This window comes from Pseudomonas sp. NPDC077186 (genome assembly GCF_044543505.1).
In the GTDB taxonomy this organism is placed as follows: domain Bacteria; phylum Pseudomonadota; class Gammaproteobacteria; order Pseudomonadales; family Pseudomonadaceae; genus Aquipseudomonas.
Genome location: NZ_JBITWE010000001.1, coordinates 1347142 through 1402600, shown reverse-complemented (window position 1 = coordinate 1402600; position 55459 = coordinate 1347142). Strand labels below are relative to the sequence as shown.

Sequence of the window (55459 nt, the reverse complement as noted above, 5' to 3'; positions counted from 1 at the left end):
CACCTCGAACGGCAGCAGGTTGCCCAGCTCCTGTTCGATCATGTAGCCGATCATGCCTTCGGTCTCGGCGCCGAGCACGTCCAGCGGGTAGGGGTTGCTGGCATCAAAGGCGGCGCCTTGCAGGGCCAGCAGGCCGACCTGCGGGCCGTTGCCGTGGGCGATCACCAGCTCGTTGCCGGGCGCCACCTTGGCGATCTGCTCGCAGGCGATACGCACGTTTTCCCGTTGGTTTTCCGCGGTCATGGCTTCGCCGCGGCGAAGCAGGGCGTTGCCGCCCAGGGCGATGACGAGTCGCATGATGTTCTCCTTGTCGCTCGGATTGAATCCGGGGTTGTGATCCGGGGTTCGGCGTCGTCTGCCAGACCCTCTCCCCCGGCCCCTCTCCCATGAATGGGAGAGGGGAGACAAGCTCATTCCCGGATTGCATCCGGGCTACCTGAACCTAAATATCCGCCAGGGTCGAGACCAGGATCGCCTTGATGGTGTGCATGCGGTTTTCCGCCTGCTCGAAGGCGATGTTGTAGGGCGACTCAAAGACGTCCTCGGTGACCTCGATGCCGTTCTTCAGGTTCGGGTACTGCTCGGCGATCTGCTTGCCGACCTTGGTGTCGCTGTTGTGGAAGGCCGGCAGGCAGTGCATGAACTTGGCCCGCGGGTTGCCGGTGGCCTTCATGATGTCCATGTTGACTTGATAGGGCAGCAGCTCCTGGATGCGTTCGCCCCAGGCCTCGACCGGCTCGCCCATGGACACCCAGACGTCGGTGTGGACGAAGTCCACGCCCTTGACCGCTGCCTTGGCATCCTCGGTGAGGGTGATGCGTGCGCCGCTTTCCTCGGCGAATTTCTTGCAAGCGGCGACATGTTCGTCGCTCGGCCACAGCGCCTTGGGCGCGGCGATGCGCACGTCCATGCCCAGTTTGGCGCCAATGAGTAAGAGTGAATTGCCCATATTGTTGCGCGCGTCGCCCAGGTAGGCGTAGCTGATCTCGTGCAGGGCCTTGTCGCTGTGCTCGCGCATGGTCAGCACGTCGGCGAGCATCTGCGTCGGGTGGTATTCATCGGTCAGGCCGTTGAACACCGGTACGCCGGCGTAGCTGGCCAGTTCCTCGACTATTTCCTGCTTGAAGCCGCGGTATTCGATGGCGTCGTACATGCGCCCGAGCACGCGGGCGGTGTCCTTCATCGATTCCTTGTGGCCGATCTGCGAGGAGCCCGGGTCGATATAGGTGACGTTGGCACCCTGGTCGTAGGCCGCCACCTCGAAGGCGCAGCGGGTGCGGGTGGAGGTCTTCTCGAAGATCAGCGCGATGTTCTTGCGCTTGAGGTGCTGCTGCTCGGTGCCGGTGTACTTGGCGCGCTTGAGGTCGCGCGACAGGTCGAGCAGGTAGCGCAGCTCGCGGGTGCTGTGATGCATCAGGCTGAGCAGGTTACGGTTGTGCATGTTGAAAGCCATGATTCTTTGCTCCGTTGGCAATGGCAACTGTAGGGCGGACATGCCGAAGGCTTGTCCGCCGCCTCTCCTGCGCAGGTGGACAAGGCTGCGCCATGTCCACCCTACGGACTCGAGTCCGTCAGTAATCGATCGGGTCGCGGATGATCGGGCAGGTCATGCAGTGACCGCCGCCGCGGCCGCGCCCCAGTTCGCTGGCGCTGATGGTCACCACCTCGACGCCGGCCTTGCGCAGCAGGGTGTTGGTGTAGGTGTTGCGGTCGTAGCCGACCACCACGCCCGGCTCCAGGCAGACCACGTTGTTGCCGTCGTCCCACTGCTCGCGCTCGGCCTCGTAGGCGTCGCCGCCGGTTTCCACCACGCGCAGTTTCTTCAGGTTGAGCGATTCGGCGACCACGTCGAGGAAGGACTTGTCCTCGCGGCGCAGGTCGATGCCGCCGGGGCGGCTCTCGTCCGGGCGCAGGACGAAGGGCACGATGGAGTTGGCCACTTCCGGGAAGACGGTCACCAGGTCGCGGTCGCAGAAGCTGAACACGGTGTCCAGGTGCATGGCCGCGCGCGATTTGCCGAGGCCGGCCACCACCACCCGCTCGGCTGCGCCCTTGGCGAACAACGCCTGGGCGACCTGGCCGATGGCCTGGTGCGAGGTGCGCTCGCCCATGCCGATCAGCACGGTGCCGTTGCCGATCGGCATCACGTCGCCGCCCTCCAGGGTGGCGGCGCCGTGATCCTGATCCGGGTCGCCGTACCAGATCTCGAATTGCTCGTTGACGAAGTCCGGGTGGAACTTGTAGATGGCCGTGGCCAGCAGGGTTTCCTGGCGGCGCGCCGGCCAGTACATGGGGTTGAGGGTGACGCCGCCGTAGATCCAGCAGGTGGTGTCGCGGGTGAACTGGGTGTTGGGCAGCGGCGGGAAGACGAAGCTGGACTCGCCCAGATAGGCGTTGAACATCTTCGCCGCGTCTGAGTCCTTGTGCCTGACCAGGTCGGCGCCGGATACGCCGCCGATGAGGAACTCGGCGATCTTGCGCGCCTCCAGGCCCTCGATAAAGGCGCGCACCTCGCCCTGCAGGCCGAGGCCGACGCTATTGGGGGTGATCTTGCGGTCGAGGATCCACTTCAGGGCATCGGCGTTTTTCACCGTTTCCTCGAGCAGGTTATGCATCTCCACCACCTCGATGCCGCGCTCGCGCATCTTGGTCATGAAGTCGAAGTGGTCGCGCTTGGCCTGGGACACCCAGATCACGTCGTCGAACAGCAGTTCGTCGCAGTTGTTCGGGGTCAGGCGCAGGTGGGCCAGGCCCGGCGAGCAGACCATCACCTTGTGCAGTTTGCCGGCTTCCGAATGGACGCCGAGGGCTTTCTTGGACATATCGAACTCCTTCTCGCTAGAGACTCAGGAAGCCGTCGTACAGCCCGTAGGCGGCGATGGCGGCACCGATCAGCACGACGACGAAGATGATCTTCTCGACGCCGGTGAAGATGGGCTGCCCCAGCTCGCGCTTGGCCTTGGCGAACAGGATCGCGCCAGGGGCGTAGAGCAGGGCGGAGAGCAGCAGGTACTGCACGCCGGCGGCATACACCAGCCACACGGCGTAGAGGGTGGAGATCAGGGCGATCAGCAGGTCCTTGTTGCGCTCGCCGCCGGCGTTCTCGTAGGTCTCGCCGCGCCAGGCCAGCAGCAGCGCATAGGCGCTGGACCAGAAGTAGGGCACCAGGATCATCGAGGTGGCCAGGTACAGCAGGCTGAGGTAGGTGGAGGCGTTGAACAGGGTGACGATGAGGAACAGCTGGATCAGCCCGTTGGACAGCCACAGCGCATTGGCCGGCACCTGGTTGGCGTTCTCCTTGCGCAGGAACTCCGGCATGGTGTGGTCGCGCGCGCTGGCAAAGAGGATCTCGGCGCACAGCAGGGTCCAGGACAGCAGGGCCCCGGCCAGCGAGACGATCAGGCCGATGGAGATCAGCTGCGCGCCCCAGGGGCCGACCACCTGCTCCAGCACGCCGGCCATCGACGGGTTCTTCAGCCCGGCCAGTTGGGCCTGGGCCATGATGCCCTGGGACAGGATATTGACCAGCACCAACAGCAGCAGCACGCCGACGAAGCCGATCACCGTGGCCTTGCCGACGTCGCTGCGCTTCTCGGCGCGGGCGGAGAAGATGCTCGCGCCCTCGATGCCGATGAACACCCAGACGGTGACCAGCATCATGTTGCGCACCTGATCCATCACGCTGCCCAGCTCGGGGTTGCCGCTGCCCCAGAAGTCGCCGGTAAACACGTCCATCTTGAAGGCGATGGCGGCGATGACGATAAACAGCGCCAGCGGCAGCATCTTGGCGATGGTGGTGATGACGTTGATGAAGGCCGCTTCCTTGATCCCGCGCAGCACCAGGCAGTGCAGCAGCCACAGCAGCACCGAGGCGCAGATCACCGCCGGCAGGGTATTGCCCTCGCCGAACACCGGGAAGAAGTAACCGAGGGTGGAGAACAGCAACACCATGTAGCTGACGTTGCCGATCCAGGCGCTGATCCAGTAGCCCCAGGCCGAGGAGAAGCCCATGTAGTCGCCGAAGCCGGCCTTGGCGTAGGCATAGACCCCGCCGTCGAGCTCCGGTTTGCGGTTGGCCAGGGTCTGGAACACGAAGGCCAGGGTCAGCATGCCCACCCCGGTGATCAGCCAGCCGATCAGGGTGGCGCCGGCGCCGGCGCTGGCGGCGATGTTCTGCGGCAGGGAGAAGATCCCGCCGCCGACCATGGAGCCGACCACCAGGGCGATCAAGGCGCCCAGGCGCAGTTTCTGGGTCGAATCGGACATCTCGTTACCTCCATGTCGTGGAGCGACTAGGGTATTGAGCGCGTTTGGGTGGGCAGCCGTGCTGATCTGCGTCAATCGGGCTGCTGGGAACTGCGCAAACGCACTTTCGCGAACGCGATCAGCCGTTTTTGAAGAGCACCTGAGGGGCAGGAAGGCAGCTCTGCGCCGGGCGTTGTGCGACGTCCGACTGTTGAAACGCTAGTCAGCTTTTAGGGCAATGCAAGGACGGCGAAATGAAAATTTTTCCCAGCCAGGGCTGGCCGTGGAGAGGGGCGAGCGGGGCGGATAGCCCCGCTGCTGCACTGGCCGGGTAGGCCGGTGCTTGGGCCCGAAGCGAGCCCGGAGAGGAGGAGGCGCGACACCGGGCGGGTAGCCCACTGCAGGCAGCCGTGTCGCGCTTGGCCGCGCCAATCGGCGCGGCCGGTCAGGCGCCTTGGGAAAGCGCCTGGGAGCGGCGCTGGGCCGCTTGCGCCGCCGCTGCGACCAGGCGGCGCAGGGCCTGATCCTGTTCGAAGACGGCGATGGCGGCGGCGGTGGTACCGTTGGGCGAAGTCACCGCCGTGCGCAGTTCGACGAAATCCGCACCGGCCTGGGTCTGCAGCGAGGCCGCGCCGAAGGCGGTCTGCGCGGCCAGGGCCTTGGCCAGTTCGGGGGAAAGACCGAGGGCGATGCCGGCATCGGCCAGCGCCTCGCTGAACAGGTGGTAGTAGGCCGGGCCGCTGCCGGAGATGGCGGTGACCGCGTCCAGCAGTTCCTCGCGCTCGACCCAGCTGGCCGTGCCGACTGCGCCGAACAGGCGGCCGATCAGCTCGCGCTTGCCGCTATCCAGCTCGGCGTCGGCATACAGGCCGGTGCAGCCGGCGCCGACCAGCACCGGGGTGTTGGGCATGGCGCGCACCACCGGGCAGCGTCCGCGCAGGGCGGCGGCGAGGCTGGCGCAGGTGACGCCGGCGGCCACCGACACCAGCACGGCGTGCTGGCACAGGGCGTCGGGCAACTCGCCGAGCACCTGGCAGGCATGGCCGGGTTTGGTGGCGACCAGGATCAGATCGAAGGGCTGGGCCGGCACCCGGGTCAGCGCCGGGTAATGGGCGACGGCGGCGTCGGCCGGCGGGTGCGGGTCGACCGCGACCAGGCGCTGGACCAGGCCGGCCTCGAGCCAGGCCGCGCCGATGGCGCTGCCCATACGGCCGTAACCGATAAAGAGTGCGTTCATATAGTTCCTCGGGGCGTAGGGTGCGCCGCGCGCACCGGTGCGCACGGTGCACCCTACGTCGTTAACCGATGGTCATCAGGCTGGCGTTGCCGCCGGCCGCCGCGGTATTGACGCTCAGGGCGTGCTCGATCAGCAGGCGTTCCAGCGGGATGTCGGTCTCGCCCTTGTTCAGGCCGTGCACGCTGACGATGGCGCCCTTGCGCTGGGCGGCCAGCTGGCAGACTTCGCGCAGCTGGTCGGAGTCGCCGTGATGGAGGATGGCGTCGAACTCGGCGTCGACCGTGCTCCAGTCGGCGACTAGGGCGATGCACTTCTGCACCTCCTTGGGCAGCTCGGCGTACAGGCCGCGCTGGCTTTCCAGCCACAGTACGCGGCTGCCCACGGCCAGGGTGGCGGCCAGTTGCGCCAGCAGGTCGCCGCGCTCGTCGGCCAGGCCCAGCACGCGCTCACGCGGCAGCAGGCTGTAGCTGTTGCGCTCGCCGGTCGGGCCAGTCAGCAGGTGGCTGCTGAAGCTCTGGCTGAGGCCCAGGTACTGCTCGAACAATGCGGCAACGGCCGGCTCCTGCTTGCCCGCCCACTCGGCAAAGGCGGCGCGTGCCTTGGCCAGCTCGGCCGGCACGTCCAGCGCCTGCATGTTGTCGCCGGCCAGCTGCTGGGCCACGGCTTCCTGCGGGCGGGTCGACAGCAGGCGGTACAGGTACAGCGGGCCGCCGGCCTTGGGGCCGGTGCCGGACAGGCCTTCGCCGCCGAACGGCTGCACACCGACCACGGCACCGACCACGTTGCGGTTGACGTAGAGGTTGCCGACGCGGGCCGCGCTCACCACCTGGTTGATGGTCTCGTCGATGCGCGTGTGCACGCCGAGGGTCAGGCCGTAGCCGCTGTCGTTGATCTGCTGCAGCAGCTTGGCCAGGTCGGCGCGCTGGTAGCGCACCACGTGCAGCACCGGGCCGAAGATCTCGCGCTTGAGCTCGTCGAAGCTGTCCAGCTCGATCAGGGTCGGCACCACGAAGGTACCGCGTTTGATCTCCTCGGCCTCGAAGCGGGCGCACTGGAACACCTTGCGGCCCTTCTCGCGCAGCTTGGCGATGTGGTTGTCGATATTGTCCTTGGCCTCGGCATCGATCACCGGGCCGATATCGGTGTGCAGGCGCTCCGGCGAGCCGACGCGGTATTCGGCCATGGCGCCCTTGAGCATTGCTACCACGCGGTCGGCCACATCGGCCTGCACGCACAGCACGCGCAGGGCCGAGCAACGCTGACCGGCGCTGTCGAAGGCGGAGTTGACCACGTCCACCACCACCTGCTCGGCCAGCGCCGAGGAGTCGACGATCATGGCGTTGAGGCCGCCGGTCTCGGCGATCAGCGGAATGCTGCGGCCCTGGGCGTCCAGGCGCCCGGCGATGTTGCGCGCAAGGATGCCGGCCACTTCGGTGGAACCGGTGAACATCACCCCGCGCACGCGCTCGTCGCCCACCAGGCGCGCGCCGACGGTTTCGCCACGGCCCGGCAGCAGCTGCACGGCACCGCCGGGTACGCCGGCTTCGAGCAGGATGCGCACGGCCTGGGCGGCGATCAGCGGGGTCTGCTCGGCCGGCTTGGCCAGCACGGTGTTGCCGGCGGCCAGCGCGGCGGCCACCTGGCCGGTGAAGATCGCCAGCGGGAAGTTCCACGGGCTGATGCACACCACCGGGCCCAGCGGGCGGTGGCTGTCGTTGCCGAAGCTGCGCGCCTGGGCGGCGTAGTAGCGGAGGAAGTCCACCGCCTCGCGCACCTCGGCGATGGCGTTGGCGAAGGTCTTGCCTGATTCGCGCACCAGCAGGCCCATCAGCTGCTGCATCTCGCCTTCCATCTGGTCGGCGGCGCGCTCGAGCACGGCGGCACGCTCGGCCGGCTGGGTCGACTGCCAGATCTGCCCGCTGGCCAGGGCGCAGAGGATCGCGCTCTTGACGTCGGCCTCACTGGCCTCGTGTACGTGGCCGACCAGGTCGCGGTGGTCGGCCGGGTTGCGCAGCGGCTCGGCCGGGCCCGGGTTGGGCGTGTCGCAGCCGAGGATCGGGCCGGCGACATAGAGGTTGTTGGTCGACGACAGCAGCGCCGAGGACAGCGAGCCCAGGCGGTGCTCGTTGGCCAGGTCGATGCCCTCGGAGTTCAGCCGGGCCTCGCCGTAGAGGTCGCGCGGCAGCGGAATGCGCGGGTGCGGCAGGCCGAGGGTGCCTTCCTGGGCGGCCATCTGCTCGACCTGCTGCACCGGGTCGAGCACCAGATCCTTCAGCGCGATGCTGTGGTCGGCGATGCGGTTGACGAAGCTGGTGTTGGCGCCGTTCTCCAGCAGGCGACGCACCAGGTAGGCCAGCAGCGTCTCGTGGCTGCCGACCGGCGCGTAGATGCGGCACGGGCGGGCGTACTTGCCGTCCTTGACCGAGCCGACCACCTGCTCGTACAGCGGCTCGCCCATGCCGTGCAGGCACTGGAACTCGTACTGGCCCGGGTAGTAGTTCTGCCCGGCCAGTTGGTAGATGGCCGACAGCGAGTGGGCGTTGTGGGTGGCGAACTGCGGGTAGATGGCTTCCGGCACGGCCAGCAGCTTGCGCGCGCAGGCGACGTAGGACACGTCGGTGTACGGCTTGCGGGTGTACACCGGGTAGCCTTCCAGGCCGCCCACCTGGGCCAGCTTGATCTCGCTGTCCCAGTAGGCGCCCTTGACCAGGCGGATCATCAGGCGGTGACGGCTGCGCTTGGCCAGGTCGATGACATGGTCGATCACGTAGGGGCAGCGCTTCTGGTAGGCCTGGATGACGAAACCGATGCCGTTCCAGCCGGCCAGTTCCGGGGCGAAGCACAGGCGCTCGAGCAGATCGAGGGAGATTTCCAGGCGGTCGGCTTCTTCGGCGTCGATGTTCAGGCCGATGTCGTACTGTTTGGCCAGCTTGGTCAGGCCCAGCAGGATCGGGTACAGCTCGTCCATCACCCGGTCGTACTGGGCGCGGCTGTAGCGCGGGTGCAGCGCCGACAGCTTGATCGAGATGCCCGGGCCCTCGTAGATGCCGCGACCGTGCGAGGCCTTGCCGATGGCGTGGATGGCCTGCTCGTAGGAGGCCAGGTAGCGCTTGGCGTCTTCCTCGGTCAGCGCAGCCTCGCCGAGCATGTCGTAGGAATAGCGGAAGCCCTTGCTTTCCATGCCGCTGGCGTTGGCCAGGGCCTCGCCGATGGTCTCGCCGGTGACGAACTGCTCGCCCATCAGGCGCATGGCCATGTCCACGCCCTTGCGGATCACCGGCTCGCCGCTCTTGCCGATCAGGCGGTTGAGCGAGGACGACAGGCCTTCCTCGTTATGGGTGGCGACCAGCTTGCCGGTGATCAGCAGGCCCCAGCTGGCGGCGTTGACGAACATCGACGAGCTCTGGCCCAGGTGCTGGCTCCAGTTGCCGTTGGCGATCTTGTCGCGGATCAGCGCGTCGCGGGTGGCCTTGTCCGGGATGCGCAGCAGCGCCTCGGCCAGGCACATCAGCGCTACGCCTTCCTGCGACGACAGGGAGAACTCCTGCAGCAGGCCCTGCACCAGGCCCTGACGGCCACCGGCGCTCTTCTGGTTGCGCAGCTTCTCGGCGATGCCGAGGGCCATCTTGTTGGCCGCTTCGGCCTTGTCCTTGGGCAGACGGGCCTGTTCCAGCAGCATCGGCAGCGCCTCGGTTTCCGGGCGGCGATAGGCGGCGGTGATGGCGGCGCGCAGCACCGACTGCGGCAGGATGCTCTCGGCGAAATCGAGGAACACCTGCAGGCCCTGCTCGCTCAGTGCCTCCAGCGGCTCTTCGCCGGCGGCGGCGGCCAGGCCGGAGCGCTCGGCCGGGGTCAGGCCACCCTCGATCTGCTCCAGGTAATTGAAGATCGCCTGCTTGATCAGCCAGTGCGGGGTGCGGTCGATGGACTGTGCGGCCTGCTTCAGGCGGTCGCGGGTGGCATCGTCGAGTTTTACGCCAAGGGTGGTGGTGGCCATTTCTTGTACCTGTTGTTACGAGCGTGGCTAACGCGAAGGGGCGCAGGTTAAACCCGGTCAAGCGTATGGTGCAACTAGGTGCAACCTTTAATCTGCCTTGGCCGACGGACGTTGTTGCGTGCGTTCGAATCGCCCGCCAGATCAGGGGGCGATAGGAGGCGAACGCCTGCCGGAGCATGCTGCAGCAGGCTGCGTGGTTGGGTGCAACCCGAAGCGGGGCGTCGGGGCGCGCCGGCGGCATGGTGCTACCCATTCAAGGTAGACCCCTGGGGAGGTGGAGAGGGTTGGTGCGCGGCGCACCCGACCAACGGGAGTGCCGAGCTGGCGTGGCGGGGCCTATAGCCCGCCGAGCATCAGTTGCGCGGCCACCGCGAACATCATCGCCGCCACGCCCAGGTCGATCAGCCGCCAGGTCAGCGGTCGCGCCAGCCAGGGCGCGAGCCAGGCGGCGCCGAGGGCCAGGCTGGCGAACCACAGCAGGGACGCGCTGGCGGCGCCGGCGGCATAGGCGCCGGGCACCGGCTGCTGGGCGCCGAGCGAGCCGATCAGCAGCACGGTGTCCAGGTACACGTGCGGGTTGAGCAGGGTCACCGCCAGGGCGGCGAGCAGCACCGCGCGCAGCGAGCGCGGCTGGCCGCCCGCCGCCTTCAGCGACTGCGGGCGGGCGGCGCGCAGCAGGGCCTGGCTGCCGTACCAGAGCAGAAACGCGGCGCCGCCCCAGCGGGCGATGGCCAGCAGCGTCGGGCTCTGCGCCAGCAGCGTGGCCAGGCCGAACACCCCGGCGGCCACCAGCACGGCGTCGCAGAGGATGCACAGCGCCGCCACCGGCAGGTGATGTTCGCGGCGCAGGCTCTGCGCCAGGACGAAGGCGTTCTGCGCGCCGATGGCCATGATCAGGCCGATGGCCACCAGCAGGCCGTTGCTGTAGCTCTGCCACATCACCGGGGCTCCGGCATGCACGCCGCCGCCAGGGCGTGCAGGGTCGACAGCGCCTTCTCGGCCCGTTCGACGGGCACGAACAGGTGGTCGTGATGAACCCCGGCGATCACGTTGCAGCTGATCCCGGCCTGGGCCAGGGCGGCGGAGAAGGACGCGGTCAGGCCCACCGCCGCCAGCGAGGAGTGCACCTCGAGGGTGATCCAGGCGGCGACGTAGTCGTAGTTCAGGCCATGGGCATCGGCGACTTCGCGCGGCAGCACCAGGCTCAGGCCTTCGCCTTCGCACATGCTGGCCAGCGGCTGCAGGGCGCTGCAGTCGCGATCGGCGGCGACGCAGCAGAACACGTACTGACCGCGGTTGAGGTGCGGCGTCATGCTCTGCAGCAGGCGCGCGAGATCGGTTTCGCCGGACATGGCGGGCTCCTGAAATGGGTTGAGTGCTGGCGAGTCTGGCGGTTGTGGCGGTATAAGAGAAACCAATATTGCTGATCTCTCATTAGGTAAATCGATTGTTCGACTACAAGTTGCTCGCCGCCCTGGCGGCGGTGGTGGAGCAGGCCGGCTTCGACCGTGCGGCGCAGGTGCTGGGCCTTTCGCAGTCGGCGGTGTCGCAACGGATCAAGCTGCTCGAGGCGCGCGTCGGTCAGCCGGTGCTGGTGCGCGCCACGCCGCCGACGCCCACCGAGATCGGCCGTCGCCTGCTCAACCATGTGCAGCAGGTGCGCCTGCTCGAACGCGACCTGCAGGGCCAGGTGCCGGCGCTGGACGAGCAGGCGTTGCCCGAGCGTCTGCGCATCGCCCTCAATGCCGACAGCCTGGCGACCTGGTGGGCGGCGGCGGTGGGCGGCTTCTGCGCGCGCCAGCGGCTGCTGCTGGAGCTGGTGGTGGAGGACCAGGAGGTCGGTCTCAAGCGCATGCGCGCCGGCGAGGTGGCCGGCTGCGTGTGCGCCGCCGAGCGCCCGGTGGCCGGCGCGCGCAGCCTGGCGCTGGGGGCGATGCGCTATCGCGCGCTGGCCAGCCCGGCCTTCGTCGCCCGGCATTTTGCCGACGGGGTCACGGCCGCGGCGCTGGCGCGGGCGCCGGCCATCGTCTTCGGCCCGGACGATCAACTGCAGCACCGCTACCTGGCCGCGCTCGGCGTGGCGGGCGGCTTCGCCTACCACCTGTGCCCGTCCTCGGAAGGCTTCGTGCGCCTGACCGAGGGCGGCCTGGGCTGGGGCCTGGTGCCGGAGCTGCAGGTGCGCGACGAGCTGGCGCGCGGCGCGCTGGTGGAACTGGTGCCGGAGCGCTGCATCGACGTGCCGCTGTACTGGCATCACTGGCGCAACGGCGGCGAGCTGCTGGCCGGGCTCACCGAGCAGCTGCGCCGCGCCGCCGCCGGTGCGCTGGTGCAGTCGGCGCGCGGTCCCTAGGGTGTGCTGTGCGCACCAATTGCAAGGTGATGCGGCGGGGAAATTGGTTTGCATCGATCCTGGCGCTGGATGAAGAGCGATATCCCTCTATGGGCTGGTGCGCACGGCGCACCCTACGAGTCCATGCGCCCGAGCGGGCGGATGAGGCCTGCCGGGTCGCCGTTCTGGCCGCCGCCGACAGCGCGCAGGCGGCGTGGCGCTGCTAGAGTGCGGCGGATAGAACAACGACGGGGGAGTGGCGATGAAGATTCTGGTCACCGGCGCGAGCGGTTTCATCGGCGGGCGTTTCGCCCGCTTCGCCCTGGAGCAGGGCCTGGCGGTGCGGGTCAACGGCCGCCGCGCCGAGGGCGTGCAGCACCTGATCAAGCGCGGCGCGGAGTTCGTCCAGGGCGATCTCGGCGACGCCGAGCTGGCCCAGGCGCTGTGCCGCGACGTCGAGGCGGTGGTGCACTGCGCCGGCGCGGTGGGGGTGTGGGGCGACTACGCGCATTTCCACCAGGCCAACGTGACGGTCACCGAGAACGTCATCGAGGCCAGCCTGAAGCAGAAGGTGCGGCGCCTGGTGCACCTGTCGTCGCCGTCGATCTATTTCGATGGAAAATCTCATGTCGATGTTCGCGAGGAGCAGCTGCCCAAGCGCTTCTCCGATCACTACGGCAAGACCAAGTACCTGGCCGAGCAGCAGGTGTTCGCCGCCCAGGAGTTCGGCCTCGAGGTGATCGCCCTGCGCCCGCGCTTCGTCACCGGCGCCGGCGACACCAGCATCTTCCCGCGGCTGATCGGCATGCAGCGCAAGGGCCGCCTGGCGATCATCGGCAACGGCCTGAACAAGGTCGACTTCACCAATGTGCACAACCTCAACGACGCCCTGTTCAGCGCCCTGCTGGCCGCCGGCCCGGCGCTGGGCCAGGTGTACAACATCAGCAACGGCGCGCCGGTGCCGCTGTGGGACGTGGTCAATTACGTACTGCGCCGCCTGGAACTGCCGCCGGTGACCCGCCATGTGCCTTACCCGCTGGCCTACACCGCCGCCTGTCTCAACGAGGGGCTGTGCAAGCTGCTGCCGGGGCGCCCGGAGCCGAGTCTGCTGCGTCTCGGCGTGGCGGTGATGGCCAGGGACTTCTCGCTGAATATCGACCGCGCCCGCGAATTTCTCGACTATGAGCCCAAGGCCAGCCTGTGGGATGCGCTCGACGAGTTCTGCACCTGGTGGCAGGTGCAGTCGCGCGCCTGATCAGGCGTGTGGGAGCGGCTTCAGCCGCGAACGGCCTTGAGCACGGCTGATAGGGCGCGGCCAGGCGGAGTGTCGCCTGCCAACCACTCAGGCATAGACGCGCTGGCCGCGATAGATGCGCACCGAGCCGCCGGGCGTCGCCTGCGGCAGCGCCACGCTGGCCAGCGGCTTGGCGGCGGGCGTCGGCGGGCGCTGGTCGGCGAGTTCGGCCAGGCGCTGGCCGAGCCGACGGGTTTCTTCGTCGCTCGACTGCAGGCAGCCGCCGAGCATGGCGATCACCGCATCGCTCTGGCTCAGGCGGATATCCAGGGCCAGTTCGTCGCGCAGCCGGCGACGCAAGGCTTGCATGCAGTCCAATAGCGCTTTGTTCAGTTCCATGCCGCTTCCCCCAGGTTGGTTGAAGGGTCACCCCTGGCCTCGTCCTGACGCCTGGGTGACCGGGCCGGGCGTATTCCCTCGCCTGGCTGCCCATCGCCCGCAGCCTGTGCCGCGGAGCACGAGCGCCTTCTCGGTCGCCCGTCGCTGAACTCGAAAGATCCTCAGCAAACTGCGTACCAGTTCAAAAAACGCGGAACCACGGGGCTGGCGGCGGGTCGATGAGGCTGTCGCGCCCTTCGTCGGTGCGCCGCGCACCTGCTTGGCGCGGCGCTGATCGGCCATCGGCGAATCGGTATACTGCGCGGCACTTTCGTTTACCCCGTTCCAGACAAAGGTCCGACCATGCGCAACGATGCCCACGACGAGCTCGATCACCTGCCCAGCCTGACGCCCGGGCGCCGCGAGGAATTCGCCGAGCCCCAGGACGAGCCGGCCCCGCGCCCGCAGCGCGCGGCGGCCGCCCCGGCGGCGGGCAAAGGCGCCAGCACCGGCCCGCTGTGGGCGCTGGTCGGCGCGCTGAGCATCGCCCTGGCCGGCCTCGGCTGGTGGAGCCTGCAGCAGATCGGCCTGATGGAGCAGCGCCTGGTGGCGACCCAGGAAAGCTTCGCCCGTATCAGCGAGGAGGCCGCCGGGCGCATCCAGGACATCTCCGGCAAGGTGGTGGCCACCGAATCGAATGTCACCAGCGGCAGCGAGGCGCTCAAGCTGCAGGTCAAGCAGCTGGAGAATCGCCTGGCCGAGCTGGGCAAGCAGCAGCAACAGGCCGCCAGCGCGCAGGCCGCATTGGACAAGCGCCTCGAGCAGCTGGGTAACGAGCTGAAAAGCGGCCTGGGCGCCAGCGCCGCCTTCGACAAGCGCCTGCAGGCGCTGAGCAGCGAGCAGGCCGCGCTGAAGAGCGCGCAGGGCGAGGCCAAGGCGGCGCAGGCCGAGCTGGCCAAGCTCGATGGCCGGATCAAGAGCCTGAGCGGCGAGATCGACAGGCTGAAGCAGCAGGGCAACCCGGCCCAGGCCATCCAGGGCCTGGAGCAGGACCTGCTGGTGCTGCGCAGCGAGCTGGACAGCCGCCCGGCCGCCAGCGCCGGCCCCAACACCGCCGAGTTCGACGCCTTCCGCGCGCAGATGACGCGCAACATCAACACCCTGCAGAGCCAGGTGATCAACCTGCAGCAGCAGCTCGACGCGCGCTGAGTGCGACTCGCTGATAAACGAACGCCCCGCATTGCGGGGCGTTCGTTTAATGGTCGCGGCTAAAGCCCCTCCCACAGGCGCTGTGGGTGTCGTGGGCGGCGCTTCAGCGGCGAGTTTCGTTGCCGGGCTTACAGCCGCGGATAGTCGATATAGCCCACCGGGCCGGCGCTGTAGAAAGTCTGCGGCTGCGGTTCGTTGAGCGGCGCGTCCTGCTGCAGGCGGGCCGGCAGGTCCGGGTTGGCGATAAAGGGGACGCCGAAGGCCACCGCATCGGCCTTGCCCTCGGCCAGCCAGGCGTTGGCCTGATCCTTGGTGAAGCGCTCGTTGGCGATGAAGACGCCGCCGAAGGCTTCCTTCAGGCGCGGCGACAGGCTGTCGTCGGCTTCCTGCTCGCGGGCGCAGATAAAGGCAATGCCGCGCTTGCCCAGCTCGCGGGCGACATAGGTGAAGGTCTCGGCGCGGTCGGCGTCGCCCATGTCGTGGGAGTCGGCGCGCGGCGACAGGTGCACGCCGACGCGGCCGGCGCCCCACACCTCGATGGCGGCATCGGTGACTTCCAGCAGCAGACGCGCGCGGTTCTCCAGGCTGCCGCCGTAGCGGTCGCTGCGGCGGTTGGTGCTGCTCTGCAGGAACTGGTCGAGCAGGTAGCCGTTGGCGCCGTGGATCTCCACGCCGTCGAAACCGGCGGCCTTGGCGTTCTCCGCGCCCTGGCGGTAGGCCTCGACGATGTCGGCGATTTCCTCGGTTTCCAGCGCGCGCGGGGTGACGAACTCCTTGATCGGGCGCACCAGGCTGACGTGGCCAGCCGGCTTGATCGCGCTCGGCGCCACCGGCAGCTCGCCGTTCAGGTAGATCGGGTCGGAGATGCGCCCGACATGCCACAGCTGCAGGACGATCTTGCCGCCGTTGGCGTGCACCGCCTTGGTCACGTTGCTCCAGCCGCGGATCTGCGCCTCCGACCAGATGCCGGGGGTGTTCGGGTAGCCGACGCCCATCGGCGTGACCGCGGTGGCCTCGCTGATGATCAGCCCGGCCGAGGCGCGCTGCACGTAGTACTCGGCCATCAGCGCGTTGGGCACGCGGCCTTGGTCTGCGCGGGTGCGGGTCAGCGGCGCCATGATGATGCGGTTGTTCAGGGCGAGGTCGCCGATCTGGATCGGGTCGAAGAGCGTGGGCATGGTGAATCCTCCGTGGGGAGCGATTGGGAGAAGGACGTTCAGAGTTGCTGGCCGAGGCGTTCGACGAAGGCCTGGATGGTCGCCTCGTTGCGCGTGAAGAAGTGCCACTGGCCGACCTTGCGGCTGCTCACCAGGCCGGCGCGCTGCAGGGTGGCCAGGTGCGCCGACACGGTGGACTGCGACAGCCCGCAGCGCTGGTCGATCTTGCCGGCGCACACGCCGAACTGCAGCGGATGCTCCTGATCGGCGAAGTGGCGCTCGGGCTCCTTCAGCCAGTGCAGGATGTCGCGCCGCACCGGGTGGGCGAGGGCTTTGATGATGGCGTCGAGGTCGAGGTGCATGGCGTGGGTTCGCGGTATCGGCATGGGGCGAACCTTATATCGGCCGGTGGCGATATACAGATCGTTTGTGCCGATAGCCGTTATCGACGGCTTCGATTCTGCGAGGCGGCCGGTTAAGCTCGGCGCATGAACTACCTGGCCCATCTGCACCTCGGCGGCGCTGCGCCGCCGCAACTGCTCGGCAGCCTCTACGGCGATTTCGTCAAGGGGCCGCTGGGCGGGCAGTGGCCGGCCGACATCGAGGCGGCCATCCGCCTGCACCGGCGCATCGACGCCTTTACCGACAGCCACCCGCTGCAGGCGCGTGCGCGGGCGCGCTTTCCCGCCGCGCGGCGGCGCACGGCCGGCATGCTGCTGGACCTGTTCTTCGACCACTGCCTGGCGCGCGACTGGGCCGACTACGCCGAACAGCCGCTGGACGCCTTTACCGCGCGGGTGTACCGGGTGCTGGCCGACGAGCCCCTGCTGCCCGGGCGCCTGGCGCTGATCGCGCCGCGCATGGCGGCGCAGGACTGGCTCGGCAGCTACCGCGAGTTCGCGGTGCTGGAGCAGGTGATCGCCGGCATGCAGCGACGCCTGTCGCGACCGCAGCTGCTCGATGGCAGCCTGGGCGAGCTGGAGCGCCTGTACCAGCCGCTGAGCGAGGATTTCCGCGCCTTCTACCCCGAGCTGATGGCGTTCGCCCGAGGCGAGTTGCGCCGCGACGGGGGCATGGATTCGCGCTAGGCGTAGGAGCCGGCTTGCCGGCGATCAGGTGGTGAACGCATCGCCGGCAAGCCGGCGCCTACAGGGAGCGCGGCGGGGCTCCGATTCCCGAATTACGCCTGCTCGACGTAGCCCGGATGCAATCCGGGGATGACCGGTGCGCTGTGCCCGGATTGCATCCGGGCTACGGGACTTTCGCACGCGACGAGCGGGGGCTTGGTGCGCACGGCGCACCCTACGGCCGCGCGCACCGCGGTCACCCGGCCGGCTGCAGGCGCAAACGGCGGATCAGCCATTTCTCCAGCTCGGCGACGACGAACAGCGCCAGCTCGGTCAGCACCACCCGCGTCCACTGCGCCGCATCCAGCGCGGTGGAGTGGAGCAGCCGCCGCAGCGGCGGTCGCCGAGGGCCGCATCGGCCTGGCAACGGGCCAGGGATTTCTCCACCGGCAGCGATTCGCCGGTCAGCGCCGCTTCCTCCACCCAGGTTCTTCACCCCGAGCAGGCTGCGGATGGCGTCGAGGGTGCCCTCCTGGATAAGCCGATCACCAGGTTGATCGGCAGCGCGGCGAGGATCACCCCGGGCTGATATGGATCAAGGCCCGGGTTCAGGCGGCTTGGCGCAGCTCGGTCGATTCGCCGTACAGGGCGGCGGCGATGCGGCTCTGCGCCTGGCGCGCCAGTTCGTTGCGGCTGGCGCTGGCGCTGGCGATCGGCGCCAGCAGCTGGATCTGCACCTCGCCGGCCTGGCTGCGCAGCAGGCGCAGCAGGTGGCTGAGCATGTCGTCGTCGCCGACGAAGGGCGCCACCGGGCACGGCTGGCCTGCGCGCAGGTAGCGGATGGCCACCGGCTGCACGGCCACGCCGCTGTCGATCGCGCTCGCCAGCAGGCGGCCGTGGAAGGTGCGCAGGCTGAGGCCGTCGGTGGTGGTGCCCTCGGGGAAGATCAGCAGGTGGCGGCCGCGCTGCAGATGGCGACCCAGCTGCTCGCCGACCAGGTTGCTGTCGCCCGAGCCGCGGCGGATGAACAGGGTGCCGGCCTTGTGCGCCAGCCAGCCGGCCAGCGGCCAGCTGCGCACCTCGGCCTTGGACAGGAAGGAGATCGGCTGCAGCGCGCCGAGCAGCGGGATGTCGGTCCAGGACACGTGGTTGGCGACCCACAGCATGGGCTGGGCCGGCAGCTCGCCTTCGACGCGCACGCGAAACGGCAGTGCGCCGCTGAGGCGGGCGAGGAACCAGCGGGTCAGGCGTTGGCGCAGGGCCATCAGGTCGTGGCGCACCAGGCGCTCGCACAGGCTGACCACGCCGGCCAGCAGGGCGCCGCAGGCGATCACCAGCAGCAGGTGGGCCAGGCGCAGGGACAGACGCAGTTGGGCCATCGGGGGCCTCCGGAGTGATTGAGCCGGCCACTGTCTACAGGGCCGGGTCGCGCGATGCAAGGGCTGGCGCCTGTAGTGTGTAGGTTGGGTTGAGAGGCGAAGCGACGAAGCCCAACGCGAGAGGCTTGGCGCAACGCCGAAGTGTGGCCGCACATTGCCCGTCGGGCATCGCTGCGCTCAGCCCAACCTACACGGCCGCCTTGAAGTGGCGGGCATAGCGCGGGCACAGCTCGTCGCGCTTGAGCAGGATGAAGACGTCGGCGACCTGGAAGTCGCGGTCCCAGCAGGGCTCGCCGCAGATCTTCGCGCCCAGGCGCATATAGGCCTTGAGCAGCGGCGGCATCTCGGCGATGACGTTGCCCGGCACGTCCAGTTGCGGCAGCGGGTGCCTGGGTTCGGCGCGCAGGTGTTCGGTGCACAGGTAGCGTTCGCGCAGGCGCTGCATGATCGCCTGGGCCTGGATGCCGCCGTCCTGCATGGAGATGCTGGCGCAGCCCATCAGGTAGCGGTAGCCGCCCTCGTTGAGCACCTCGGCCAGTTCGCCCCAGAGCACGGCGATGGTGGCGCCGTTGCGGTAGGCGCCATCGACGCAGGTGCGGCCGATCTCCAGCACCGGGCCTTGCAGCCCGGCCAGGCCGTGCAGGCTGAATTCCTCTTCGCTGTAGTAGCGGCCGAGGCCGGCGGCGGCCTGGTGGTCGAGCAGGCGGGTGGTGGCCACCAGCTCGCCGCTGTTGAGGTCGCGCACGCCGATATGCCGGCAGTGGATGTCGTAGTCGTCCATGTCCAGGCCCAGTTCGGCGCCGTTGAGCTTGGCGTCGAATTCGGCGCTGAACACCCGGTAGCGCAGGGCCTGGGCTTCGCGCAGGGCGGCGGGACCGACCAGGCGTTCGGCCTGCAGGCGGCGGGCGGTGTTGGGTGCAGTCTGGGTCATGCCTGAGCCTCCTTAACGCCGGCTTTCGGGACTTGCAGCCGGTCGATCTTGTTGGGCAAAGTCAGGCTAGGTAGCCGCGGTGTCACCGCCGTGAAGCTTTTTTGATGCTTGTGTGACGGCCGCCGGCCGTTGCCTGGAGGGAATACGCGATGCCCTGGTCAACCCTGCTGCAACCCGCCGCCCGCCTGAGCGCCGAACAGGGCCTGGAGGACTGGTACGCTCGCCTGCTGCAATGCCTGGGCGGGGCGCCGCAGCCCTTCGAGCTGGCCCTCGGCGGGCGCCTGGCGGCGACGCCGGGGCTGGCCTTTCTCGCCGGCTACCAGGCGGCGCTGCGCGTGCTGTGGCCGGCGGCGCCCTGGTCGGCCGGCGCGCTGTGCGTCACCGAAGGGCGCAGCACGCGGCCGGCGGATATGCACACCCGTATCGACGGCCTGCATCTCGACGGGCGCAAGGACTTCGTCACCGCCGCCGAGTGCGCCGACTGGCTGCTGGTGGCGGCGCGCGAGGACGGCCCGGGCGAGGCGCCGCGCCTGGTGCTCGGCGTGGTGCGCCAGGGCGCGCCCGGGGTGCGCATCGAGGCGCTGCCGGCTCTGGCGCTGATGCCGGATATCGGCCACGCCCGCCTGCATCTGCAGCAGGCGCAGTGCGAGCGCCTGGCCGGCGACGGCTGGGCCGACTACGTGAAACCCTTTCGCAGCATCGAGGACGTCCATGTGCTCGCCGCGCTGTGCGCCTGGCTGCACGGCGTCGGCCAGGACTGCGCCTGGCCCGAGGCCCTGCAGCTGCGCCTGCTGGCGCAGCTGGCCGGCTGCGCCGAGGTGGCCCGGCAATGCCCGAGCGCGGCGCCCACGCACCTGCTGCTGGCCGGCCTGTTCGCCCAGCAGCGAGCGCTGGCGGCCGAGCTGGACGCCGCCTTCGCCGCCGGCCCGGCGCAGTGGGCGGCGTTGTGGCAGCGCGACCAGGGCCTGCTGCAGATCGCCGAAAGTGCGCGGGCCAAGCGCCTGGAAAAGGCGTGGCAGATTGTCGCCCGGGCTTGATCCAGGTCAGTAGTCGCCATCGCGACAAGCCCTAGCATCGCAGCCTTTTGCGAGAGAGCCTGCCATGCGCCGCGAGCCCATCGTGCTGTTCGATAACGGCAGCCACCAATGCCTGATGTTCGATGACCTGGTCAGCGGCGAGGGCGTGCAGTCCAACCAGTTCCTGATCACCGACCACGAGCAGTACCTGCTGCTCGACCCCGGCGGCGACCTGACCTACACGCCGCTGTCGCTGGAGCTGTCCAAGCACATCCCGGTGCAGGACCTGACCTATATCTTCGCCTCGCACCAGGACCCGGACATCATCGCCTCGCTGGACAAGTGGCTGCTGCACACCCGCGCGCGGGTGATCTGCTCCAAGCTGTGGGCGCGCTTTCTGCCGCACCTGACCGCCAACTACCTGGCGCTGAGCCGCGGCATCAACACCTTCGATCGCATCATCGCGCTGCCCGACCGCGGCCAGAGCATCGCCCTGGGCCGGTGCACGCTGAAGGCGGTGCCGGCGCATTTCCTCCATTCGGTGGGCAACTTCCAGCTGTATGACCCGGTGAGCAAAATCCTCTTCTCCGGCGACATGGGCGCCTCGCTGGTGGACGACGCCAACCCGGTGCGCGACTTCGTCAACCACCTGCCCAACATGGAGGGCTTCCACCGCCGCTACATGGCCGGCAACAAGGCCTGCCGGCTGTGGGCGGCGATGGTCCGCGAGATGGACGTGGCGATGATAGTGCCGCAGCACGGCCGGCCCTTCGTCGGTGCGGAGATGATCAGCGCCTTCCTCTACTGGATCGAGAACCTCGAATGCGGCCTCGACCTGATGGGGCCGGAGGACTATCGCCTGCCGAGCTGAGGCGCGCTCGGTGGCTTGGCTGCGATGGGGCGGGCGGAGCGCGGTGCGCTTCGCCGGTTTGGCTGCGATCGGTCGGGCGGAGCGCGGTGCGCTTCGCCGGTTTGGCTGCGATCGGTCGAGCGGAGCGCGGTGCGCTCCCTGTTGGGCTTCGCTGCGCTCAGCGCCAACCTACCTTTGCCCGTATGCACGGGCGCTGCGGCGCTTCAAGCGGTCACCGGCTCCGTGCTAGGGTGCGCCTCGATTTCCTCTCGAGGCCGCCCATGAGCCCCTTTTCCCTTCGCCGTATGAGCCTGCTGCTCGGCCTCAGCCTGCTGGCCGGCATCGTCCGGGCCGAGTCCTGGCCGCAGCCGGACTGGCAAACCATCCCCCGCAGCGACAGCCCGGCCATCGCCGCGCTGGAGGCCTACGCCTTCGCCCCGCGCGACGACGCCACGCGCCAGGGCGTGCGCAGCGACGCGCTGCTGGTGGTCAAGGACGGGCAGATCGTCTACGAACGCTACGCCGCGCCGACCAACGCCGACACCGCGCACCTGACCTGGTCGATGGCCAAGAGCCTGCTCGCCACCACCCTCGGCGTGGCCTACGGCGAGGGCCGCTTCAAGCTGGACGCGCCGGTGGCCAAGTACTACCCGGCGATGGCCGAGCACCCGCAGGTCAAGGTCGGTCACCTGCTCAACTGGGCCTCGGGCCTGGCCTGGCAGGAGGACTACGAGTACGCGCCGCTGAAGTCCTCGGTGATCGCCATGCTCTACACCCGCGGCCGCGACGACATGGCCGGCTTCGCCGCGGCGCATGCCGCCGATGCCGCGCCGGGGGTGCGCTTTCGCTACTCCAGCGGCGACAGCAACCTGCTGGCCGCCGCGCTCAAGGGCATGGTCGGCGCCGAGGCCTACCCGGACTACCCCTGGACCGCGCTGTTCGAGCCGCTGGGCATCGCCAGCGCGACCTGGGAACGCGACGGCGCCGGCACCTTCGTCGCCTCCTCCTACGCCTACCTGAGCGCCCGCGACCTGGCCCGCGTCGGCCTGCTGCTGCAGCGCGGCGGCCGCTGGGGCGAGCGCCAGCTGCTGCCGCCGGCCTGGGTCGAGTTCGTCGCCACGCCGTTCGCCGGCTACCAGCCGCAGACGGCCAAGCCCGGCGACGCGGTACCCGGCGCCCATTGGTGGCTCAACGCCGAGCTGCCCGGCGCCGCCCGGCCATGGCCGGATGCGCCGGCCGATACCCTGGCCGCCCTCGGCCACTGGGGCCAGGGCCTGTACGTGCTGCCCGAGGAGAAGCTGGTGGTGGTGCGCTACGCCGACGACCGCGACGGCAGCTACAGTCATAACGAACTGCTCAAGCGCGTGCGTGCGGCCTTCGCCGAGGAGGTGCAGCCATGATCCGTCGTCGTCCCTGGCTGACCCTGCTGCTGTTGCTGGTCATCCTGCTGATCGCCCTGGCCTGGCCCAATCGCGCGCACCTGGCGGCCTTCCCCGACATCATCGGCGCCTACACCGCCAAGGAGTACTGCTCCTGCCGTTACGTCAGCGGCAATCCGGCGGCCTATTGCGAAGCTTACGTCGCCCAGTACCTGCCGATCGGCAGCCTGCTCGACGATACGGCCGGCAAGCGGGTGACCGCCAGCGGCCTGGGGCGCACCCACAGTGCCGCCTGGCTGGGCGCGCGCCAGGGCTGCCAGCTGTTGCCGAACGACTAGCCAGCAACCCTCTCCCTCAAATGGGAGAGGGGAGCCAGGCCAGCCCTGGGCGAGATGATCGACCGTGTAGCCCGGATGCAATCCGGGGCATGCTGGTAAAGCACTCCCGGATTGCATCCGGGCTACGCCTCGACAGGGCGCCGGGCTTTGCAAGCCCGGCCGCGGCGACTATCGTTGCGCCTGGTCATGCCGTTTGCCGAGTCCCCATGCGTCGTTCGCTGTTTGCCCTGTTGCTGGCCGCCGCCTTGCCCGTCCAGGCCGATTGGTACCTGGACAACGAGTCCTCGCGGCTGTCCTTTATCTCCACCCATTCCGGCAACCTGTCGGAGGTGCACCGCTTCCTCACCCTGCACGGGCAGATCGGCGCCGACGGCCGCGCCCGCCTGCGCATCGAGCTGGACTCGCTGAGCACCGGCATCCCGTTGCGCGACGAGCGCCTGCGCGCCATGCTGCTGGACACCGAGCGCCTGCCCGAGGCGCGGGTCGCCGCGCAGGTCAACCTGGCGCAGCTCACCGACCTGGCGCCGGGCGCGCAGCTGGAACTGCGCCTGCCGCTGACCCTGACCCTCAACGAGCGCGCGCGCCAGCTGGAGGCCGAGCTGCTGGTCACCCGCCTGGACGACCGCCGCTTCCAGGTGGTCAGCCTGGCGCCGCTGGTGCTGCACGCCGAGGACTTCGGCCTGGCCGGCGGCATCGAGGCGCTGCGCAAGGTGGCCGACCTGTCCGCCATCAGCCTGTCGGTGCCGGTGGGTGCGGTGCTGATCTTCACCGCTCGCTGATGCGCGGCGCGATCTTCCCCTGGCGCGGCGGCAACCGCTTCGCCCTGCTGCTCGACGGCGCGCAGTTCTTCCCGCGCATGCTCGCCGCCATCGACGCCGCCGAGCGCCAGGTCGAGCTGGAGCTATACCTGGTCGAGGACGGCCAGTGCAGCGAGCGCCTGGTCGCCGCGCTGTGCCGGGCGGCGGCGCGCGGCGTGGCGGTGCGCGGGCTGTTCGATGCCTTCGGCGCCGCCGGCCTGGGCCAGGCGCTGCGCCAGCGCCTGCAAGCGGCCGGGGTGCAGCTGCGCTGGTACAACCCGCTGCGCTGGCGCCGCGGCCTGCGCAATTTCCAGCGCGACCACCGCAAGCTGCTGCTGGTCGACCGGCGCCTGGCCTATGTCGGCGGCACCGGCGCGACCGATCAGTTCTGGCTGCCGGAGCAGGCCGACAGCGCCTGGCACGAGGCCATGGTGGAGATCGAAGGGCCGCTGGTGCACGACTGGCAGCAACTGTTCGAGTACCAGTGGCAGGCCTGCCTGGCGCGCTTCGCCTGGCAGCCGCCGCGCCTGCCGGGGCTGCGCAAGCTGCCGGGCAACCCGCCGGCGGGGCAGGGCCTGGGCCGGGTGGCCTACGCCGATGCGGCGCAGCACCGCGACATCCTGCAATCGCTGGTGCGTGCGCTGCGCGCGGCCAAGCATCGGGTGTGGCTGGCCACGCCCTATTTCCTGCCGACCTGGAAGGTGCGCCGGGCGTTGCGCCGCGCCGCGGCCAGCGGCGTCGAGGTGCGCCTGCTGCTGACCGGCCGGCACACCGACCATCCGCCGGTGCGTTTCGCCGGCCAGCGCTACTACCCGCGCCTGCTCAAGGCCGGGGTGCGCATCTTCGAGTACCAGCCGCGCTTTTTGCACCTGAAGATGGTGCTGGTGGACGACTGGGTCAGCGTCGGCTCGTGCAACTTCGACCACTGGAACCTGCGCTTCAACCTCGACGCCAACCTCGAGGCGCTCGACCCCGAGCTGACCGCCGCGGTGACCGCCAGCTTCGTCGCCGACTTTGCCGCCAGCGCCGAGATCACCCTCGCCGACTGGCGCGCGCGGCCCTGGTGGCGGCGCCTGCAGCAGCGTCTGTGGGGCTGGCTGGATCGTCTGGCGGTCAACCTGCTCGATCGCTGGCGCTGAGCCGATATCCCGCCTGCCGCAATGCGAAAAGTTCCCGCCGCGCCTGATACCCCGTCATTCAGCAAGTCGAGGGGCGGCGTGAGCGTCCGCGCCAGGGCGCCGTTCATACTTTCGGGCGACAGGCGAAATCCCTCCTTGGTGCGCTTATCCGGCTCCTGACCGCTGCGTAGGGTGGCGAACAGCTGTACCCACCCTCAGGAGACCCGCATGACAAGAACAACAGGGCCCGGAATTTTCCAGCCGCACACCTTGGCCTTGGCCATCGCCGTCGGCTGCGCCGCCCCGGCGCAGGCCGTCACTTTCAATATCGGCGAGATCGAGGGCCAGCTCGACAGCAGCCTGTCGATCGGCGCCAGCTGGTCGATGCGCAGCCCCGACCGCGACCTGATCGGGCCGAACAACGGCGGCCAGGGCCAGGCGCAGACTGGCGACGACGGCCGGCTGAACTTCAAGAAGGGCGAGACCTTCTCGAAGATCTTCAAGGGCATCCACGACCTCGAACTGCGCTACGGCGATACCGGCGTGTTCGTCCGCGGCAAGTACTGGTACGACTTCGAGCTGAAGGATGAGAGCCGCCTGTTCAAGGACATCGACGACCACAACCGCAAGGAGGGCGCGCAGTCCTCCGGTGCGGAGATCCTCGACGCCTTCCTCTACCACAACTACGCCCTCGGCGACCTGCCGGGCACGGTGCGGGTCGGCAAGCAGGTGGTCAGCTGGGGCGAGAGCACCTTTATCGGCAACAGCATCAACTCGATCAACCCCATCGACGTCGCCGCCTTCCGCCGTCCCGGCGCGGAGATCAAGGAAGGCCTGATCCCGGTCAACATGCTCTACCTGTCGCAGAGCCTGACCGACCAGCTGAGCATGGAGGCCTTCTACCAGCTGGAGTGGGACCAGACCATCATCGACAACTGCGGCACCTTCTTCTCCACCGCCGACGTCGCCGCCGACGGCTGCGACAGCGGCTACCACGTCGGCTCGCCGGCCATCGCGCCGCTCGAGCCGGTGGCGGCGGCCTTCGGCCAGGGCTTCGAGGTCGACGCCGAGGGCGTGATCCTGCCGCGCGGCGGCGACCGCGACGCGCGCGACGACGGCCAGTGGGGCCTGGCCCTGCGCTGGCTGGGCGACGAGACCGAGTACGGCGCCTACGTGATGAACTACCACAGCCGCACGCCCATCGTCAGCACGCAGAACGTCGGCCTGGCCACCCTGGCCGCGCTGCCGGGCATCATCGGCGTCGCCGAGGGCATCGCCCCGGGCAGCGGCGGCGGTCTGGCGCAGAGCGTGCTGCTGGGCAACGGCAACTACTACCTGGAATACCCCGAGGACATCCGCCTCTACGGCCTCAGCTTCTCCACCAGCCTGCCCACCGGCACCGCCTGGAGCGGCGAGGTCAGCTACCGGCCGAACCTGCCGCTGCAGATCAACACCACCGACATTACCCGCAGCCTGCTCAATCCCATCGCCCCGGGCATCTCGCCGGTGTCGGCCGGGCCGGGCGAGGACAACGTCGGCTACAAGCGCAAGGAAGTCACCCAGCTGCAGACCAGCTTCACCCACTTCTTCGACCAGGTCATGGGCGCCGGGCGCTTCACCCTGGTCGGCGAGATCGGCCTGGCCCATGTCGGCGGCCTGGAGAGCCGCGAGGAGCTGCGCTACGGCCGCGACTCGCTGTACGGCGCCTATGGTTTCGACGGCGACACCCATGGCTTCACCACCAGCACCTCCTGGGGCTACCGCGTGCGCGGCATCTGGGAATACAGCAACGCCTTCGCCGGGGTGAACCTCAAGCCGAACGTCTCCTGGTCGCACGACGTCGAGGGTTACGGCCCCAACGGCCTGTTCAACGAGGGCGCCAAGGCGGTGAGCCTCGGCATCGACGCCGACTACCGCAACACCTACAGCGCCAGCCTGTCGTACACCGACTTCTTCGGCGGCGACTACAACACCGCGGTCGACCGCGACTTCCTCGCGCTCAGCTTCGGCGTGAGCTTCTAGGACCCATCAGGATCAGTTGAGGAATGCAGATGAACACCACCCTGAAACTCTTCGGCGCGCTGTCCCTGAGCCTGTTGGCCGGCAGCGTTCTGGCCGCGGTGAGCCCCGAGGAGGCGGCCAAGCTGGGCACCAGCCTGACCCCGCTGGGCGCGCAGATGGAAGGCAACGCCGCCGGCAGCATCCCGGCCTGGACCGGTGGCCTGGCCACCAATGCGGCCAAGGTCGACGAGCGCGGCTTCCTCGGCGACCCCTTCGCCAATGAGCAACCGCTGTTCACCATCACCGCGCAGAACCTGGAACAGTACAAGGACCAGCTGTCCGCCGGGCAACTGGCGATGTTCCAGCGCTACCCGCAGAGCTACCGCATGCCGGTCTATCCGAGCCATCGCACCGCCGCGGTGCCGGCCTCGATCTACCAGGCGGCCAAGACCAGCGCGGTGAATACCGGCCTGGTCGACGGCGGCAACGGCCTGACCAACTTCACCGACAGCCGCTACTACGCCTTCCCGATCCCACAGAACGGCCTGGAGGTGGTGTGGAACCACATCACCCGCTACCGCGGCGGCAACCTCAAGCGCAGCATCGTGCAGGCCTCGCCGCAGACCAACGGCAGCTACACCCTGGTGCACTTCGAGGACGAGGTGGCCTTCCCCGACAATATCCCGGACATCGACCCGGGCAAGGCGGAGAACGCCCTGCTGTTCTTCAAGCAGCGGGTCACCGCGCCGTCGCGCCTGGCCGGCAACGTGCTGCTGGTGCACGACTCGCTCGATCAGGTCGCGGAGCCGCGCATGGCCTGGCTCTACAACGCCGGCCAGCGCCGCGTGCGGCGCGCACCGCAGGTGGCCTACGACGGCCCGGGCACCGCCGCCGACGGCCTGCGCACCTCGGACAACTTCGACATGTACAACGGCGCGCCGGATCGCTACGACTGGAAGCTGGTGGGCAAGCGCGAGCTGTACATTCCCTACAACAACTACCGCCTGGCCTCGCCCGAGGTGAAGTACGCGGACATCCTCAAGGCCGGGCATATCAACCAGGACCTGACCCGCTACGAGCTGCACCGGGTGTGGGAGGTGGAGGCGACGCTGAAGGCCGGCGAGCGCAACATCTACGCCAAGCGCCGCTTCTACGTCGACGAGGATTCCTGGCAGATCGCCCTGTCCGAGCACTACGACGGCCGCGGCCAGCTGTGGCGGGTCGGCGAGGCGCAGCTGCTGCAGCACTACGCCGAGCAGGTGCCGGTGTACGCCCTGGAGGCGCTGTACGACATCGTCGCCGGGCGCTACCTGGCCATCGGCATGGCCAACGAGGAGAAGCGCTCGATCCAGTACGGCACCCAGGCCTCGGCCAAGGACTTCACCCCAGCGGCGCTGCGTAACGCCGGGGTGCGCTGAGGCTCGCTCGCAACCACGGCGCCGCCTATCGGGGCGGCGTCGTCTTTTCTGCCCGCCATGCTCCCGTGAATCTCTCGGCATAAGCCCGATGGGGTGCAGTCGGCGCCGCGGCGGGCGTACCATCGGCGCGTGGTTCCACAATTACAAGCAGAGAGAACCGCTGCCATGCCGACCCTCGCCATCGCTCGCCAGAGCGCAGTGCCTGCGCACCCCGCCGATTTGCCGCGGCTGCCGCCCGCCGTCGTGCCCCGTCCCGCCCTCAGCCAACGCCTGCTCGCCAGCGAGGCGCGCCTGCGCCTGCTCTGCGCGCCGGCAGGCTTCGGCAAGAGCGTGCTGCTCGGTCAGTGCGCGCGCCTGACCCCGGCGGGCACCCGTCGCATCTGGCTGGATCTGGGCGGCCGCCGGCTGAGCCCGGCGCAACTGCTGGCGCGCCTGGCCGCGGCGCTGCAATGCGCGGCGGCGGACGGCGAGGCGGAGGACGCCTTGCTGGCGTTATTGCACGAGCAGGGCGGGCGGCTGTGGATCTTTCTCGACGATTACCCGCGCCAGCCCGATGCCGAGCTGGACGCCTGCCTCGACCGGCTGTTCGCCGCCGCCCCGGCGCAGGTGACCTGGTGGGTGGCCAGCCGCCGCGCGCCGGCCTGGAACCTGCCGCGCCTGCTGCTGCAGGGCGATTTGCTGGAGCTGCAGGGCGAGGATCTGGCGCTGGACGCCGAGGGCCTCGAGGCGCTGCTCGCCGCCCTGCAACTGGAGCTGGCCGACGACTGCCGGCGGGTGTTGCTGCAGCGCAGCGAAGGCTGGCTGGCGGCGATTCGCCTGCTGCTGCTCGATGCCGACGAGGCCGCCCTGCGCCAGCGCCTGCAGGCCGGCTGCGCGCTGCTGCGCGACTATGTCGAACGCGAGGTGCTGGACGGCCTGGACGCCGAGCTGCGTGGCGACTTCTGTGCCCTGGCGCTGCTGCCGCGTTTCTCTGGCGAACTCTGCGCACACCTGCTGGAAGGCCGCGGCGGCGAGCTGCTGGGCGAGCTGCAGCGGCGCCAGTTGTTTATCCGCGCGCTGGACAGCAGCGGCACCTGGTTCCGCCTGTGGCGCCCGTTGGCCCAGGTGCTGCGCGGCCTGCCCGGCGCGGCGCCGCAGGCGCCGGTGCACCTGCGCGCCTGCCAGTGGTTCGCCCGCCACGGCGATATCCGCGAGGCGGTGGAGCATGCTCTGCACGCCGGCCAGGTCGAGGTGGCGGTCAACTACCTGCAACGCTTCAGTCAGGAGCAGCTGCTGCAGGGCCAGTCGGTCGCGCAGTTCCTGCAATGGCGCGAGGAGCTGCCGGCCTGGCTGTTCGCCAGCTCGCCGCGGTTGATCGTGCTGCAGGCCTGGGCGCTGATCATCTGCGCGCGTTTCGACGAGGCCAGCGAGTGCATGCAGGCGCTGGCGCACTTCCTGCCGCAGCCCGATGCACGCCGCCAGCGCAAGCTGCTCGCCCACTGGCAGGCGCTGGCCGGGGTGCTGGCGCGCCAGTGCGGCCGCCGCGACGCTCGCCAGCATTGCCTGGAGGCCTTGCAGGCGCTGGACGAGGGCGCCTGGTCGCAACGCATCCTCTGCTACCAGGCGCTGGCCCAGCAGAGCCTGGCGGAGAATGCCCTGGATCAGGCCCGTCAGCACCTCGACCAGGGCCTGCGCCTGGCGCGTCTGCACGGCAGCCTGGTCTACGAGGCGCTGCTCAACACCGATCAGTGTTTGCTGCTGGAGATGCAGGGCGAAGCCGGGCGCGCCGCCGAGCTGGCCGAGCAGTCGCTGGAGCTGCTGCGCGGTCAGCTCAGCCACAGCCCGGTGGTCGGCCGCCTGCTGCTGTTGCGCGCCAGCCTGCTGGCCCGCCAGGGCCTCGACGAGCTGGCGCAGCAGGCCTATCGCCAGGGCCTGCAGGAGGCCGAAGGCTGCGAGGACGGCTACACCATCGCCGGCTACCTCGGCCTGCTGGAACTGGCCGAGAGCCGCGGCGAGTTCGACGAGGCCTACCAGTGGCTGCAGAAGGCCGAGCGCGCGATGCAGTGGTCGCATGTGCCGGAGGTGCGCTACCGCGGCGTGCTGCAGCTCGGCGCCGGGCGCCTGCTGCTGCGCCAGGATCAGGCCGGGCGCGCGCGCGAGGTGTTCGCCCAGACCCTGCAGCAGCTGCAGCAACGCCAGCAGCTGGCGCCGTCCGGCTTCTACGACCTGCTGCCGCGCCTGCGTCGTTACCTGGCGATCAGCGACCTGCTGCTCGGCCACTGTGCCGCCGCCGAGCATGCCCTGCACCTGCTGCTCGACGAGTGCGAGTCGGCCGGGCATCGCAGCCTGGCCTGCGAGTGCCGCGTCAGCCTGGCGGAAAGCCTGCTGGCGCAGGGCCGCGAGGCGGAGGGCGAGGCGCTGTTGGGCGCGGCGCTGGACGAGGCGCGCCGTCTGCGTCTGCTGCGCCCGCTGGAGGAGCTGCAGCAGCGCCAGCCGCAGTGGCTGCAGCGGCTGTTGCCGGGGGAAGCCAGCCTCTATCGGCGCCTGCTCGAGCCGGCGCCGGCGGCCGATCAGCCGGCCAGCGCCGGTAGCGCCCTGCTCAGTTCGCGCGAGCTGGCGGTGCTGCAGCTGATCGCCCAGGGTTGTTCCAACCAGGAGATCGCCGACCGCCTGTTCATCTCGCTGCACACGGTCAAGACCCATGCCCGGCGGATCAACGTCAAGCTCGGCGTGCAGCGCCGCACCCAGGCGGTGGCGATGGCCAAGGCCTGGGGCTTGATGGGGGAGTGAGAGGGCCCGCTCGCGCGGCGAGCGGGCAGGGCGGTCAGCCGAGGAAGTAGAAGGCGCCGCAGATCACCGCGCCCGAGTACAGCAGCATGATCAGGCAGTAGCCCATGATGTCGCGCGCGCCGAGGCCGACGATACCGAGCAGCGGCAGGGCCCAGAACGGCTGGATCATGTTGGTCCAGGCGTCGCCCCAGGCGATCGCCATGGCGGTGACGGTGGGCGACACGCCGAGGGCCTGCGCCGCCGGCAACATGATCGGCCCCTGCACCGCCCACTGGCCGCCGCCGGACGGCACGAAGACGTTGACCACCCCGGCGCTGAGGAAGGCCAGCAGCGGGAAGGTGTCGGCCGACGACCAGGAGATGAAGGCCTCGGTGATCTGCCGGCCGAGGGAGATGCCGTCGGCGTTGGCGCCCATCATCATGCCCATGATCCCGGCGTAGAAGGGGAACAGCAAAACGATGCCGCCGATGCCGCGCACGCTTTCGTCCACCGCGCGCATGTAGCGCTCCGGGGTGCCGTGCAGCAGCAGGCCGCAGAACAGGAAGATGGCGATCACCACGTCGAGTCCGAGGACGAAGCCCTTGCTGCTGAAGTGGTTGAACAGGTAGATCGCCGCCATGGCCACCAGCGCCAGGCCGAGGATGCGGCTGTCGTCCAGGCGCTGCGCCGGGGTCTCGCGGGCCGGCAGGTCGGCGTGGGACTCCACCAGCTTGGCGGCATCGGCCACCTTGGCGTCCCGGCGCGGGTGCATGGCGCGGTTGAGCAACGGCAGGCCGATCACCAGCAGCGCGACTATGGTCAGGTTGATCGGGCTGAACAGGGTCTGGGTGATGCTCACCGGCTCGCTCAGCACGCCGGCGGTGATGCGCGCCAGATCCGGGCCGCCGGTGGCCAGCGACAGTGGGATGGAGCCGGCCAGGCCGCCATGCCAGATGAGGAAGCCGGAATAGGCCGAGGCCACCAGCAGCGGGTAGTCCACGCCTTGCACCTGGCGCGCCAGGGCGCGGGCGAACACGGCGCCGATCACCAGGCCGAAACCCCAGTTGATCCAGCAGCCGAGCAGCGCCACCAGGGTGACCAGCACCACGGCCTGGCCGGGTGTGCGGGCCAGGGCGGCCAGGCGGTCGAGCTGACGGTTGACCACCGGCGCGCTGGCCAGGGCGTGGCCGGTGACGAAGATCAGCGCCATCTGCATGGCGAAACCGAGCAGGGTCCAGAAGCCACCACTCCAGTGCTGCACCATGGCCGGTAGCGACTGGCCGGTGGAGGAAATGCCGGCGACCAGCACGGCCAGGGTCAGCAGTGCGGAGAACACGAAAGGCGAGGGTAGGTAGCGCTGTACCAGACTCACGCTCAGGCGGGTGAGGGTGTTGAACATGGATGACGCCTCTTTTTTATGGTTGTGCTTCAGGGCTTGCGACCAGGCATTAGAGGTTGGCTGAGCCTGGGGTGGAAATGACAAAGCCCGGCACGAGGCCGAGCTGGTTGGCTGCGTTGGTGCATTCATGCGTCGCATCGTGGGAGGGGCTTTAGCCGCGATGACTTCAGAGCAGTCGCCGCTAAAGCGCCTCCCACGGGGTAACGTGCGTCAGCCTCGCTCGATGGCCAGCGCCACGCCCTGGCCGCCGCCGATGCACAGGGTGGCCAGGCCCTTCTTCGCGTCGCGCTTGATCATCTCGTGCAGCAGGCTGACCAGCACGCGGCAGCCGGAGGCGCCGATGGGGTGGCCGAGGGCGATGGCGCCGCCGTTGACGTTGACCTTGGCGGCGTCCCAGCCCAGCTCCTGGCCGACCGCCAGGGCCTGGGCGGCGAAGGCCTCGTTGGCTTCGATCAGGTCCAGCTCGGCCAGGCTCCAGCCGGCCTTGTCCAGGCAGCGGCGGGTGGCCGAGACCGGGGCGATGCCCATGATCGCCGGGTCGACGCCGGCATTGGCATAGCCGGCGATCCTGGCCAGCACCGGCAGGCCCAGCGCCTGCGCCTTGGCCGCGCTCATCAGCAGCACCGCGGCGGCGCCGTCGTTAAGGCTGGAGGCGTTGCCGGCGGTGACGCTGCCGTCCTTCCTGAACGCCGGCTTGAGCTTGCCCAGCGATTCGGCGCTGGTGCCGGCGCGCGGCTGCTCGTCGCGGGCGAAGGAAAGCGGCTCGCCCTTGCGCTGCGGGATCAGCACCGGGGTGATCTCGGCAGCGAAGCGACCGCTCTCGATGGCCGTGCAGGCCTTCTGCTGCGAGGCGGCGGCGAAGGCGTCCTGGGCTTCGCGGGAAATCCCGTATTTCTCCACCAGGTTCTCCGCGGTGATGCCCATATGGTAGTCGTTGAAGGCGTCCCACAGGCCGTCGAGGATCATGCTGTCCTGCAGTTGCGCATGGCCCATGCGCAGGCCGGTACGGGCCTTGGGCAACACATAGGGGGCCAGGCTCATATTTTCCATGCCGCCGGCGATGACCACCTCGGCATCGCCGCAGCGAATCGCCTGGGCGGCCAGGTGCAGGGCTTTCAGACCCGAGCCGCAGACCTTGTTCAGGGTCAGCGCCGGCACGGCATGCGGCAGGCCGGCGCGGATGGCCGCCTGGCGCGCGGGGTTCTGCCCGGAGCCGGCGGTGAGCACCTGGCCGAGGATCACCTCGTCGACCTGAGCGCCGTCGAGGCCGGTCTGCTCCAGCAGGCGCTTGATCACGATGGCGCCGAGCTCGGGGGCGGGAATCTCCGCCAGGCTGCCCTGGAAGCTGCCGATGGCAGTGCGGGTGGCGGCGACTATGACGACGTCTTGCATGCTTGACTCCTAGGCGAGAGCGAATCGCTCCACGCTGCAGTGCGATACCAGAGCCGTGGGAGGCGCTTTAGCGGCGAGTTTCCAGTCGCGGCTAAAGCCTCTGCCACAAGCCCCATCTGGCCGAACTAAAAACGCCCCGAAGACGCCGTGCGTGGTGGCGCCTTCGAGACGGTAGACAACCTTAGAAGCTCATTTCCGGCACGTGCTCGGGCACGATCAGCTTGCCGGCGGTCTTGGCGACGATTTCCTCGACGCTCACCCCCGGCGCGCGCTCGCGCAGGACGAAGGCGTTGTTCTCGATTTCGAGGTAGGCCAGGTCGGTCAGCACCTTGCGGATGCAGCCGCAGCCGGTGAGCGGCAGGCTGCAGTGTTCCAGCAGCTTGGACTCGCCATCCTTGGAGGCGTGGGTCATGGTGACGATGATGTTATCGGCGCCGGCCACCAGATCCATGGCGCCGCCCATGCCCTTGACCAGCTTGCCGGGGATCATCCATGAGGCGATGTTGCCGCGCACGTCCACCTCGAAGGCGCCGAGCACGGTGAGGTCGACGTGGCCGCCGCGGATCATGGCGAAGGATTCGGCCGAGTTGAAGATCGATGCGCCCTTGACCGCGGTGACGGTCTGCTTGCCGGCGTTGATCATGTCGGCGTCCACCTCGGCCTCGGTGGGGAAGGCGCCCATGCCGAGCAGGCCGTTCTCCGACTGCAGCATCACGGCCATGCCCTCGGGCACGTAGTTGGCCACCAGGGTGGGGATGCCGATGCCCAGATTCACGTAGTAGCCGTCTTGCAGTTCGCGGGCGACGCGCTGGGCCATCTGTTCACGGGTCAAAGCCATGGTCGTTCTCCTCAGGCGCGCAGGGTGCGTTTTTCGATGCGTTTTTCGAAGCTGCCGCAGATCAGCCGGTCGACGTAGATGCCGGGGGTGTGGATCTGCGTCGGGTCCAGCTCGCCGGGCTCGACGATTTCTTCCACCTCGACCACGGTGATGCGCCCGGCGGTGGCCACCAGCGGGTTGAAGTTCTGCGCGGTGTGGCGATAGACCACGTTGCCGAAGTGGTCGGCCTTCCAGCCCTTGACGATGGCGAAGTCGCCGGTGATGGCCGGTTCGAGGATGTAGTGGCGGCCGTTGATCTCGCGCGCCTCCTTGCCCTCGGCGACCGGGGTGCCGTAGCCGGTGGCGGTGAAGAAGGCGGGGATGCCGGCGCCGCCGGCGCGCAGCTTCTCGGCCAGGCTGCCCTGCGGGGTCAGTTCGACTTCCAGCTCGCCGGACAGCAGCTGCTGCTCGAACAGCGCGTTCTCGCCGACGTAGGAGGCGATCATCTTGCGGATCTGCCGGTCTTCCAGCAGCACGCCGAGGCCGAAGCCGTCGACGCCGCAGTTGTTGGACACCACGGTGAGGTCGCGCACGCCGCGGCGGCGGATCTCCTTGATCAGGTTTTCGGGGATACCGCACAGGCCGAAGCCGCCGGCCAGCACGGTCATGCCGTCCTGCAGGCCGTGCAGGGCTTCTTCATAGCTGCCGACGCGCTTGTCGAGTCCGCTCATCTCGGGGTGCCTCTTGTTGTTATCCGGGGTGAGGCCAAGCTTCATGTCTGGGGAGTGATTTGTTAAGTTTGTTTTTCCTCTGAATTGATCAGGTAAGTAAATCAATGACCGTCAAGCAGCTGCGCGCCTTCCTCGCCGTGGCGCAGAACCTGAGCTTCGCCCAGGCCTGCGAACGCCTGCACCTGTCGCAACCGGCGCTGAGCCTGGCGATCAAGAACCTGGAGGAGTCGCTCGGCGGCCAGTTGCTGGTGCGCACCACCCGCAGCGTGGCGCTGACCCCCGAGGGCGAGACCCTGCTGCCGATCGCCGTGCGCCTGCTGGCCGACTGGGACAACGCCGAGGATCTGCTGCGTCAGCACTTCAGCCTGCAGCTGGGCAAGGTGGCGGTGGCGGCCATGCCCTCGTTCGCCGGCAACCGCCTGCCGGCGGCGCTGCGCGCCTTCCGCGACGCCCATCCGCGGGTGGGGGTGACGGTGCACGACGTGATCAACGAGCAGGTGCTGGAGATGGTCCGCGATCGCCGCGTCGAGCTGGGCATCGCCTTCGAGCCGGCGACCCTCGACGGCCTGCAGTTCACCGCGCTGTACGACGACCGCTTCGTCGCCGTGGTGCCGGCGGGCAGCGCCCTGGCCGAGCAGGACGCATTGAGCTGGGCGCAGCTGCTGGAACAGCCCTTTATCACCCTGCAGCGGCCCTCGGCGGTGCGCCTGCTGCTGGAGGACAGCGTCATCGCCACGCACGGCAGGCTGCCGGTGGCCTTCGAGAGCCACCAGTTGGTGACGGTGGGGCGCATGGTCGCCGAGGGCCTGGGCGTCAGCGCGGTGCCCAGCCTGTGCCGGCGGCAGATGGAGGAATTGGGCGCGCGCTGCCTGCCGCTGAGCGAGCCGCAGGTCGCCCGTCGCGTCGGCCTGCTGCACCTGGCCGGGCACCAGCTGTCGCGCGCCGCGCAGGCGTTGAGCGAGACGCTGTTGCGTCAGGCGGAGGTTTAAAGCCGGTGGCGTCGGGCCACAACGCTGGTAGGAGCCGCTTCCTGCGGCGAATGGCGATCGCGTAGGGTGGACATGCCGCCAGGCTTGTCCGCCGAATCACAGGTGGACAAGGCTTCGCCATGTCCACCCTACAGACTAGGCCGTGCGCAGCTGATGGCGCTGGCATCGGGCGGATGAAACCCGCCACCCGCTCGCTAGCGCAGCCGCTGCCAGTCCTCGGCGGTATCGACATCCAGCACCAGCCCCGGATCGTCCAGCGCGACGATCCGCACGGCGTCCGGGTTGTGCTGAATCACCGACCTGGCGCCGGTGTCGCCGCTCAGCGCGGCGAGCTGCGGCCACAAGCGGCGGCCGAACAGCACCGGATGGCCGCGGCTGCCGCCATAACTCGGCAGCAGGATGCGCTCGGCGTCGGCTTGCGCCAGCAGGGTGTCGAGGCTGTCGCGGCGAATCGACGGCATATCGGCGAGAAAGATCGCCACCGCCTGCGCCGACGATTCGGCCAACAGGCGCCGCGCCCCGGCGGCCAGGCTATGGCCCATGCCCTGGGCGCTGGCCGGGTCCTGGACGATGCGCACGGATGCCGGCAGCCCCAGCTCGGCGGGCGTCTCGTCCGGGCGCAGCACCAGCCACACCTCGTCCAGCGCCGCGCAGGGCAGGGCCAGGCTGGCGCTCAGCAGCGAGCGGCCGTCGGCCAGGGTCGCGCGGCGCTTGTCGGCGCCGAAACGGCGGCTGTAGCCGGCGGCCAGCATCAGGGCGGCGACGGCGAGGGGCGGGGCGGGCATGGCCATGGGCGGTTTCCACTGCGCAGGGAGCCGGCGCCTGACGGCGTTCAGGCGTGGGGCGCTCGAGCATAACCCGTATCGCCCGCCGCGTGCCTCGCCTTGGCCTCTACCGGCTGCAGGCGGCGCCGGCCAATTCGATGCGGCCGAAACGGGCGTTGGCGTCGAGCGGGGTGATGGCCAGCAACTGGTCGAGGCGCACCTCGAACTGGCCGTTATCGGTCTGCAGCACGAGAAACTCCTCCTTGCTCGGCGCCGTGCGCGTGGTCAGCGCCCTGGCCGCGAAGCCCGGGCCGTCGAGCAGCTCGATCTGCAGGCGGTAGCCATGCATGCAGGCGATCTCCAGGTAGTCGTGCAGATCGCAGTTCAGCGGCCGATACGCGTTCATGCTGGGTCTCCTAGCAGCCTTGCAGTTCGATGATGTAGTAGCCCTGCCCGGCGATGGCGGCGGCGACCTCGGGGTGGGCCGGTTCGCTGTGGCAGAACTGGCAGCGGCTCTGTTCGATGTCGGCATCCTGCACGCCGCGCTCGCTCATCCAGTCGCGGGCGTACTGGCTGGCGCGAGCCTGGTCGTTGCCTTCGGTCAGCACGTCGAAGTGCAGGTAGCGGCCGTCGCGGGTGCGCACATGGGTGTCGAAGACATTCACCTTCATCACTTTTTCTCCGTCCAGGTGGCCGGCAGCGACAGGTCGCCGGAGGCCACGTCCCATACGCTGGAGACGCACAGCAGCGGGCTGTGCAGATCGGCGTTGACCTGCAGCGCGGCGGTCACCCCGTCGTAGTTGAAGCTGGCGGGAAAACCCACGGCGGCCAGGGGGACGCGAATCTGTGCGGCGTCGTTGTTCAGGCTCAGCTTATAGCCGGGCGAATCGATATAGATCGCTGCGCCGGGCCAGGTGGCCGGCAGCCTGGGCTTGGCACCCTCGGGAATGTCGCGCACCTTGAGGCCGCTGGGGCCGCAGCTGGCGTCCTTGGTCAGCACCACCCAGTGCGAATGCCACAGGCCGCCGTCGTTGCCCTTGTCGCCGTCGCCGTTCTCATCGAGCTGCGGCGTGTCGTCGAAGTCCGGGTGCGAGGTCAGCGCCAGGGCGAGGATGCCCGAATCGTCCGCGAAGCCGACCGCGCCGCTGTTCAGGCTGGTCGGCCAGACGTAGCTGTACACCTCGGCGCCGGCGAAGCTGCCCTTGGCCGTAGGCGTGCGGCTGCCGGCGTTACCATCGACCAGTTGCTCGAACACCAGATCCTGGCCGTCCTTGAACACGCGGGTGTGCACCAGATCGAAGGCGGCTTCGATCTTGGCGCTCTTCTCGCTGTGGATGCCCTCCGGACCGTGGGCCCAGGCCGTGCTGGCGAGCAATGCAGAGAGCGCGAACGCGATAGGGTTTTTCATGGCCGGCTCCTTACTTCAGCTCGTCGATGGCAGCGCCGAAGTTCAGGTGCAGCACCTGGCCTTCGACCACCAGGGCGGGCACCGACCTGACCCCGGCCCGTTCGGCTTCCGCCACCCGCGCGGGCTGTTCGCCGAGGTGGACGACCTCGACCTGTACCTCGGCGGCCAGCAGGTTGAGCAGGGTCTGTTCGGCCGATACGCAGACGGGGCAACCGGCGTGATAGAAGCGGGCGTGAGTCATGATGAGTCTCCTGTCGGGTGTTGGTATCGATTCGATACTTACGCAAAGGTTACGCCTGAAGCGGTCTTTGTCAATATGGTATTTAGTCGATACTATGTCTCGACAGGAGCGCTATATGACCGACACGACTCTCTTCGACCTGCTCGAACGGCTGTCCAGCCTGACCCGCATCTGGTTCCGCCAGCACCCGCTGCTGGCCGAGCTGCAGCCCATCCAGCTCAGCGCGCTGATGTACCTGGCGCGCTGCAACCATTACTCCAACACGCCGCTGGGGGTGACCGACTACCTCGGCCTGACCAAGGGCACGGTGTCGCAGTCGCTCAAGGCGCTGGAGGCCAAGGGGCTGATCGCCAAGACCCAGGACGCGCGCGACAAGCGCAGCGTGCACCTGGCGTTGACCGATCCGGCCCGGGCGCTGCTGCAGGCGCTGCTGCCGCCGGACTTCCTCGCCGCCGGCGAGGCGCGTATGGGCGAGCGCGGCGTGCAGCTGCAGGGGCTGCTGGGCGAGCTGCTGCGCGAAGTGCAGCGCAGCGCCGACGTGCCGAGCTTCGGCCTGTGTGCGAGCTGCCGTTTCCACCGGCAGGTCGATGGCCAGCCGTTCTGCGGCCTGACCCAGGAGCCCCTGGCGCCCGCCGATGCGGGGCTGATCTGTCGCGAACATCAGGCCGCCGAGGTCGCCGCATGAGCCTGCCCGGCATTCGTCTCGACGCGCTGCTCACCACCGTTGTAGCCGTTCAGCGGACCGGGTTCGCGCAGCGCCATCGACAAGCGGCCGAATAGCCCCGCACGGGCCGTCGGTCGCCAGCGCGGCAAGCGCATACGGAGGCTTCTAGACTGCATTGGCGCGTTGATCTGCGGTTGTCCAGCACCGGCGCAGGGCGCTTTTCTGGGGGCAGCATGAGCCGGCTGATCTGCGCCGACTTCGACGAGTTCGAAGAGGCCTTGTATGGGGTGGAGGGGCATTACGTGCTGCGTTCGCGGCAGCAGCGTGACTGGCGCTTGCGCGTGGTCGAGCTGGACGGCGTGGCCCTGATGTTCGGCCGCGAGGGCGCCGGCACTGTCTACAGCGGCGTCGGCCTGCCCGGCTTCTTCAATATCTTCCTGCCGCTGAGCCGGCACGAGTGCACCGTGCTCGGCGGCCAGCGCCTGGACCGGCGGCTGCTCGGCTGGATGGTGCCCGAGGCGATGTTCCATATCGACGCCAGCCAGCCGGCCAGCTGGATGACCGTGGCCATGTCCTGCGAACTGGTGCTGCGCTGGGCGCAGCAGCACGAGGACGAGTTCGACACCGCGATCCTCTCGCGCAATCTGCTCTGCCTGGCCCAGCAGGACCTGGCGCCGCTGGTCTGGCTGGCGCTGCGCATCGACCACTGCGCGCCGCAGGAGCTGCACGCCCCGGCGGCCGAGTGCGCGGCGCGCGGCGAGCTGCTGGATCGGGTGTTCCGCAGCCTGCTGCCGGTAACGCCGGCGCCAGCCGCTGGCGCTGGCCGGCACCACCACCAGTCGATCCTGCGTCGGGCTTTGGAATTGCTCGACGCCATGGCGGATACCCCGCTGCACATGGCCGACCTGTGCCAGGCCTGCCACACCTCGGAGCGCACGCTGCGCAACCTGTTCACCCGCTACCTGGGCATGAGCCCGCACCGCTACCTGATGCAGCATCGCCTGCCCGCGATTCGCCGCGCCATCCTGCACGCGCCGGCGGGGGAGACCATCACCGAGATCTGCGCGCGCTTCGGCGTGTGGGACTTCGGTCGCTTCGCCGGTCTCTACCGGCGCTACTTCGGCGAACTGCCGTCGCAGTCGCTGCGCAGCCGTCGTTCGCCGCCGGCCTCGCTCAGCCAGGACTGACACCACGCAGCAGGGTGGCGCTGGGGTACTCGCCGAACAGGGCGTGGTAGTCCGCCGCCATGCGCCCGCAATCGGTGTAGCCGAAGCCCCGGGCGATCTGCATGACGCTGGCCTGATGCGGCTCGGCGACCGCCAGGGCGGCGCGCAGCAGGTGCAGGCGGCGCAACCGCAGATAACGTGCCGGCGCCATGCCCAGGGTGGCGACGAAGGCGCTGCGCAGGCTGCGTTCGCTGACCCCGAGGGTGCGGCACAGCTCGGCCAGGCGCGGCGGGCGTCCGCAGCCGAGCGGCAACGACTCCAGCACCCGTTGCAGCAGGCGCTCGTGGGCGGCCTGGCGGGCGCGTTGGCGCGGCGTGATGCGCGGTGGCATGGCGGTGTCCTGGCGAGGGCGACGGCCCCAGGCTGCGCCGCGACGAGCGCTGCGGCTACGTAAAATAGGCAAATCGTCCAGGCTGAGCAGCTTTGCCGATTTTACGTAGTCGGCCGCTGCTGAAGGCTGCCAGCATCCGACCATCGCTCGCCATCCGCTGCCCCGGCATTCGGCGTCCTGACGAGCCCCCGGAAGTGTTCGAGCTTTTTCGACGCGCGTGGAGGCGATATGAGTCTGTCGAAGCGCAGCATGGGCATCCTCTGCCTGGTCCTGGCCGCCGCCGTGCGGGCCGAGGCGCTGGGCCCGCAGCTGCTCGAGGTCGAGCCGTTCGCCGAGCTGCCCGCCGGGGTGCGCTACCCGGAAGGGCTCGCCGCCAACCCGGGCAACGGCGAAATCTACGTCGGCACCTTCGATGCGCGCGAACCCGCCAGCACACGTAACAACCAGCTGCTGCGCTATGCCGCCGATGGCCGGCTGCTGGCGCAACGCGCCTTTGCCGCGACGCCGCTGACCGGCCTGGGATATGCCGACGGCCAGGTCTACATCCTCAATTTCGGCGCCGGCAAGCTGCAGCGCATCGCGGCCGATTTCAGCGCGACCAGCCCGGTCGAGGACCTGCTCGACTTCCCCCGGCTCAGCCCGGCCGCGCCCGCCCCGCGCAGCGTGGCCAACCCGGACGGCAGCCAGGACCGCATCCACTTCGGCGCCAGCGGCATGCCCGCGCCCAACGGCCTGGTGTTCGCCGGCAATGGCGACCTCTATGTGTCCGACTCCTTCCAGGGCGCGCTGTACCGTATCGCCGACGCCACGCGCTGCAAACCCCGCGCGCTGGAGGTGCTGTCGCGCGATCCGCTGCTGGCCACCGCGGGCTTTCTGCCGTTCGGCGCCAACGGCCTGGCCTTCAGTGCCGACGAAAGCCGGCTGTACATCAACAACGCCGGCGACGGTCGCCTGCTGCGCCTGCACCTGGCTAGCGGCGAGCTGCGGGTGCTGGCCGAGAGCCTGCCGGGAGCCGACGGCCTGCTGTTCCACGACGGCCTGCTGTGGCTGCTGGCCAATCAGGTCGACCAGCTGCTCGGCCTCGACGAACGCGGCCTGATCCGCGTGCGCGCGGGCGGCTTTCAGGGCATCGCCGGTAACGGCGCGCCGCGCGGCCTGCTGTTTCCCGCCAGCAGCGTGGTGCAGGGCGAGTGGATGCTGGTCAGCAACCTGGCCCTGCCGTTGACGCCCGTCGAGGGCGACGAGTGGGAGGAACGGGTGAGCACCTGGAACCTGATGCGCGTGCGCCTGCCGCCGTCGCTTAGCAGAGGAGCGTCTGCCGATGCCGCAATACCCTGAACCACCGCTGAACCACGGCCGTCGCCACCTGCTGCTCGGCTCCGCCGCGTTGGCCACGGCGCTGCTGTTACCCCTGGGCGGTTGCGCGCGTGGCAACCGCCCCGCCGTAAGCCACCCGCAACCCGAGAATGGAGAGCGCAAGACCATGGGCACTATCACCACTCGCGATGGCACCGAGATCTACTACAAGGACTGGGGCAGCGGCCCGGTCGTGGTGCTCAGCTACGGCTGGCCATTGACCTCCGACAGCTGGGAGGCGCAGATGATGTTTCTCGCCGGCAACGGCTACCGGGTGATCGCCCACGACCGCCGCGGCCACGGCCGCTCCAGTCAGCCCTGGAGCGGCAACGAGATGGACACCTACGCCGACGACCTGGCCCAGTTGCTCGACCAGCTCGACGTGCGTGGCGCCGCGCTGTTCGGCTTCTCCACCGGCGGCGGCGAGGTGGCGCGCTACATCGGCCGCCACGGCACGGCGCGGGTGGCCAAGGCCGGGTTGATCGCGGCAGTGCCGCCGCTGATGGTGCAGACCGAGGCCAATCCCGGCGGCCTGCCGCTGGCGGTATTCGACGGCATCCGCGCCGCCTCGCTGGCCGACCGCTCGCAGCTGTACCGCGACGTCGCCAGCGGCCCCTTCTTCGGCTACAACCGTCCCGGCGCCAAGGCCTCCCAGGGCGTGATCGACGCCTTCTGGATGCAGGGCATGATGGCCGGGCACAAGAACGCCTACGACTGCATCAAGGCCTTCTCCGAAACCGACTTCAGCGAAGACCTGAAGAAGTTCTCCATCCCCACCCTGATCCTGCACGGCGACGACGACCAGATCGTCCCGGTGGACGCCGCTGCGCGCGCCTCGGCCAGGCTGGTGCCGCACGCCGAGCTGGTGATCTACCCCGGCGCCCCGCACGGCATCACCGACACCCACAAGGAACAATTGGGCGCCGACATGCTGGCCTTTCTGCGCGGCTGAGCCGGACTGCGGGAGCGGTCTTTTACCAGGAGCGAACCATCATGAGCCTTGCAGATTCCGCTACTACCGCCGCCAACCGGTTCGTCGAGGTCGACGGCCGCCGCCTGGCCTATCGCGTCATCGGCGCAGGCACGCCACTGCTGCTGTGCCTGCGCTTTCGCGGCACCATGGACGACTGGGACCCGGCCTTCCTCGATGCGCTGGCCGCGCGGGATTTCCGCGTGCATGTGTTCGACTACAGCGGCCTCGGCTGCTCCACCGGGCAGCCGAGCTACGATCCGGCCGCGCTGGCCAAGGACGTCCTCGATCTGATCGGCGCGCTGGGGCTGGGCCGCCTGGTGCTGGGCGGCTGGTCGATCGGCGGCGTGGCGGCGCAACTGGTGCTGCTGCAGGCGCCGCACCTGCTCAGCCACCTGCTGCTGATCGCCACCACGCCGCCCGGCCCGCTGGTCAAGACCGGCGAGCCGCTGTTCTATGAGCTGGCCGCCCGCGACAACGATTTCGAGGATTTCGTCAGCCTGTTCTTCGAACCGACCTCGGCCAGCAGCCGCGAGGCAGCGCAGCGTTCGGCCGAGCGCATCGCCCGGCGCAGCGACGGGCGCTGCCCGCCGGTGCCCTTTGCCTGGGCCGCGCAGTTTCTCGGCGACGGGCCGCGCAACCCGATGTTCCCGCTGCCGGCGGCGCTGGAGGCGCTCAAGCGGACGCAAACGCCGGTGCTGCACCTGGGCGGCGACCACGACATCGTGTTTCCGGTGGAGAACTGGTACGCGCTCAATCGGACGCTGCCCACCCTGCAGCTGCTGACCCTGCCCAGCACCGGGCATGGCCCGCAGCTGCAATACCCCGAGGCCAGCGCCGCGCATATCGCCGCCTTCGTTGCCGGCTGAGGGCGAGCGCGCGGAAAGAGGTGGTGCGGCGCCACCGCGAGGCTGGCCTCGCCCCGTGTGGGAGAGGCCAGCCTGCCGCGTCAGGGCGACAGCGGTTGTGCGCCGCTGGCCATTCGCCGGCGGCGCATCAGGCCGTAGTAGCTCAGCGCCGGCACCAGCAGGCCCACCGCCCAGGCCAGGTCCACGCCGCCCAGGGCGCTGGCGATCGGGCCGACGTAGAGCGCGGTGTTCATGAACGGCACCTGCAGCACTATGGCCAGCACGAAGCTGGCGCAGGCGATCAGGTTGACCCGGCCGTAGCGGCCGCGCGGGTCGAAGATGTCCGCCACGCAGTACTCGCCCTTGCGCAGGCAGTAGTAGTCCACCAGGTTGATGGCGGTCCAGGGGATGAGGAAGTAGCTCATGAAGAAGATGAAGTTGAGGAAGAAGGCGATGAAGTTCTCCTGACTGACGCTGCACAGGGCGCTGGCGATCAGGCTGATCAGCAGCATGAACGCGGCGCGCACCCTGGGCGTCACGCGCAGGCGGGCGAAGGGTTCGATCACCGTGACCGTGGACATGAAGGCGCCGTAGAGGTTGAACACATTGATCGCCACCTGGCCGTAGACGATGAACAGGAACAGCGGCAGCGCGCCCGGGCCGAACAGCTGGGCCAGATGGCTGCCGACGTTGTCGGCAAAGCCGCCGATGCCCACGCTGAGCACGGCGCCGAGGATCATCATCCAGGCGCCGCCCGCCACCGTGCCGGCATAGCTGAACCAGAACACCCGGGCCGCCGGGGTGGCGCTGGGCAGGTAGCGCGAGTAGTCGGCGACGTAGGGCGCGTAGGACAGCTGCCAGGTGACTGCGATGCTCACCGCGACGAGGAACTGCGGCAGCGCGAAACCGGCCGGCGACCACTGCCCGGCCGGGATCGGCAGACCCAGGGCGAGGGCGCTGGCGGCGAGAAACACCAGCACCGAGAGCAGCGACAGCAGCTTCTGCAGGCGGTGGATCAGGCGGTAGCCGTAGAGCGCGACGACGAAGCACAGCGCGCCGATCAGGTAGATATTGCCCGTGCCGCCCAGCGGGCTGACCGACTCGATGGCCTGCGCCGCCAGCAGGGTGTTGCTGACGAAGAAGCCCAGGTAGATGAGCATCACGAACAGCAGCGGCAGCACCGCGCCGAGCACGCCGAACTGGGCGCGGCTCTGGATCATCTGCGGGATGCCCAGCCTGGGGCCCTGGGCCGAGTGCGAGGCCATGAACACGGCGCCGATCAGCGAACCGAGGACGATCGCCAGGGCGCTCCAGAACAGGTTCAGACCGAGCATCACCGGTAGCACGCCGGAGGCGATGGTAGTGATGTTCATGTTGGCGCCAAACCAGATGTAGAACAGCGAACCCGGCTGGCCGTGGCGTTCGTTTTCGGGAATGAAATCGATGCTTCTTTTCTCGACTTGCATGGCGATTACTCCTGTTCCCGGCGCTGCAGGCCGAGGCTGGATTCGAGGCGGGCGATGGCGGCGGCGAACGCGGCCGGCTGGTGCGCAAAACTGTCCGGCGCCGTCGGCCGGCAGGACGCGAAGGGCTCGCCACGCAGGGCGCGCAGGTACTGCTCGGTGGCGAACAGTTCGATGGCATAGACCCAGTTGGCCATGATCAGCAACGCCGCATAGTGGGCCGCGCCGGTGGTGCTGGTGCAGGCGTCGGCGATCAGTTCGACCCGGTAGCCGAGGGCGAAGGCGTCCTGCACCGTGGCCAGCACGCAGGCGTCGGTGAGCACGCCGCTGACCACCAGGGTGCGGATGCCCTGCCGGCGCAGGCGCAGGTCCAGGTCGGTGCGGTGGAAGGCGCTGTAGCGCGGCTTGTCGATCACCGGCTCGCCCGGCCGGGGCGCCAGGGCCGCGAGGATCTCCACCTGGCGGCTGCCGGCGCGGTAGCTCTGCGGCCGGCCTTCGGCGTCACGGGGCTCGCCCTCGGGCAGGTCGGCGCCGTCCGCGGCGTTGACGTGGCGGCTGTAGAGGATGGGGATGCCGGCCTGGCGCAGGGCTTCCAGCAGGCGGGCGTTGTTGTGGATGACCCGGGCGAAGCCATGCAGGGGGAAACCGTCCTCCTGCTGCATGTCGATGACCAGGCAGGCTCTGTCTCTGTTCATAAGCAACTCTTGTTGTTGTTCGGCCACGAATACGCGTCGACGGGCAGCGTCGGCCGGGCGCACGAAGGCACCATGGCGCGACGACGCGGTGTCGGACGCGGACGAAATTCAGCGAGGAGAGTTGCTTAGCGGACTATCTGCCAGAAGCCGTTCTGCTTGGCGGAGACGCAGGCGCGCAGGCGCTTGATGAGGACGCGGCCACGCAGGTAGGCCAGGGCGGCTCCCTGTGGGCGCGGGGGGAAGGCGAGGTCGTTGGCGTTCATTGTTGTCGACCACCTGCAGGGTTGTGGAGGCCCCCGACGGGGCTGCCTGCGGGGCGCCGGGAAGGCGCGCCCGCAGGGGTGGAACTTAGCGGAACGCCGGCATCACGTGCTGGATGAAGAGCTGCAGCGACTTCTTCTTCTCGGCGTGCGGCAGGCTGTTGTCGGCCCAGAAGCTGAACTCGTCCACGCCCAGCTCCTGGTAGTGGCGGATGCGCGCGATGATTTCTTCCGGGGTGCCGATCATGGTGTTCTTGCGGATGTTGTCCAGCTCGAACTCCGGGCGCTCCTTGAACTTCTCTTCCGGGCTCGGCGGCAGCAGGCCGTTGACCGGGGTCTGCTTGTTGCCGAACCAGGCGTCGAAGGTGCGGTAGAACTTGGAGATGGCCGCGGCGCCGACCTTCCAGCCGTCCGGGTCGTCCTTGGCGTGGACGTGGGTGTGGCGCAGCACCATCAGTTGCGGGCGCGGCACCTCGGGGTTATTGGCCAGGGCGGCCTCGAACTTGTTCTTCAGGTCGACCACTTCCTCGTCGCCCTTCATCAGCGGGGTGACCATCACGTTGCAGCCATTGGCCACGGCGAAGTTGTGCGAGTCCGGGTCGCGCGCGGCGATCCACATCGGCGGGCCGGGCTGCTGCAGCGGCCGCGGCGAGGAGGTGGCGGTGGGGAACGTCCAGATCTCGCCGTCGTGGGCGACGTCGCCCCGCCACAGCGCCTGGACCACCGGCACCATCTCGCGCAGATACTTGCCGCCGTCGGTGGCCGGCATGCCATTGGCCATGCGGTCGAACTCGTACTGGTAGGCGCCGCGGGCCAGGCCCACTTCCATGCGCCCGTTGCTGATCACGTCGAGCAGGGCGCATTCGCCGGCGACGCGGATGGGGTGCCAGAACGGCGCGATGATGGTGCCGGCGCCGAGGCGGATGGTGCTGGTGCGCGCGGCCAGGTAGGCCAGCAGCGGCATCGGGCTCGGCGAGATGGTGTACTCCATCGCATGGTGTTCGCCGATCCACACGGTGCTGAAACCGCCGGCTTCCGCCAGCAGGGTCAGCTCGGTGAGGTCTTCGAACAGCTGGCGATGACTGGTCTGCTCGTCGTAGCGCTCCATATGCACGAACAAAGAAAATTTCATGATGCGTTCCTCGAACCTGTGTCTGGTTGGCCATGGCCTGGCCGACTGTGGTGGCGCTCGTATCGCGCTCGGGTTGTTATGGATCCACTGGCGCCGAAGCGGCGCGGCAACAAGGCAAAATGGGTCGTTGTGTATTGGTATACCATAATACTGTATATCTGCAAGGCCTTTTTACCCTGAGCCATCCGCCCTTGCACTAACCCTAGGTCGAGCCCGGCATGCGCGCCGTCGGGCAGCCAGACGGCAGTCGCTCGATTCCCTCGCCGGCGCCTCGTTAGCCGCGCCAATAGCGCGCTCGGTCATCCGCCGTCGGCCTGCGAACGCATAAAAAGGCAACACGTTGCCCTGTGGTGGTAAATCTATAACCCATCATCAGACGCTGGATGGCCGCTATTGGGGTTGCAAGTGAGAACACCCGCACAAACGGAGTGAGGGCCTCTATTGCGATGGTTTCACTGCTTGCCATGCATTAATCGGTGAGCTAGCGTCTCCTCTCAAACGACCGTTTGCCTAGCGGTATCTGTGCCAAGGATTGCTAATGACAGATGAACACCCGGGAATGGGTGCGACTCCCTCCGTGGATAGCGGCCTTGCCTGCCTGGTAATGCTTGCGCGTTTCCATAACGTTGCTGCCTCCCCCGAACAACTCACCCACGAATACGCCGAAGACGGGCGCATGTTTGGCCGCGCCGAAATGCTGTTGGTGGCTAAAAAACTGGGTCTGAAGGCCAAGTCAGCACGCAGCTCTCTTTCCCGTCTTAGTCATACTCCGCTGCCGGCAATTGCCAGTGACCACGAGGGACGCTTCTTTATTATTGCTCGCCTAGATGACGGCAAGGCACTGATCCATGACCCACAGGCACAGCGTCCTGAAGTCATGAGTCTCGAAGAGCTGGAAGCACGCTGGACCGGCGAGCTGATCCTGATCCGCTCCGAAGCCTCACTGGCTGGCGATCTGGCGCGTTTCGACTTCAGCTGGTTTATTCCGGCCATCGTCAAGTACCGCAAGCTACTGGGTGAAGTGCTGCTGGTGTCCTTTGTGCTCAATATTTTTGCACTGCTCACCCCTCTGTTCTTCCAAGTGGTGATGGACAAGGTGCTGGTACACCGAGGCCTGACCACCCTGGACGTGATCGCCATCGGCCTGCTTGGCATCATGATCTTCGAGACCCTGCTATCGGGCCTGCGCAGTTATGTGTTCGCCCACACAGCCAGCCGCATTGATGTGGAGCTGGGCTCTCGTTTGTTCCGCCATCTGGTAACCCTGCCGTTGGCCTATTTCCAGGCAAGGCGGGTCGGCGATTCAGTCGCACGGGTACGCGAGCTGGAAAACATTCGCAGCTTCCTCACCGGCAACAGCATCACCCTGATTCTGGATGTGCTGTTCTCCGTGGTGTTTATCGCCGTGATGTTCATGTACAGCGGTTGGCTGACCTTGGTGGTCATTTTGTCGTTGCCGCTGTATTTCATTGTGTCCCTGCTGATCACCCCGGTGTTGCGTGCCCGGCTGAACGAAAGCTTTACCCGTGGCGCAGAGAACCAGGCCTTTCTGGTGGAAACCATTAACGGCATCGACACCCTCAAGTCGATGGCGGTGGAGCCGCAGATCAACCGCAAGTGGGACAACCAACTGGCGGGCTACGTAGCTGCCAGCTTCAAAACCCAAACCCTTTCCACCATCGCCAATGAAAGTGTTGGTTTCATCGGTAAGCTGGTGACCGTCACGACCCTGTGGCTGGGCGCACGATTGGTGGTCGAGGGTGACCTGAGCGTCGGCCAGTTGATCGCGTTCAATATGCTCGCCGGCCGGGTGTCGCAGCCGATCATGCGCCTGGCCCAGCTGTGGACCAACTTCCAGCAGACCGGCGTTTCAGTACAGCGCTTGGGCGATATCCTCAATACCCGCACCGAACTGTCCCAAGATTCGCGCAGCGCACTGCCGCCACTGCGCGGCGATGTCGAATTCGACCAAGTGCACTTCCGTTATCGCCCGGATGGCTCCGAAGTGCTGCGCGGTATCAGCCTGACTATCCAGGCCGGCGAAGTGATTGGTGTCGTGGGGCGCTCCGGCTCCGGCAAAAGCACCCTGACAAGGCTGCTGCAACGCCTCTACACCCCCGAGCGCGGCCGTGTGCTGGTGGACGGTATGGACCTGGCCCTGGCTGATGTATCGTCCTTGCGCCGGCAGATCGGTGTGGTGCTGCAGGACAATATGCTGTTCGCCCGCAGCATCCGCGAGAACATTGCGCTGGTCGACCCCGGCACGCCGATCGAAGCGGTGATGCATGCCGCCAAGATGGCCGGCGCCCACGACTTTATCCTCGAGCTGCCGGAAGGTTATGACACCGTGGTCGGCGAACACGGCGCCTCGCTGTCCGGTGGCCAGCGTCAACGCATTGCCATCGCCCGCGCGCTGATTGGTAATCCGCGCATCCTGATCTTCGACGAAGCCTCCAGCGCCCTGGACTACGAGTCCGAACGCATCATTCAGCAAAACATGCAGGCCATCTGCAAGGGCCGCACCGTAATCATCATCGCCCACCGCCTAAGCGCTGTACGCGATGCCAACCGCATTCTGGTTATGGATCGCGGCCAGATAGTCGAGCAGGGCAGCCACGCCGAACTGCTCGCCCACCAAGCCGGCCACTACTCACGCCTACACCGCTTGCAGCAAGGCGGTGCGGCATGAGCGCCAAACGCGACTTGATCAACCGCTACCGCCAGGCCTGGCGGCACTCCTGGCAAAACCGCAAAGCCATGGATGCACCGGCGCGGCTAAACCACGAGGTGCAATTCCTTCCTGCGGCCTTGGCCTTGCAAGAACAACCGGTGCATCCAGCGCCACGTTATACCCAGTGGACCATCATGGCTTTTGCTGCCCTGACTCTGTTGTGGGCCTGCGTGGGCGAAATAGATGTGGTCGCCACAGCCAGCGGCAAGATCGTCCCCAGCGGTAAGAGCAAGGTTATCCAGCCCAGTGAAGTGGCGGTGGTCAAAGCCATTCATGTGTACGACGGGCAGCAAGTCAAAGTCGGTGACTTGCTGATCGAACTGGACACCAGCATGACCGGTGCCGATGTCGAGCGCCTGAATAGTGATCTGCTCGCCGCCCAGGTCGACAGCGCCCGCGCCCAAGCATTGCTTGATGCCATTCAGCATAACCGTGCACCGACAAGCTTGGCGCAACTGATCCCCCAGGCCAACGCCGAACAGCAACTGGCGGCGCAACGCTGGCTGCAAGGTCAGTACCTGGAACTGCAAAGCACTCTGGAGCAAAGTGCGGCCGCTATCGAGCAACGCACTGCCGAGATCCAGGCTGCACAAAGCACGGTGGCGTCACTTGAGCTAAGCCTGCCGATCACCCGTGAGTTGGCTGCCGACTACAAGCGCCTGCTCGAACGACAATTTGTCGCCAAACACGCCTACCTGGAAAAGGAACAGATTCGCCTCGACCAGGAGCGTGAGCTCAGCACCCAACAATCTCGGGTACGCGAACTCAGCGCCGCGAAAAAGGCCGCACAGAGCCAGCAGAACAGCGTCATCGCCCAGACCCGTCGCGCTATGCTCGATCTGCAGCATGAGTCTCAACAACGCGCCGCTGCACTCACCCAGGAACTGAAGAAGGCTCAACAGCGCGACAGCCTTATGCGCCTGACCGCCCCGGTGGATGGCACCGTGCAGCAATTGGCCATTCACACCAATGGCGGCGTAGTTACCGAAGCCCAGCCGTTGATGGTCATCGTCCCGAGTGACCAGCCAGTGGAAGTGGAAGCCATGCTGGAGAACAAAGACATTGGCTTTGTAAGGCCCGGGCAAACCGTCGAAATCAAAGTCGAGACTTTCATCTTCACCAAGTACGGCGTAATCGATGGCGTCGTGCAAAGCATCTCCAGCGATGCAATCGAAGATGAACGCTTGGGGCTGGTGTACAGCGCGCGCATACAACTCAAGAGGAACACGATTCAGGTGGGTGAAAACCTGATTGCCCTTTCACCGGGTATGGCGGTCAGAGCAGAGGTAAAGACAGATAAGCGCAAAGTGATTGACTACTTCCTTAGCCCGCTAAAGCAGTACACCGCAGAAAGTTTAAGCGAGCGCTGAGGCGCGACTGGCCAGAGCCAAAACACGCAGGGAGCAGTTGTATGAAGGTGTTGTTTATTCACCAGAACTTCCCCGGCCAGTTTCGCCATATCGCGGCGCACCTGTCCAAGCAGCCGGGCGTACAGGTGCTTGCCATCGGTCGCGAGCAGGCTCCTGGGCTGCAAGGAGTGCGCATGCTGCGCTACAAACCGCATCGCACTGCAAGCGCGCATACTCACCCTTATGCGCGTAGCTTCGAAGGTGGCGTACTGCATGGCCAACAAGTGTTGCGTGTGTTACTTGATCTCAAGGCCAAGGGCTACCGACCGGACGTGATCGTCGCCCACCCTGGCTGGGGCGAAACCCTCTATGCCAAGGAAGCCTTTCCCAATAGCAGGCTGATTCACCTCTGTGAGTACTACTACCAGACCCAGGGTGCTGACGCGGGCTTCGATCCCGAATTTCCGCTGAACCTTCATGGCGCTGCCAGCATTCGCTCTCGCAACGCCTTGCACCTGCTTAATCTGGAGAACTGCGACCAGGCCATTACTCCGACCCACTGGCAGCACAGCCTGCACCCAGTGGCCTATCGCGACAAAATCCAGGTGATCCACGAAGGCATCGATACCGCCAAACTAGGGCCGGATCCCAACGCGACCTTAGTGTTGCCCAATGGAAAAGTGCTCAAGGCTGGTGAGCCGATCATCACCTATGTGGCGCGTAACCTAGAGCCGTATCGGGGCTTTCATCAGTTTATGCGAGCGCTGCCGAAAGTTCTTCAAGAGCACCCGATGTGCCAGGTGGTGATAGTCGGCGGCGATGGAGTTAGCTACGGCAGCAAACCTAAGGATGCCCCGAACTGGCGAACCAAGATGCTGCGGGAAAACCCGGTTGATCTAGATCGCGTGCACTTTCTTGGCAAGGTGCCCTACGCCACCTACAAGAAGGTACTGCAAGTATCGGCAGTGCATGTTTACCTGACGTATCCCTTTGTGTTGTCCTGGTCGCTGCTGGAAGCGATGGCCAGTGGTTGCTTAATCGTGGGCTCTGATACTGCTCCGGTACGGGAAGTAATCAATAGTAATGAGAGCGGATTGCTGGTGAGCTTTTTTGACAATGACGAAACTGCTGAGCAAGTGCTGAATGCATTGAGTTGCTCGACAGGAATGTCGTATTTAAAAAAGGCGGCAAGACTTAGTGCGCTGAAATATTCGGTTGTTGGTGGCGTGGCTGACTACTTGGCAGCTATAGAAAGTGAGTATTCGTTGGGACTGGTTGGTCGTTATTGCTTGTTCCAAGAGTCGGTTATTAGCACGTAACGCAGAAGGCCAAAAATTATGACCAGAAAGAGCTGCCATGAATAATACTAAATTGATCTCCTTGGCTTGCTTTATTTTTATTGCTTCTTTCGCTGTCTTTTTTTTGTTTTATAAGGGTAGCGGCCCTCACGATAGAGTGATCGGTGTTTCTAAAGGATTGGTAGAAATCCCATGTGCCAAACCTAAGGCTGGGGCCAGATGCACTGGCCCTGATCCAAATAGAATTGCCTTTTATGTAAAAGCTATTGATCGAACTATTGGAAGGCCTTCAAAGAGTCACAGGTATGGCACTGAGGTTTTTATTGGTTTGTTTGTGTCAGATGAAAAAATTGAAAGTATTTATGAGCATGGAAGCGAGGAAGGCAACTATCTGATTGGAAGTCATGTTAATACGGTTCGCATATATTACTCCGCCGTGAGTGAGCTTAAGTATAAATTGAAGTGGTATGGTCATTGGGGTGACTATGCTGCTGTTGCAAGTGATCTTGATGGTTATGATAAATATGACGACATCTCTTGCCCGCCAGCTGAGCTTCTTGTGAGCAAGAAAATTACAGAAGCTCAGAAGAATACCTGTTCGGTCGTACGTCGCGCTTTGTATGTGCCTAAGGCGAGCCCGAATAAGCTAATTGATTGTCATCAATATTTGGATGCTGATGGAGTGATGAGATTGCGTAGCTGCAAGGTTCATTCTGATCTGGCGATGGGTGGGCGTGCTGAATACTCGATTGGATCAAAAGAATTCCTTAGCGGAAAGTGGGTTGAGCTGGATGAGTCAATCACTGATTATTTAAATGGCATGCTAATTCCAATGGAGGGGAAGTGAAATGAACCCACTATATGCTCAGTTACCGTCGGCGTTTGGAGATATTGTTGATTTTTGGTCGGAGCTTGCGTTACCTGACCGCATTGCGCCCCATATATTAGATGATAATCCGGATAATTATACAAATATATCGCAGGCCGATATGGACAAGGTGATAGCCTATGCCGCTGCCGGGGACAGAGGCGCAGCCTATCTATTGTTGGCCGAAAAGACAGGTAATATAGCTTTTTTGAATACGGCTCAAATCTCTACAGGCAGCGGTTTTTTGATTGGAGGCCCAGCAATAAATGCAAACGCATTGTTGCAAGTTGCATACCCTGGTGTATATCCGGACTACTCCATAGTGGATTTTTCCAATGTGATTCTTGCATATGAATTGGCTGGATTCACTCAAGAAACTGACGAGAATGGGGCGGTATCCTACAAGCCACCGACTGAGTTGGGGGCTTATGAGAACGCTGATGATGCTTGGTTAAACGCGAAAGGCGTGCCGGATCCAGCTCTGCAGGCAATTTTTCCAGGCCGGTTCTTTCTGTCTGCACATTACGCGCTGACTGAAAACATGGAAATGGCAAATACATATTTTAACTCAGATCTTATGGAGGTTATATTCAAGGCATCGAAGTCAGAAGCCACCAACTCTGGCGTGCAATTTGGTATTTCTTATAAGCAAGCGGTAATTATTGCTGAGGATGGAGGTAGTGCCGAAACGGTGAATGTTGGTGAGGAGGCCGTGGAGGTTTTTAAGGATGAGAGCGGAAAAGTTATTGCTTTGTTCAGACTTGGAGATAAAGAGGCAGAGGCCGCCCTTGATTCAACTTTCGGCAGCGCGGGCTCTGGTATTGGTCTGTCTCTAAATGCGTATAATGAGAATAACAATCCATTTCATTACTCGAGCACCGGCGGCTATGTTCTAGGTTTTTTGCTGGGCGGGATTGGCAACGATGAAACACTCGCGCTATTACAAAGCATCGCAAGTGCAGCAGCGAGTGAAGAAATTGCCCGTAATTATATCGATGATATTCGTTTCCTGTTGAATGGCAATAGCTCTCCAAGTCGTGAAGGCGATCTTCGAGACTCATTTATTAATGCGCAGTTAATCGTTGCCGATGCTTCATTTAAAGATAAATTCGGCATACTCGATTTGACAGGTAAAGCCAATGCGGCGACGTTTGATATGGCTTTAAATGATGATGAAGAAGGCTTAGCTCTACGTCGTGCACTGCTTGAGCTAAAGCCCTATGCAATTGTAGGTGCTGACTATTCGATGATCAGTGAGCAACTTGAGCTCTATGATTCGCGAACAGGGTTGGGGGAGCTTACCAGTGAGTGGATCGCTGAACGTATTGACGTACTGGCAGCGTATAACCTTTATCGACAAAATGGCGAAACCGATGGCGTGCTTAGCCTGCCTTTTGGTGACCCTTTCTTTATGCTCGGCGACGTCATTATCAGCGATGCCGCATTGGGTGATTCTCAACAATTAACCATCGATGGTTATGACGTTGGTCTCATTGCTCCGCGTTATATCCGCTTCGGCGATCAGGGGACAAACAGTCTGGCCGGGGGTGATGCAGATGACCGCCTCTACGGCATGGCTGGCAACGATACCCTCAAAGGCGAAGCTGGCCACGACTATATCGAAGGCGGAAGCGACAACGATCATCTCTACGGTGGCAAGGGTAACGACACCTTAGTCGGCGGGGCTGACAACGACCAT

Annotated in this window: 52 protein-coding genes (2 of these 52 running past the window's edge); 24 read left to right on the top strand and 28 right to left on the bottom strand. The window is 66.9% G+C overall.

What is annotated here, in order from left to right:
• The 8 genes from arcC to ACIGKL_RS06570 form a co-directional block, all read right to left on the bottom strand.
• Positions 1 to 297, bottom strand: partial view of a carbamate kinase gene (arcC, locus tag ACIGKL_RS06605; RefSeq protein ID WP_397485888.1) — the 5' end (the start) only. Its footprint begins 630 nt before the window's first position; the window shows 297 of its 927 coding nt (coding positions 1-297); it begins with the start codon at positions 295 to 297; the stop codon falls past the left edge of the window.
• Between the two features lie 145 nt (positions 298 to 442).
• On the bottom strand, positions 443 to 1453 hold the full coding sequence (locus tag ACIGKL_RS06600) for an ornithine carbamoyltransferase (RefSeq protein WP_397485887.1): 1011 nt from the start codon (positions 1451 to 1453) through the stop codon (positions 443 to 445).
• Between the two features lie 118 nt (positions 1454 to 1571).
• Positions 1572 to 2822 carry an arginine deiminase gene (gene arcA / locus ACIGKL_RS06595; RefSeq protein ID WP_397485886.1) on the bottom strand — a complete coding sequence of 417 codons (1251 nt, stop codon included), beginning with the start codon at positions 2820 to 2822 and terminating at the stop codon, positions 1572 to 1574.
• Positions 2823 to 2838: 16 nt separating this feature from the next.
• Positions 2839 to 4266: an arginine-ornithine antiporter gene (arcD, locus tag ACIGKL_RS06590; protein ID WP_397485885.1), complete on the bottom strand. Its 1428-nt coding sequence runs from the start codon at positions 4264 to 4266 to the stop codon at positions 2839 to 2841.
• 424 nt (positions 4267 to 4690) lie between these two features.
• A complete protein-coding gene (proC, locus tag ACIGKL_RS06585) occupies positions 4691 to 5482 on the bottom strand; it encodes a pyrroline-5-carboxylate reductase (RefSeq protein ID WP_397485884.1) in 792 nt (263 codons plus the stop codon).
• Positions 5483 to 5543: 61 nt separating this feature from the next.
• Complete coding sequence (putA, locus tag ACIGKL_RS06580; RefSeq protein ID WP_397485883.1) at positions 5544 to 9479, bottom strand: trifunctional transcriptional regulator/proline dehydrogenase/L-glutamate gamma-semialdehyde dehydrogenase; 3936 nt, start codon at positions 9477 to 9479, stop codon at positions 5544 to 5546.
• 336 nt (positions 9480 to 9815) lie between these two features.
• The gene (locus tag ACIGKL_RS06575; RefSeq protein WP_397485882.1) at positions 9816 to 10418 is read right to left on the bottom strand and encodes a LysE/ArgO family amino acid transporter; all 603 of its coding nucleotides are present in this window, start codon (positions 10416 to 10418) and stop codon (positions 9816 to 9818) included.
• Positions 10418 to 10831 (bottom strand): ACT domain-containing protein, encoded by a 414-nt coding sequence (locus tag ACIGKL_RS06570; protein WP_397485881.1) that lies wholly within the window; start codon positions 10829 to 10831, stop codon positions 10418 to 10420. Before ACIGKL_RS06570 ends, ACIGKL_RS06575 begins: the two co-directional genes overlap by 1 nt.
• A gap of 95 nt (positions 10832 to 10926) precedes the next feature.
• Between ACIGKL_RS06570 and ACIGKL_RS06565 the strand changes: the two genes are divergently transcribed.
• On the top strand, positions 10927 to 11829 hold the full coding sequence (locus ACIGKL_RS06565; RefSeq protein ID WP_397485880.1) for a LysR family transcriptional regulator ArgP: 903 nt from the start codon (positions 10927 to 10929) through the stop codon (positions 11827 to 11829).
• Positions 11830 to 12070: 241 nt separating this feature from the next.
• Positions 12071 to 13063: an NAD-dependent epimerase/dehydratase family protein gene (locus tag ACIGKL_RS06560; protein WP_397485879.1), complete on the top strand. Its 993-nt coding sequence runs from the start codon at positions 12071 to 12073 to the stop codon at positions 13061 to 13063.
• An 87-nt stretch (positions 13064 to 13150) separates the two neighbouring features.
• Here the strand turns inward: ACIGKL_RS06560 and ACIGKL_RS06555 are convergent, their stop codons facing one another.
• Positions 13151 to 13441 carry a hypothetical protein gene (locus ACIGKL_RS06555; protein ID WP_397485878.1) on the bottom strand — a complete coding sequence of 97 codons (291 nt, stop codon included), beginning with the start codon at positions 13439 to 13441 and terminating at the stop codon, positions 13151 to 13153.
• A gap of 342 nt (positions 13442 to 13783) precedes the next feature.
• On the opposite strand from ACIGKL_RS06555, the gene ACIGKL_RS06550 reads away from it, so the two are divergent.
• Complete coding sequence (locus ACIGKL_RS06550; protein ID WP_397485877.1) at positions 13784 to 14629, top strand: ATPase; 846 nt, start codon at positions 13784 to 13786, stop codon at positions 14627 to 14629.
• Between the two features lie 128 nt (positions 14630 to 14757).
• Here ACIGKL_RS06550 and ACIGKL_RS06545 read toward each other — a convergent pair whose 3' ends face one another.
• Together ACIGKL_RS06545 and ACIGKL_RS06540 are read right to left on the bottom strand one after the other, a co-directional pair.
• Positions 14758 to 15807 carry an alkene reductase gene (locus ACIGKL_RS06545; protein ID WP_397485876.1) on the bottom strand — a complete coding sequence of 350 codons (1050 nt, stop codon included), beginning with the start codon at positions 15805 to 15807 and terminating at the stop codon, positions 14758 to 14760.
• A 38-nt stretch (positions 15808 to 15845) separates the two neighbouring features.
• On the bottom strand, positions 15846 to 16148 hold the full coding sequence (locus ACIGKL_RS06540; RefSeq protein ID WP_397486260.1) for an ArsR/SmtB family transcription factor: 303 nt from the start codon (positions 16146 to 16148) through the stop codon (positions 15846 to 15848).
• A gap of 126 nt (positions 16149 to 16274) precedes the next feature.
• Here ACIGKL_RS06540 and ACIGKL_RS06535 point away from each other — a divergent pair, with 126 nt between their 5' ends.
• Positions 16275 to 16874, top strand: a complete 600-nt coding sequence (locus ACIGKL_RS06535) for an ACP phosphodiesterase (protein ID WP_397485875.1) — start codon at positions 16275 to 16277, stop codon at positions 16872 to 16874.
• Between the two features lie 235 nt (positions 16875 to 17109).
• Here the strand turns inward: ACIGKL_RS06535 and ACIGKL_RS06530 are convergent, their stop codons facing one another.
• The 3 genes from ACIGKL_RS06530 to olsB all read right to left on the bottom strand — a co-directional run bounded on the left by ACIGKL_RS06530 (position 17110) and on the right by olsB (position 19163).
• Positions 17110 to 17280 (bottom strand): hypothetical protein, encoded by a 171-nt coding sequence (locus tag ACIGKL_RS06530; RefSeq protein WP_397485874.1) that lies wholly within the window; start codon positions 17278 to 17280, stop codon positions 17110 to 17112.
• Positions 17281 to 17461: 181 nt separating this feature from the next.
• Positions 17462 to 18232, bottom strand: a complete 771-nt coding sequence (locus ACIGKL_RS06525; RefSeq protein ID WP_397485873.1) for a lysophospholipid acyltransferase family protein — start codon at positions 18230 to 18232, stop codon at positions 17462 to 17464.
• A 187-nt stretch (positions 18233 to 18419) separates the two neighbouring features.
• The gene (gene olsB / locus ACIGKL_RS06520; RefSeq protein WP_397485872.1) at positions 18420 to 19163 is read right to left on the bottom strand and encodes an L-ornithine N(alpha)-acyltransferase; all 744 of its coding nucleotides are present in this window, start codon (positions 19161 to 19163) and stop codon (positions 18420 to 18422) included.
• Positions 19164 to 19312: 149 nt separating this feature from the next.
• Here olsB and ACIGKL_RS06515 point away from each other — a divergent pair, with 149 nt between their 5' ends.
• The 9 genes from ACIGKL_RS06515 to ACIGKL_RS06475 all read left to right on the top strand — a co-directional run bounded on the left by ACIGKL_RS06515 (position 19313) and on the right by ACIGKL_RS06475 (position 30849).
• Positions 19313 to 20200 (top strand): acyl-CoA dehydrogenase, encoded by an 888-nt coding sequence (locus ACIGKL_RS06515; protein WP_397485871.1) that lies wholly within the window; start codon positions 19313 to 19315, stop codon positions 20198 to 20200.
• Positions 20201 to 20264: 64 nt separating this feature from the next.
• The gene (locus ACIGKL_RS06510) at positions 20265 to 21050 is read left to right on the top strand and encodes an MBL fold metallo-hydrolase (RefSeq protein ID WP_397485870.1); all 786 of its coding nucleotides are present in this window, start codon (positions 20265 to 20267) and stop codon (positions 21048 to 21050) included.
• Between the two features lie 260 nt (positions 21051 to 21310).
• A complete protein-coding gene (locus tag ACIGKL_RS06505) occupies positions 21311 to 22429 on the top strand; it encodes a serine hydrolase domain-containing protein (protein WP_397485869.1) in 1119 nt (372 codons plus the stop codon).
• Positions 22426 to 22746, top strand: a complete 321-nt coding sequence (locus ACIGKL_RS06500) for an amidase (RefSeq protein ID WP_397485868.1) — start codon at positions 22426 to 22428, stop codon at positions 22744 to 22746. Before ACIGKL_RS06505 ends, ACIGKL_RS06500 begins: the two co-directional genes overlap by 4 nt.
• Before the next feature lie 206 nt (positions 22747 to 22952).
• On the top strand, positions 22953 to 23525 hold the full coding sequence (locus tag ACIGKL_RS06495) for a YceI family protein (RefSeq protein ID WP_397485867.1): 573 nt from the start codon (positions 22953 to 22955) through the stop codon (positions 23523 to 23525).
• Positions 23525 to 24682, top strand: coding sequence for a phosphatidylserine/phosphatidylglycerophosphate/cardiolipin synthase family protein (locus ACIGKL_RS06490; protein WP_397485866.1), 1158 nt, complete (start codon positions 23525 to 23527; stop codon positions 24680 to 24682). The genes ACIGKL_RS06495 and ACIGKL_RS06490 overlap by 1 nt, the downstream gene beginning before the upstream one ends.
• Before the next feature lie 207 nt (positions 24683 to 24889).
• A complete protein-coding gene (locus ACIGKL_RS06485; RefSeq protein WP_397485864.1) occupies positions 24890 to 26683 on the top strand; it encodes a DUF1302 domain-containing protein in 1794 nt (597 codons plus the stop codon).
• A 29-nt stretch (positions 26684 to 26712) separates the two neighbouring features.
• Positions 26713 to 28080, top strand: a complete 1368-nt coding sequence (locus ACIGKL_RS06480; RefSeq protein WP_397485863.1) for a DUF1329 domain-containing protein — start codon at positions 26713 to 26715, stop codon at positions 28078 to 28080.
• A gap of 165 nt (positions 28081 to 28245) precedes the next feature.
• Positions 28246 to 30849, top strand: a complete 2604-nt coding sequence (locus ACIGKL_RS06475; RefSeq protein WP_397485862.1) for a LuxR C-terminal-related transcriptional regulator — start codon at positions 28246 to 28248, stop codon at positions 30847 to 30849.
• Positions 30850 to 30883: 34 nt separating this feature from the next.
• Here the strand turns inward: ACIGKL_RS06475 and ACIGKL_RS06470 are convergent, their stop codons facing one another.
• The 4 genes from ACIGKL_RS06470 to ACIGKL_RS06455 all read right to left on the bottom strand — a co-directional run bounded on the left by ACIGKL_RS06470 (position 30884) and on the right by ACIGKL_RS06455 (position 35167).
• On the bottom strand, positions 30884 to 32227 hold the full coding sequence (locus ACIGKL_RS06470) for a short-chain fatty acid transporter (protein WP_397485860.1): 1344 nt from the start codon (positions 32225 to 32227) through the stop codon (positions 30884 to 30886).
• 210 nt (positions 32228 to 32437) lie between these two features.
• On the bottom strand, positions 32438 to 33619 hold the full coding sequence (locus tag ACIGKL_RS06465; protein WP_397485859.1) for an acetyl-CoA C-acetyltransferase: 1182 nt from the start codon (positions 33617 to 33619) through the stop codon (positions 32438 to 32440).
• 181 nt (positions 33620 to 33800) lie between these two features.
• The gene (locus ACIGKL_RS06460) at positions 33801 to 34457 is read right to left on the bottom strand and encodes a CoA transferase subunit B (protein WP_397485858.1); all 657 of its coding nucleotides are present in this window, start codon (positions 34455 to 34457) and stop codon (positions 33801 to 33803) included.
• A gap of 11 nt (positions 34458 to 34468) precedes the next feature.
• Positions 34469 to 35167 carry a CoA transferase subunit A gene (locus ACIGKL_RS06455; protein WP_397485857.1) on the bottom strand — a complete coding sequence of 233 codons (699 nt, stop codon included), beginning with the start codon at positions 35165 to 35167 and terminating at the stop codon, positions 34469 to 34471.
• A 104-nt stretch (positions 35168 to 35271) separates the two neighbouring features.
• Between ACIGKL_RS06455 and ACIGKL_RS06450 the strand changes: the two genes are divergently transcribed.
• Positions 35272 to 36156: a LysR family transcriptional regulator gene (locus tag ACIGKL_RS06450; RefSeq protein ID WP_397485856.1), complete on the top strand. Its 885-nt coding sequence runs from the start codon at positions 35272 to 35274 to the stop codon at positions 36154 to 36156.
• 194 nt (positions 36157 to 36350) lie between these two features.
• On the opposite strand, the gene ACIGKL_RS06445 is transcribed toward ACIGKL_RS06450, so the two are convergent.
• The 5 genes from ACIGKL_RS06445 to ACIGKL_RS06425 all read right to left on the bottom strand — a co-directional run bounded on the left by ACIGKL_RS06445 (position 36351) and on the right by ACIGKL_RS06425 (position 38569).
• Positions 36351 to 36947 (bottom strand): NTP transferase domain-containing protein, encoded by a 597-nt coding sequence (locus tag ACIGKL_RS06445; RefSeq protein ID WP_397485855.1) that lies wholly within the window; start codon positions 36945 to 36947, stop codon positions 36351 to 36353.
• A gap of 100 nt (positions 36948 to 37047) precedes the next feature.
• Entirely contained in the window at positions 37048 to 37326 is a 279-nt protein-coding gene (locus ACIGKL_RS06440; protein WP_397485854.1) for a Rho-binding antiterminator, read from the bottom strand.
• A 10-nt stretch (positions 37327 to 37336) separates the two neighbouring features.
• The gene (locus ACIGKL_RS06435) at positions 37337 to 37591 is read right to left on the bottom strand and encodes a DUF2024 family protein (RefSeq protein WP_397485853.1); all 255 of its coding nucleotides are present in this window, start codon (positions 37589 to 37591) and stop codon (positions 37337 to 37339) included.
• Complete coding sequence (locus ACIGKL_RS06430; protein WP_397485852.1) at positions 37591 to 38328, bottom strand: hypothetical protein; 738 nt, start codon at positions 38326 to 38328, stop codon at positions 37591 to 37593. The genes ACIGKL_RS06435 and ACIGKL_RS06430 overlap by 1 nt, the downstream gene beginning before the upstream one ends.
• A gap of 10 nt (positions 38329 to 38338) precedes the next feature.
• Positions 38339 to 38569 (bottom strand): glutaredoxin family protein, encoded by a 231-nt coding sequence (locus tag ACIGKL_RS06425; RefSeq protein ID WP_397485851.1) that lies wholly within the window; start codon positions 38567 to 38569, stop codon positions 38339 to 38341.
• Between the two features lie 115 nt (positions 38570 to 38684).
• Here ACIGKL_RS06425 and ACIGKL_RS06420 point away from each other — a divergent pair, with 115 nt between their 5' ends.
• Positions 38685 to 39254, top strand: a complete 570-nt coding sequence (locus ACIGKL_RS06420) for a MarR family winged helix-turn-helix transcriptional regulator (RefSeq protein WP_397485850.1) — start codon at positions 38685 to 38687, stop codon at positions 39252 to 39254.
• Between the two features lie 212 nt (positions 39255 to 39466).
• Entirely contained in the window at positions 39467 to 40420 is a 954-nt protein-coding gene (locus tag ACIGKL_RS06415) for a helix-turn-helix domain-containing protein (protein ID WP_397485849.1), read from the top strand.
• Here the strand turns inward: ACIGKL_RS06415 and ACIGKL_RS06410 are convergent.
• The gene (locus tag ACIGKL_RS06410) at positions 40407 to 40790 is read right to left on the bottom strand and encodes a helix-turn-helix domain-containing protein (RefSeq protein ID WP_397485848.1); all 384 of its coding nucleotides are present in this window, start codon (positions 40788 to 40790) and stop codon (positions 40407 to 40409) included. The two genes, ACIGKL_RS06415 and ACIGKL_RS06410, sit on opposite strands and share 14 nt — an antisense overlap.
• A 228-nt stretch (positions 40791 to 41018) precedes the next feature.
• On the opposite strand from ACIGKL_RS06410, the gene ACIGKL_RS06405 reads away from it, so the two are divergent.
• The 3 genes from ACIGKL_RS06405 (at position 41019) to ACIGKL_RS06395 (ending at position 43985) form a co-directional block, all read left to right on the top strand.
• Positions 41019 to 42128: an SMP-30/gluconolactonase/LRE family protein gene (locus ACIGKL_RS06405; protein ID WP_397485847.1), complete on the top strand. Its 1110-nt coding sequence runs from the start codon at positions 41019 to 41021 to the stop codon at positions 42126 to 42128.
• A 145-nt stretch (positions 42129 to 42273) separates the two neighbouring features.
• Entirely contained in the window at positions 42274 to 43098 is an 825-nt protein-coding gene (locus ACIGKL_RS06400) for an alpha/beta fold hydrolase (RefSeq protein WP_397486259.1), read from the top strand.
• Positions 43099 to 43139: 41 nt separating this feature from the next.
• Positions 43140 to 43985 (top strand): alpha/beta fold hydrolase, encoded by an 846-nt coding sequence (locus ACIGKL_RS06395; RefSeq protein ID WP_397485846.1) that lies wholly within the window; start codon positions 43140 to 43142, stop codon positions 43983 to 43985.
• An 80-nt stretch (positions 43986 to 44065) separates the two neighbouring features.
• On the opposite strand, the gene ACIGKL_RS06390 is transcribed toward ACIGKL_RS06395, so the two are convergent.
• The 4 genes from ACIGKL_RS06390 to ACIGKL_RS06375 all read right to left on the bottom strand — a co-directional run bounded on the left by ACIGKL_RS06390 (position 44066) and on the right by ACIGKL_RS06375 (position 47514).
• Positions 44066 to 45430: a purine-cytosine permease family protein gene (locus ACIGKL_RS06390; RefSeq protein WP_397485845.1), complete on the bottom strand. Its 1365-nt coding sequence runs from the start codon at positions 45428 to 45430 to the stop codon at positions 44066 to 44068.
• 5 nt (positions 45431 to 45435) lie between these two features.
• Positions 45436 to 46122 (bottom strand): cysteine hydrolase family protein, encoded by a 687-nt coding sequence (locus tag ACIGKL_RS06385; RefSeq protein WP_397485844.1) that lies wholly within the window; start codon positions 46120 to 46122, stop codon positions 45436 to 45438.
• Between the two features lie 125 nt (positions 46123 to 46247).
• The gene (locus ACIGKL_RS06380; protein WP_397485843.1) at positions 46248 to 46385 is read right to left on the bottom strand and encodes a hypothetical protein; all 138 of its coding nucleotides are present in this window, start codon (positions 46383 to 46385) and stop codon (positions 46248 to 46250) included.
• An 85-nt stretch (positions 46386 to 46470) separates the two neighbouring features.
• On the bottom strand, positions 46471 to 47514 hold the full coding sequence (locus ACIGKL_RS06375; protein WP_397485842.1) for an LLM class flavin-dependent oxidoreductase: 1044 nt from the start codon (positions 47512 to 47514) through the stop codon (positions 46471 to 46473).
• Positions 47515 to 48052: 538 nt separating this feature from the next.
• On the opposite strand from ACIGKL_RS06375, the gene ACIGKL_RS06370 reads away from it, so the two are divergent.
• The 5 genes in view from ACIGKL_RS06370 to ACIGKL_RS06350 are tightly spaced (at most 41 nt apart) and all read left to right on the top strand, a layout consistent with a single transcriptional unit that may run on beyond the window.
• Positions 48053 to 50203 (top strand): type I secretion system permease/ATPase, encoded by a 2151-nt coding sequence (locus ACIGKL_RS06370; RefSeq protein ID WP_397485841.1) that lies wholly within the window; start codon positions 48053 to 48055, stop codon positions 50201 to 50203.
• A complete protein-coding gene (locus ACIGKL_RS06365) occupies positions 50200 to 51615 on the top strand; it encodes an HlyD family type I secretion periplasmic adaptor subunit (protein WP_397485840.1) in 1416 nt (471 codons plus the stop codon). The genes ACIGKL_RS06370 and ACIGKL_RS06365 overlap by 4 nt, the downstream gene beginning before the upstream one ends.
• Positions 51616 to 51656: 41 nt before the next feature.
• Positions 51657 to 52913, top strand: a complete 1257-nt coding sequence (locus ACIGKL_RS06360; RefSeq protein ID WP_397485839.1) for a glycosyltransferase family 4 protein — start codon at positions 51657 to 51659, stop codon at positions 52911 to 52913.
• 37 nt (positions 52914 to 52950) lie between these two features.
• Entirely contained in the window at positions 52951 to 53739 is a 789-nt protein-coding gene (locus ACIGKL_RS06355; protein WP_397485838.1) for a hypothetical protein, read from the top strand.
• Position 53740: 1 nt separating this feature from the next.
• Positions 53741 to 55459 carry the beginning of a calcium-binding protein gene (locus ACIGKL_RS06350; protein WP_397485837.1) on the top strand. Its footprint extends 7881 nt past the window's final position, so 1719 of the gene's 9600 nt are visible here — the first part of the coding sequence; it begins with the start codon at positions 53741 to 53743; its stop codon lies beyond the right edge, outside the window.

Coding starts and splice junctions, on each gene's coding strand:
- ACIGKL_RS06515 (WP_397485871.1), top strand. CDS start 19,313: ATGCCCTGGTCAACCCTGCTGCAACCCGCCGCCCGCCTGAGCGCCGAA.
- ACIGKL_RS06400 (WP_397486259.1), top strand. CDS start 42,274: ATGGGCACTATCACCACTCGCGATGGCACCGAGATCTACTACAAGGAC.
- olsB (WP_397485872.1), bottom strand. CDS start 19,163: ATGACCCAGACTGCACCCAACACCGCCCGCCGCCTGCAGGCCGAACGC.
- ACIGKL_RS06410 (WP_397485848.1), bottom strand. CDS start 40,790: ATGCCACCGCGCATCACGCCGCGCCAACGCGCCCGCCAGGCCGCCCAC.
- ACIGKL_RS06405 (WP_397485847.1), top strand. CDS start 41,019: ATGAGTCTGTCGAAGCGCAGCATGGGCATCCTCTGCCTGGTCCTGGCC.
- ACIGKL_RS06455 (WP_397485857.1), bottom strand. CDS start 35,167: ATGAGCGGACTCGACAAGCGCGTCGGCAGCTATGAAGAAGCCCTGCAC.
- ACIGKL_RS06425 (WP_397485851.1), bottom strand. CDS start 38,569: ATGACTCACGCCCGCTTCTATCACGCCGGTTGCCCCGTCTGCGTATCG.
- ACIGKL_RS06375 (WP_397485842.1), bottom strand. CDS start 47,514: ATGAAATTTTCTTTGTTCGTGCATATGGAGCGCTACGACGAGCAGACC.
- ACIGKL_RS06470 (WP_397485860.1), bottom strand. CDS start 32,227: ATGTTCAACACCCTCACCCGCCTGAGCGTGAGTCTGGTACAGCGCTAC.
- ACIGKL_RS06495 (WP_397485867.1), top strand. CDS start 22,953: ATGCGTCGTTCGCTGTTTGCCCTGTTGCTGGCCGCCGCCTTGCCCGTC.
- ACIGKL_RS06570 (WP_397485881.1), bottom strand. CDS start 10,831: ATGTCCGGCGAAACCGATCTCGCGCGCCTGCTGCAGAGCATGACGCCG.
- ACIGKL_RS06550 (WP_397485877.1), top strand. CDS start 13,784: ATGCGCAACGATGCCCACGACGAGCTCGATCACCTGCCCAGCCTGACG.
- ACIGKL_RS06540 (WP_397486260.1), bottom strand. CDS start 16,148: ATGCACCTCGACCTCGACGCCATCATCAAAGCCCTCGCCCACCCGGTG.
- ACIGKL_RS06430 (WP_397485852.1), bottom strand. CDS start 38,328: ATGAAAAACCCTATCGCGTTCGCGCTCTCTGCATTGCTCGCCAGCACG.
- putA (WP_397485883.1), bottom strand. CDS start 9,479: ATGGCCACCACCACCCTTGGCGTAAAACTCGACGATGCCACCCGCGAC.
- ACIGKL_RS06505 (WP_397485869.1), top strand. CDS start 21,311: ATGAGCCCCTTTTCCCTTCGCCGTATGAGCCTGCTGCTCGGCCTCAGC.
- ACIGKL_RS06465 (WP_397485859.1), bottom strand. CDS start 33,619: ATGCAAGACGTCGTCATAGTCGCCGCCACCCGCACTGCCATCGGCAGC.
- ACIGKL_RS06360 (WP_397485839.1), top strand. CDS start 51,657: ATGAAGGTGTTGTTTATTCACCAGAACTTCCCCGGCCAGTTTCGCCAT.
- ACIGKL_RS06600 (WP_397485887.1), bottom strand. CDS start 1,453: ATGGCTTTCAACATGCACAACCGTAACCTGCTCAGCCTGATGCATCAC.
- ACIGKL_RS06440 (WP_397485854.1), bottom strand. CDS start 37,326: ATGAACGCGTATCGGCCGCTGAACTGCGATCTGCACGACTACCTGGAG.
- arcD (WP_397485885.1), bottom strand. CDS start 4,266: ATGTCCGATTCGACCCAGAAACTGCGCCTGGGCGCCTTGATCGCCCTG.
- ACIGKL_RS06395 (WP_397485846.1), top strand. CDS start 43,140: ATGAGCCTTGCAGATTCCGCTACTACCGCCGCCAACCGGTTCGTCGAG.
- ACIGKL_RS06445 (WP_397485855.1), bottom strand. CDS start 36,947: ATGGCCATGCCCGCCCCGCCCCTCGCCGTCGCCGCCCTGATGCTGGCC.
- ACIGKL_RS06500 (WP_397485868.1), top strand. CDS start 22,426: ATGATCCGTCGTCGTCCCTGGCTGACCCTGCTGCTGTTGCTGGTCATC.
- ACIGKL_RS06575 (WP_397485882.1), bottom strand. CDS start 10,418: ATGTGGCAGAGCTACAGCAACGGCCTGCTGGTGGCCATCGGCCTGATC.
- ACIGKL_RS06435 (WP_397485853.1), bottom strand. CDS start 37,591: ATGAAGGTGAATGTCTTCGACACCCATGTGCGCACCCGCGACGGCCGC.
- proC (WP_397485884.1), bottom strand. CDS start 5,482: ATGAACGCACTCTTTATCGGTTACGGCCGTATGGGCAGCGCCATCGGC.
- ACIGKL_RS06545 (WP_397485876.1), bottom strand. CDS start 15,807: ATGCCCACGCTCTTCGACCCGATCCAGATCGGCGACCTCGCCCTGAAC.
- ACIGKL_RS06420 (WP_397485850.1), top strand. CDS start 38,685: ATGACCGACACGACTCTCTTCGACCTGCTCGAACGGCTGTCCAGCCTG.
- ACIGKL_RS06355 (WP_397485838.1), top strand. CDS start 52,951: ATGAATAATACTAAATTGATCTCCTTGGCTTGCTTTATTTTTATTGCT.
- ACIGKL_RS06525 (WP_397485873.1), bottom strand. CDS start 18,232: ATGGCCCAACTGCGTCTGTCCCTGCGCCTGGCCCACCTGCTGCTGGTG.
- ACIGKL_RS06370 (WP_397485841.1), top strand. CDS start 48,053: ATGACAGATGAACACCCGGGAATGGGTGCGACTCCCTCCGTGGATAGC.
- ACIGKL_RS06485 (WP_397485864.1), top strand. CDS start 24,890: ATGACAAGAACAACAGGGCCCGGAATTTTCCAGCCGCACACCTTGGCC.
- ACIGKL_RS06490 (WP_397485866.1), top strand. CDS start 23,525: ATGCGCGGCGCGATCTTCCCCTGGCGCGGCGGCAACCGCTTCGCCCTG.
- ACIGKL_RS06510 (WP_397485870.1), top strand. CDS start 20,265: ATGCGCCGCGAGCCCATCGTGCTGTTCGATAACGGCAGCCACCAATGC.
- ACIGKL_RS06460 (WP_397485858.1), bottom strand. CDS start 34,457: ATGGCTTTGACCCGTGAACAGATGGCCCAGCGCGTCGCCCGCGAACTG.
- ACIGKL_RS06415 (WP_397485849.1), top strand. CDS start 39,467: ATGAGCCGGCTGATCTGCGCCGACTTCGACGAGTTCGAAGAGGCCTTG.
- ACIGKL_RS06535 (WP_397485875.1), top strand. CDS start 16,275: ATGAACTACCTGGCCCATCTGCACCTCGGCGGCGCTGCGCCGCCGCAA.
- ACIGKL_RS06555 (WP_397485878.1), bottom strand. CDS start 13,441: ATGGAACTGAACAAAGCGCTATTGGACTGCATGCAAGCCTTGCGTCGC.
- arcA (WP_397485886.1), bottom strand. CDS start 2,822: ATGTCCAAGAAAGCCCTCGGCGTCCATTCGGAAGCCGGCAAACTGCAC.
- ACIGKL_RS06560 (WP_397485879.1), top strand. CDS start 12,071: ATGAAGATTCTGGTCACCGGCGCGAGCGGTTTCATCGGCGGGCGTTTC.
- ACIGKL_RS06475 (WP_397485862.1), top strand. CDS start 28,246: ATGCCGACCCTCGCCATCGCTCGCCAGAGCGCAGTGCCTGCGCACCCC.
- ACIGKL_RS06480 (WP_397485863.1), top strand. CDS start 26,713: ATGAACACCACCCTGAAACTCTTCGGCGCGCTGTCCCTGAGCCTGTTG.
- ACIGKL_RS06365 (WP_397485840.1), top strand. CDS start 50,200: ATGAGCGCCAAACGCGACTTGATCAACCGCTACCGCCAGGCCTGGCGG.
- ACIGKL_RS06450 (WP_397485856.1), top strand. CDS start 35,272: ATGACCGTCAAGCAGCTGCGCGCCTTCCTCGCCGTGGCGCAGAACCTG.
- ACIGKL_RS06385 (WP_397485844.1), bottom strand. CDS start 46,122: ATGAACAGAGACAGAGCCTGCCTGGTCATCGACATGCAGCAGGAGGAC.
- ACIGKL_RS06380 (WP_397485843.1), bottom strand. CDS start 46,385: ATGAACGCCAACGACCTCGCCTTCCCCCCGCGCCCACAGGGAGCCGCC.
- ACIGKL_RS06390 (WP_397485845.1), bottom strand. CDS start 45,430: ATGCAAGTCGAGAAAAGAAGCATCGATTTCATTCCCGAAAACGAACGC.